The organism is Parafrankia irregularis, from assembly GCF_001536285.1.
Lineage (GTDB): Bacteria > Actinomycetota > Actinomycetes > Frankiales > Frankiaceae > Parafrankia > Parafrankia irregularis.
This window is the reverse complement of record NZ_FAOZ01000039.1, coordinates 1-57671: the sequence shown is the minus strand read 5'-3', so window position 1 is coordinate 57671 and position 57671 is coordinate 1. Positions and strand designations below refer to the sequence as shown.

Here is a 57671-nt window from a genome sequence, read left to right as displayed (position 1 = left end):
ACCGCCTGTGACCCGCGGCTGAACACCGGGCAGGCACTTGAGCTGGCCTTCCTGGTGGCGGAGATGCTCCAGCAGACCCGCGCCGATCGGGACGCCCGCCACCACCGCTGAGCGGCGCCGGCCCGCGCAGCGGTGCCGGCCGACGACGACCCCTGCCGACGACTATTCGGCGGGGGTCGCCTGCGTCTGGCCCGGTGCGTCGGCGGATGAGGTCGTAGCTCCGAGCACGGTGGTCCCCGACTCCGTGGCGGGCACCGGTTCCGTGGCGGGCGCCGGTTCCGCGCTGCCTGCCACGATGTCGCCCGCCATGTTGCCGCCCGCCCGGGCCGCGGCGCCGTCGGACGCGACGGACTGCGGCGAGGCCGCCTGCGCGGTGCCGTCGGCGGCAGCCGCCGTGGAGCCCGCGTCAGGGTCGGAGCTGACGCCGAACCCGACGCCGACGTAGGACACCAGGTCCCTGGAGGCGTCGAGGAGGCCGGCGGTCTCCAGCGCTCCCGCCCAGGCCGTCGCGTCGAGGCCGGCGGAAGCCTGCGGGGTGGCGGTGGCGCTCTGCGGCGTCACCGGGTCGGTGCTCGGCTGCGCCGCCGGCTCCGATACGGACGACGCTTCTGCTCCTGCGGCACCGGCACCGGCACCGGCGTCAGCACCGGCGTCGGCGCGGGTACGGGCGTCGGCACCGGCGTCAGCGGCTGAGCTTGACGGCGGTGCCGGCAGCGGCAGGCTGGGAGCGATGCCGCTGGCCGCGGCGTCGATCGCCGGCGCTTCCGGGGAGGTCTGTGCCGGCTGGGTGGCGGCCTGCGACTGGGGCGGCCCGACCGTGCTCGCCCGCGGGGGGCGGGGAGCTGGCCCGGGGTTCGCCGTCGCTGTTCCCGCCGAGCTGTTCCCGTCGCCCGCGGTGGCGGTGCCCGGCCCGAGGGCGGATCCGCTCCCGGAGCCGACCGGTGTCGAAGGCCCCCCGGAATGTGCGGAGGTGAAGGTCAGTACCGAGCCGACGTCGCGGATGATGCGGCGCGCCTCGGTCGCGTCGGGACCAGCGCTGCTCCCGAGCACGCCCAGCAGCGCGTCGAGGCGCGTCGACTGATCCGTGTTGAATTCGTTGAGCGTCTTCCAGGCGTCGGTGTTCCCGGAACGGATCTCCTCGATGAGGACCTCGCTGCCGGCCGCCGCGTCGGTGCACCAGTCGTGCAGCAGCGCAGCCGCCGTGGTGAGGTCGCGCGCCCGGACGGACCCGCCCCCGGCCGTCGCGTGAGCCGTCGGGGGCATGGCGGCGGTCTGCCCGCCCGCCGTCGGTGCGCCGCCAGCGCCCGCAGCGCCGGTGTGGGCGCCTGGCCGGCCCGCGGGGGAACCTGCCGGCGCCTGCGCCGCCGGCGCACCGGCCGGCCACTGCTCCCCGGGCGCCGGGCTGAGCCCCGCCTCGCCGGCACCAGGACGGGCCCTTGGGTCAGGCTCCGCGGCTGCGACCGGGTCGCCGGTGGAGCCGGGCCGCCCGGCGTCGCCGTGACCCGAACCGGTGTGGGTGCCCGCGTCCACGGCGGCATCCCCGGTGGCCGAGGTGGCCTGACCGAGGACGGCGGTGAGCTCGTTCATCCTCGTCCGGGCCACCGCCAGCTGGGCCTTGGCCCGTTCCACCCGGCTGGCCGCGAGGCTGACCTGGAGCTGCTCCACATGGCGCTTCACGCCGTACAGGAACTCGCCGGGCAGTGCGTCGGTGGAGCTCACCGCGACGCCGACCGCCGCGACGGACGCCGCCAGCGCTCCGACCAGCGCGGGACGGGCCGAGCGGACAGCTCTGCGCAGATGTGCCCGGTCGGGGCGGGTGACGATCGTGGCCCGGTGGGCCGGTGCGGCGCCGGTTCCCCCCGTTCCGGCGGTACCCGCTGTGTCAGCCGTACCCGCCGCGTCAGCCGCGTCAGCCGCCGCGTCGACCGGGCCAGGCGCGCCGGTTGGGCTGGTCGCGCTGACCGGCTCGGGCACGCTGATCGGGCCGGTCGTCCCGGCCGGGCCGGCGGCGGCGTCGGTGAGACCGGCGATGCTCAGGCGGGCGAGCAGCATGGCGCGGGTCTCCGCGCGGGTGCTGGGTGACATCGCCGGGACGGGCAGGGCCCGCAGGGTGGAGATGGTTCGGGCAAGCTGCTGTTCGTACTCGTCGCGCGGGGGACGCCCGCCGTCGAGCAACGCGGCGGCACGGTCTGCCCGCGCGCTTCGCCGGCGCGGCCCACCACTCGCCACCACGCCGCCCCCCGCGTTCTGGCTCCGGTACTCCGGGACCGCGGCTCACGGCCCGAGTGAAGATCGAATGTACCCGATCGGGGTCGCGGAGGCCGTGACGCCGACTGTTTCCCGACGGCGCGGCGCCCGGCCCGGCGGACCAGCCGGGCCGGGTCAGCCGCCGGCTCTCAGAGCCCCCACTCCATCTGCAGCTGGACCGTGCTGCCTCGCTCGAGTTTGCTACCGGCCTTCGGCTTCTGGGACTTCACCTTGTTGAGGAGCCAGTCCTGCCGGGTGGCCTTGAGCCCCACGCGGTTCAGGATGCGTTCGGCGTCCGACCAGGACTTGCCCACGACGTTGGGCACGGTCACCATGACCCCGCTGCCGTCGCCGCCACCGGAGTCGGAGTCGGAGTCGGAGTCCTTGGCGACGAAGAGGGTCACCGTGGCGCCGGCGTTCACCCGTTGGCCGGGGTTCGGCGACGTGCGCGCGACCTGGCCGGGCTCCACGCTGTCGTCGGTGATCAGCGACTGCTTCACGGTGAGGCTGAGGCCCAGCGCGTCCAGCTTCGCCTTGGCCTCGTCGTAGGTCAGCCCGACGAGGTCGCCGGGGATCTCCGCCGTCGACGGCCCGGAGCTCACGACCAGGTTCACCGGCGTGTTCCGCTCGACCGCCGTGCCGGCCTGCGGCTCGGTTCGGATGACCTGGCCCTCGGGGACGGTGTCGTTGGCCTCCGCGTTGCGCCCGCCGACCGTGAGCTTCGCCTGGGTCAGCTCGACCAGGGCCTGTTCGGCGGTCTTCCCGGCGAGAGCAGGAACGACGGCCTTCGGTGTGCCGCTGCTCAGCCGAAGCGTCACGACGGTGTCGTCGCTGATCTTGGCGCCGGTCTCCGGGTCCTGCTCGGCGACCTGGCCCTCGGCGTACGTGTCGCTGGCGAGCGTCTGGCCGTATTTGAACCTGATACCGGCCTCGTTCAGGTTCTTCTCGGCCGCCGCCTTGGTCAGCCCGAGCAGCAGCGGCACCTCGGGCTTGGTGCCGCCCAGCAGCGCGCGGAACAGGACCACACCGAGGACCAGGCAGACCACCACGACACCGGCGATGACGGCGGGGCCGGCGGGTAGCCGCCCCGACCGGGCCTCCTGCGGCCGCCGGCGGCGGCCCTGGCCCGAGCCGGTGCTGATCATGCTGGTCGGCGCGACCGGTGGCCGAGGCGGCTGCGCCGGCTGGGCGCCCGGGTACGCCCCCGCTCCTGGGCCCCGCGGCGGGGTAGGCGACTGCAACGGGCCGGTGAACCCGGAGTGGTACTCCTCGTCGTCACCGGGCGCGGGAAGGTAGGGCAGGATCGCCCGCAGCTCGGCGAGCAGCGCGGCGCCGTCGGCCGGCCGGTGGTTCGGGTCGCGGGCGGTGGCCCGCAGAGTGAGCGCGTCCAGCTCGGCGGGGACGTCGAACACCACCGAGGACGGCGCGGGCACGTCACCGTGGACGGACTGGTAGGCCACCGACATCGGCGTCTCGCCGTTGTGCGGGAGCTGGCCGGTGATCATCTCGAAGAGCATGACGCCGGCGGCGTAGACGTCGCTGCGCATGCCGGCGGTGCCGTGGGTGACCTGCTCGGGTGCCAGGTACCCGACGGTGCCCATGACGACGCCGCCGGTCACGGCCTGGGTCGGCTGGGACACCGGCCGGGCGAGCCCGAAGTCGGCGACCTTCACCTGGCCGTCGTCACCGAGCAGGATGTTCTCCGGCTTGATGTCGCGGTGGATGATCCCGGCGGCGTGCGCGGCGGCGAGCGCCTCCGCGACGGGCTCGAAGATCTCGACGACCTCGGGCACGGTCAGCCGCCCGCGGGTGGTCAGGTACTCGCGCAGCGACCGCCCGCGCACCAGCTCCATGACCAGGTAGTGCAGGACGCCGGCCGCGGTCCGGTCCGACCCCTGGTCGAGGATCGACACGACGCGTGGGGTGCTGAGCCGGGCGACCGCGTTCGCCTCCCGGTGGAACCGGGCCACGAACTCGGGGTCGTGGCTGAGGTTCGGGTGCATGATCTTGAGCGCGACGAAACGGTCGAGGCGGTTGTCGTGCGCGACGTACACCGTCGCCATCCCGCCGACGGCAAGCCGCTCCTGGGCGGTGTACCGCCCATCGAGAAGACGACCGATGACAGGGTCGGTCACCGTGGCATCCACGGGGACAGTTTACGATCGGCCGTTCCGACCGTCGGACAGTGGTCTTACTTCGCAAATCCGTCGGAGTGGCGCCCAAACGGGCGGGACTTTCGTCACAAAGTGGCGAATCTGCGCCGGAGTGGCACGATCAGTCGCGGATTTTCTTCTGGGCCGGGCGAAATCTCGGCGCCTGCGCGGGCGGCCCACCTCGGCCGGCGCGGCGCGGCTCACACCCTTTCCGCACCGTCCCCGCCGCCAGCTGCGGGAACTGGCTGGGTACCTCCACTTCTGGTGCTTACACTGTGGCGTGACCGGGGAGCCCGCGGACGCGGGCTGAGAGGCCGATCAGGATGCCGTCGGCGACCCGCAGACCCGATCGCGGTCATGCGCGCGTGGGGAGGAATCGCTCGATGACACAACAGATCACGCCGACAGGTCCTGCCATCAAGGCAGGTCCGGCCGGTGGGGCCGGCACGGCCGGTGTGGCCGCTGCGGCCGGCCTCGGGGAGGACCCCCTCCGGATCGCCGGCACCGCCTACGCCAGCCGGCTCCTGGTGGGCACCGGCAAGTTCGCCAGCCACGAGTTGATGCGGGCGAGCCTGGTCGCCTCCGGCGCCGACATCGTCACCATCGCGCTGCGCCGGGTGGACCTGTCGCGGGCGGGTGAGGGCGACGTGCTCGACTTTGTCCCGGCCGGGATGACGCTGCTGCCGAACACCTCCGGGGCGGTCGACGCGGCCGAGGCGCTGCGGCTGGCCCGGCTGGGCCGCGCGGCGACCGGCACCGCGCTGGTGAAGCTGGAGGTCACGCCGGACCCGCGTACCCTCGCACCCGACCCGATCGAGACGCTGCGCGCGGCGGAGCTGATGGTCGCCGACGGGTTCACGGTGCTCCCGTACTGCTCGGCCGACCCGGTGCTCGCCCGCCGGCTCGAGGAGGCCGGCTGCGCCACGGTGATGCCGCTCGGCAGCTGGATCGGCTCCAACCGCGGCCTGCGGACCCGGGATGCGATCGAGGCGATCGTCGAGACCGCCGGCGTCCCGGTCGTGGTCGACGCGGGCCTCGGCGCGCCGTCCGACGCCGCCGAGGCGATGGAGATCGGTGCCGACGCGGTGCTGGTCAACACCGCCATCGCGATCAGCGCCGATCCGGTCACGATGGCGCGCGCGTTCGCGCTCGCGACCACCGCGGGCCGGCTGGGGTATCTCGCCGGTCGCGCGCGGCCGGGGAGCGCGACCGCGGCCGCGGCGTCCTCCCCGCTCACCGGCTTCCTCGGCGCGCTCGCCGACGGCGGCGCCGGTGGCACGGCCGGCAGTGACGCTGTGAGCAGTGGCACGGTCGGCAGCGGCACCGTGAGCAGCGGCGTCGGCGGGGGCGCCTGATGGCCAGCCCGCCGGGCCTGTTCGCCCACGAGCTCGCCGCGCTGGACATCCCGGGCCTGGCCCGGTCCGCCCGTGAGGCGGGCCCGGCCGAGGTGGACGCCGTGCTGCGCCGGGCGGCCGCCGCCGGCCGGGGTGGCGGCGCGCGCGGCGACACCGGCGGCCGCCTCGGCCTCGCCGATCTCGCCGTGCTGCTGTCGCCGGCCGCCACCGGTCGTCTGGAGGAGCTCGCGCAGCTCGCGCAGGCGACCACACTGCGGCGCTTCGGGCGGGCGGTGCGGATGTTCGCCCCGCTCTACGTTTCGAACGCCTGCCTGTCGTCCTGCACGTACTGCGGCTTCGCGAAGGGCCTGGAGGTGGCTCGGCGCACCCTGACCCCGGAGGAGGCCGTCGGCGAGGCGCGCCTGCTGGTCGACCTCGGTTTCCGGCATCTCCTGCTGGTCTCCGGCGAGCACCGGATCGAGGTCTCCGCCGACTACCTGGTCGACGTCGTCGAGCGGCTGCGCCCGTTCGTCCCCTCGATCAGCATCGAGACCCAGACCTGGTCGGACGACACCTACACCAGGCTGGTCGCGGCCGGCCTGGAGGGCGCCATCCACTATCAGGAGACCTACGACCGGGCGCGCTACGCCGAGGTCCACGTCGCCGGGTGGAAACGCGACTTCGACCGCCGGCTGGCCTCGTTCGAGCGGGCGGCCCGCGCCGGGGTGCGGCGCCTGGGCCTGGGGGTGCTGCTCGGGCTCGCACCGGACTGGCGGGCCGACATCCTCGCGCTCGCCGCGCACGCCTCGTTCCTCAGCCGCCGCTTCTGGCGGACGGAGGTCTCGGTGGCCCTGCCCAGGATCAAGCCGAGCGCCAGTGGTTTCCCGCCCACCGTGGTGGTCTCCGACGCCCAGTTCGTCCAGGCACACGCGGCACTGCGGCTGTTCGAGCCGGATGTCGCCATCTCGTTGTCGACGAGGGAGCCGGCGGCGCTGCGCGACGGGCTGGCCCGCATCGCGGTCACGACGATGAGCGCCGGTTCGTCCACCGAGCCCGGCGGCTACGGCCGGCCCGGCACCGCCCAGGAACAGTTCTCGATCTCCGACGAGCGCTCCCCGGCGGACATCGCGGCGATGCTGGTGGCGGCCGGTTACGAGCCGGTCTGGAAGGACGCCTTCCCGCTGGTGGACGCGTCCCGGTGAACGCAGGGCGGGCAGGCGATGCTATATCCCGGTGGTGTGGGCCGCTCGCCGCTGTGGTCGAAACGACTACCGCGCGACGCCAGGAAAAGGCGCCAATAGCTTCAGGATGCATGGATCAGGTGGGCTGATGGACCGCATCGTTGTCGTCGGTGGCGGGCTCGCGGGCGGGCGAACCGTCGTCGAGCTGCGCGAGCAGGGATTCTCCGGGGCGATCACACTGGTCGGCGCCGAGGAGCACAGGCCGTACGACCGGCCGCCGCTGTCCAAGGCGGTGCTGTCCGGCCGGACGGATGACACGACCCTGCCGTTCGACCTCGACGGTGTCGAGCTGCTGCTGGGCCGGCACGCGACGGGCCTGCGCCCGGGTGTGCTGGAGACCGACGGCGGCCCGATCGAGTTCGACGGGCTGGTCCTCGCGACCGGTGCGGCCCCGGTGCGGCTGCCGGGCTCGGCTGACCAGCGGGTGCTGCGCACCATCGACGACGCCCGGGCGCTGCGGGAGACGCTGCGCCCGGGGGCGCGGCTGGTGGTCGTCGGTGCCGGCTGGATCGGGGCCGAGGTCGCCACGCACGCGGCCGCGCACGAGGTGGCCGTGACCGTCGTCGAGGCCGGTGCCAGCCCGCTGCTGGCCCTCGGGCCGGTGGTCGGCGGGCATACCGTGCCCTGGTACGCCGCCGCCGGCATCGACCTGCGTCTCGGCGCCGCCGTCGCGCAGATCCGTTCGGACGGTGTGGAGCTCGCCGGCGGTGAGTTCCTGCCCGCCGACGCCGTGGTCGTCGGGGTCGGTGTCCGTCCGGACGTCTCCTGGCTGGAGTCGTCCGGGTTGCAGCTCGACCGCGGCGTCGTCGTCGACGAATGGATGTCGGCCGTACCCGGCGCCGACGCCGGCGGTGCGGGTGGCTACCGGCCCGGGTCGGTCGTCGGGGCCGGTGACTGCACGGCCTGGTGGTCGCGCCGCTACGAGCGCCGGATGCGGGTCGAGCACTGGGAGTGCGCCCAGGAGTCGCCCCGGGTCGCCGTCGCCACCCTGCTGCGGACGCTCGCCGGCGGCCAGCCGAGCTCGGAGTCGCCGGACGACATCTACAACCCGGTGCCGTACTTCTGGTCGCAGCAGTTCGGGCGCATGATCCAGTTCGCCGGTCTGCCCGGCCCGGACAGCACCCTGGTGCTGCGCGGCGATCCGACCGCGGTCGCACCTCCCGGGGCGAAGAAGGCTCCCGGCTGGTCCGCCGGCTGGTTCGCGCCGGACGGGCGCCTGGTCGCCCTGGCCACCGTCGCCAGGCCGCTGGACATGGTCGCCGGCCGGCGGATGCTGCTGGCCGACGCGGCGCCGGACGTCGCGAAGTTCAGCGACCTGGACATCGCGCTGAAGGAGCTGGCCCCCCAGCCGGTGTAGTCGCAGGGCTTGGCTTGTCGGGAGGGCCCGGCGTAGCTGCCGGGCCCCGCGGCCGTGGGCCCGGCATGCGAGGCTGCGGGGCAGTGTGTGCATGGATGCGATGTGTGCCCGGACGGTGCGGTGAGTGCCCGGGCGTACCACATGCACACACTGTGCTCGTCCGGGCAGTTTCTACTAAAGTGCCGGCGTGCCAAGCATTCACCTGGTTTCGAACCTCCCTGGCGTGAATGCGCTCGGTGATCATCTTCGCGCGGTCGGTCTTGGTCCCACGTCCGCGCGTTCGGCCGATGCTCTGCTCGTGCTGATCGACCGGCCGCTGGATCACGTCGAACAGGACCTGCTCGACCGCGCGCGGCAGTCCGTGCCGGTGCTGCTGGCTGGGCCGACGGTCCGGTCACTGGCCCCGGACAGCCCGCTCATCGAGGCGTCCGGTCTCACGCCCGGCCGGGTGACCCCCGCGTACGAGCTGCGGCTTGCCCCCGGTCCGGACGGTGCGACCGTCGCCGCCCGGCTGGGCTCCTTCACGCCGCGCGACTCGTGGATCGTCCCCGAGAAGGTCGCCGAGGACGTCGAACGGCTGCTCACCGTCCGCCACGAGATGAGCGACCAGCCGATCTGCACCTGGCGTCCCGCGAGCGGCCTCGGCGTCTTCACGCTGGGCACCTCCGCGCAGGTGCTGGCCGACCCCCGCTACCACCGGCTCGTCGGGCGATGGCTGCGGCACGCGCTCGGCGTCCGCGACGGTGCGCCGGTCAGGGCCGGGCTCATCGGCGCCCCGGATGTCTTCGGGGTGCACACCGCCGCCCTGGACGCGGTCGACGGCCTGACGCTGGCCGCGCTGTGCGACGGCGGGATGTCTCCGGGCCCCGGCCAGGACGTCGACCGGTTCGCCCGGCGGGTCGACGACCCGGACGACCTGGTCAACGACCCGGAGCTCGGGCTGGTGATCGTCGCCACCCCGACCCACACCCACGTCGAGTGGGCCCGGCGCGCGCTGGAGGCCGGCAAGCAGGTGCTCGTGCACCCGCCGGTCTGCCTGAGCACCCAGGATCTGGACGAGCTCACCACGCTCGCCACCAGCCGGTCCCGCGTGTTCGCCGGCTATCCCGAAGGCCTCAACGACCCGGCGCACCGGGCGATGCGCGCGGCGGTCCGGCGCGGTGACCTCGGCGGGCTGCTGTGGATCGAGATCTTCTCCGGTGGGCTGCGGCGGCCCACCGGAAGCTGGCACGACGACGAGCGGATCAGCGGCGGCCTGATCTTCGACCGTGGCGCCGCGCCGCTGGAGCGCGTCCTCGACCTTGTCGACGACCAGGTCGAATGGGTCAGCGCCTCGGCGCACAAGCGGGTCTGGCACCACGTGACCAACGCTGACCATGTCCGGATCCTGGTGCGGTTCGCGGGTGGCTGCGAGGCGCAGGTGACGATCTCGGACGTCGCCGCGGGTCTGCGCCCCGGCACCCAGCTGGTCGGCACGACCGGCTCGCTGGTCGCGCGGCCGAAGGGCTCACCGGTCCTCGTCGGCCATGACGGGCGGCGGGTCACGCTGCCCGTCGACGCCCCCGACCCCGCGCTCTTCCACCGCGATTTCGCCGACCACCTGGTCTCCGGCTGGCCGCTGGCGCACGGCAGCGCGCAGCGGGCCCGGGTGCTGGTGTCGCTCCTGGAGGCGGCACGCAGGTCGGCGGCGTCCGGCGGCACCCAGGTATCACCGACCTGACTTGACCCTTCCAGGGTGTTTACTCTTGACCATGGATTGGCTGACCTTGCCCGACGTGGCTGACGCACTCTCCGTGCCCGTCACGCGGGTGCGCCAGATGGTCCGCGACCGCACCCTGCTCGCCAAGCGGTTGGACGGTGTCCTGAAGGTGCCCGCCCTGTTCGTTCAGGACGGCGCGGTGCTCAAGGGCCTGCCCGGCCTGCTCACCGTGCTCTCCGACGCCGGCTACAGCGACGACGAGGCGCTGGACTGGCTGTTCCGCGAGGATCCGAGCCTGCCCGGCACCCCGATCAGCGCCATGGTCGAGAACCGGGGCAAGGAGGTGCGGCGGCGCGCTCAGGCGCTGGGCTTCTGACCGCCTGCTCTCCCGAGCGCGTGTTCCTCCACCCACCAACCTTCCGACCCGGGTCCGAGCCAGCGCTCGGGCCCGGGTCGGCCTGCTTGCGCTGTCGGTGAACCGCCGGAGCGCGGCGTCCGCTCCCGTAGGGTCGTCGGTATGGCTGATCGTCCTACCGGCGCCCAGGCGCGGATCGTGGTCAACGGGGAGGCGAGGGAGGTGCCGGTCGGGCTCGCCGTGGCGGACCTGCTCGTCCAGCTGGGCCTGCGGCCGGGCTCGGTCGTCGTCGAGCTGCGCGGAGAGGCGCTGACGCCTTCGGAGACGGCCGCGGCGCACCTGGCCGACGGCGACGTCCTGGAGATCGTTCGTGCTGTCGCGGGAGGCTGAGCCGGTGCCACTGTCGGAGAACGTCCCCGTGTCGGCCTCGGCGCCGCGTGCCCGCCGGCTCGCCCGGCTGCTCGACGCCCGGCTGTACCTGTGCACGCCCCGTCACCAGACCGACACCGCCTTCTACGAGAAGGTGCTGGGTGACGGCCGGGTGCCGGGTGTGGACCTCATCCAGCTTCGGGAGAAGGGGCTGGAGTGGCGCGACGAGCTGGCGGGGCTGGCCGCGATGGCGGCGGCGGCCGTGCCGTCCGGTGCGCTGGTCAGCGCGAACGACCGGGCGGACGTCGCCCGCTTCGCCGGGGTTGACATCCTGCACGTCGGCCAGGACGACATCCCGCCGCGGCTGGCCCGTGACCTGCTCGGGCCGGACGTGCTGATCGGGCAGTCCACGCATGACCCCGACCAGTTCCTCACCGCGCTGGCCGACCCGGACGTCGACTACGTGTGTGTCGGGCCGGTGCACGCGACCCCGACGAAGGAGGGCCGGGCTCCGGTCGGGCTGGAGCTGCCCCGGCTCGCGGCCCGGCACGCGCCGCCGTTCGAACCGGGCGCGAAGCCGTGGTTCGTCACCGGGGGAGTGGCCCCGCACACCCTGGACGCCATTCTGGAGACGGGTGCGCGCCGCGTCGTGGTGGTGCGGGGCATCACCCAGGCAGCCGATCCGGGGGCGGCCGCGGCCGCGCTCGCGGGCCGGCTGCGCGAGGCCTGATCACCTGTCGGGGCGGGTGCGACCGTGGCTCATCTGAGCTATCTGGCGGTGCTGCTGGGCTGCCTGGTCGCGACGGCGCCGCTGGAGCTCCTGCTGCGGACCAGGGTGTACGCCCGGCCACGGCGCCTCGCGCTGGCGATCGCGCCGGTGCTGGTCGTGTTCGTCGGCTGGGATCTGTACGCGATCGCCCGCGGCCACTGGGACTTCGACCCGCGCCGAACCACCGGCATCGTCCTGCCCGGTGGCCTTCCCCTCGACGAGGTGCTGTTCTTCGTCGTCGTGCCGGTGTGCGCGGTGCTCGCGCTGGAGGCGGTGCGGGCCGTGACCCGGTGGCAGGCCGGTGACGAGGGCGACGGGCGCGGTCCCGGGCCCGCCGGGCGCCCCCGGGGCAGGCATCCTCGGGGCCGGCGGTGAGCTACACCGCGCTGGCCGTCGTCGGGGTCGTGGCGACCCTGGTGCTCGACCTGTGGATCCTGCGGACCAGGCTGGTCACCCGCAAGCTGTTCTGGACCGCCTACGCGATCATCGTCTTCTTCCAGCTCATCACGAACGGCATCCTGACCGGCTTCGACATCGTCCGGTACGACCCGGACGCCATCGCCGGGCCGCGGCTCGTGTTCGCGCCGATCGAGGACCTGCTGTTCGGGTTCGCGTTGGTGACCCAGACCCTGGTCTGGTGGGTTTGGTGGGGACTACGTCACGGAAACGAGTGAATTCGGCCTCCGGGTCCACTTTCGGGCCTACGCTTCGACTCAATGAGACAACGGAGGGCGGCCGAGGTCGAGTCGGTCGGGCGGCATCGATCGCCCTGGGGCCGCTCGAACCGGATCCTGCCGATCCGCTGGGGGCGGATCATCGCCGCCGTCGTCACGGCCGTGGTGGTGGTGTCGGGCCTCATCCTGGTGCACGGCCTCGGCCCCGGCCGGCCGTCGCCGACGGCGGAGCCTGCGGGCTCGGCCACGACGATGGTCACGCCGGCACCCGGCGAGCCCACCCCCGACCCGCCCGGCCAGACCTCGCCCGGCTCAACCGTCGGGCCGTCCGCCGGTGCCGTGGGGTCGACCGGGCCATCCGGCGCCGCCGGGGCGGCCGGCGCCGTGGGGGCGGATGCCCGGGCGACGGACGCGGGCTCCCCGCCGCGGGCGGGAACCACGCCGGCCACATCCCGTCCGGCGGCGACGCCGCGTGCGGGGGCATCCACCACACCCGCCAGTCGTCCCGCCGGCCCGGTGCTGGGGCTGAGCAGCAGCGATGTCGCGTTCGGTGACGTGGAGTCGACGATCAGCGTCGAGCTGATCGGCGTCGGGACGGCCCCCGCCCGGGTGAGCGTGGGCGCCACGCCCGCCTGGCTGAGCGCCGTTCCCCACGAGGGCGTGGTCGACCCGGGCGCCCGGGTGCCGCTCGTGATCACCCTGAACCGGGCGACCGCACCGCCGGGCCCGGTCGACGTCTTCGTCCCGGTGGCCGCGGTCGACGGTTCCGGCGGCGGGAAACTGCACGTCACCGCGAACGTGTCCGGCGCCCCGGAGCTGCGCGCCTCGCTTGCCCCGGCCGAGATCGTCACGGCGAACTGCCCCGCGGACCGGGGCAGCACCCAGGCGATCGTGAGCGCCACGGTCGTCGACCCGACCGGTGTCTTCGGCGTCGAGGTCCGAACCCGCGCACCGGACGGCACCGCGTCGACCAACGCCCTGGGGCTCGTCACCGCCACCGACGACCGTTCGACCTGGTCCGGCCCGATCGGGCCGGTGCCGACGGCGGGGACGATGAGCTACACCGTCGTGGCGACGGACCTCGACGGGCGGCGGTCCGAGGTCACCGGATCGGTCGAGGTACGCGCCTGCTCCGGCGGGTAGCGGCGCGTTCGTGTTCAGTTGACTCCGGCGGCTCCGGCTCCGGCTCCGGCTCCGGCGGGGGCGGGGGGTGAGCCGGGTAGGTTCCTGCGGAAGACCCTGGCGGCGCTGATCATTCCGGCGGCGTCGGTCCCGCCAGCGATCCGCGGCGGCACGAGCCCCGCGAGCAGCCGTTCCTGCACCCGCAGGTACTTCATGCCGGCCCGCAGGTCGGCATCGTTGCGCAGCCGGATGACCAGCCGGAACGCACTCAGCGCCGTGGTGTCGAACAGGCCCGTGGTGTAGATCAGCTGGACGCCGAGCCGGTCCGCCACCGCCAGCTGCAGGTCCAGCAGGTAGCTCGCGCTGGCCCGCCCGATCGGATTGTCGAGGAACAGCACGCCGGCGTGCCGGGCCCGCAGCCGGCCGCGGTCGTTCGCGCGCAGGGCGGCCATCGTGCAGTAGAGGATGATCGCCGCGGTCAGCTGCTGGCCGCCGGAGAAGACGTCGCCGAGCTGGGAGATCCGGACGCGCTCGGTGCGCAGCACCGCGTCCGGCTTGAGGATCTCCACCCGGACCCCGCCGGGGAGCGCGGCCCGCACACCGCGCACCAGCAGCGTCATGCCGTCCCGGCGGACCCCGGCCGGCAGCGGCCCGCCGGCGCCGGGCGTTCGGGGCGGGGCGCTCGTCCTGGCAGCCGAACCGCCGGTGCCAGTGCCAGTGTTGGTGGCCGCGCCGCTCGCGGCGGCATCCACGACCTCGCCGAGCGCCTCGGTGAGCGCGACCGGATCGGGTTCGGCGAAGGTGATGCGCAGGAACTCCTGCCCGGACCAGTCGCCGAGCTGATCGGGCAGCCGGGACAGCCGCTGGGCGGAGCGCAGGGTGCCGAGGGAAGCCCGGACCATTCCCTCCAGCCGCGCGACGATCGCGGCCCGGTTGCGTCCGATGTGCGCGAGGTCGTCGTCAAGGCTGCGCAGCCGGGGAGCCAACGCGGCGGCCCAGCCCTCGGCGTTCGCCGCCACCGCGTCCCGGCCGGCCCGCACCATCTGCCTGCGGGCCGGTGTGCGCACCGCCTCGAACCGCCCGCCGGCGGCCCAGGAGGCGACGGCGTCCGCGGCCACCCGAACCCGGCCGGCCGCCTCGGCGTGCGCCGCGACCGCCTGCCGCCAGGTCGCCCGCAGCTCGCGGGTCATCGCCGCCGCCGCGGCGGCATCGCCGTCGAACGGCGCGATCGTCGCCCCGGCCTGGCCGTCTGTTCCGACCAGGCGGCCTGGTCCGGTGTGGTCGCCTGTCCCGGTGTGGTTGAAACGGTCGGCTGGGTTGCCGGGGCCGGCCGTCGTGCTGACGGCCCCGTCCGCGATCGTGCCGGTCGACTCGGCGTCGGCGAGCAGGTCGGACAACGTCCCGGCGACCAGCCCGAAAGCATCCCGCTCACGTTCATGATCCGCGGTGTCGCGGATCAGGTCGTCCAGTGCCGCCTGAGCGGTCTGGGCATCGGCGTCGGCCTCCCGGCAGGCGTCGGCGCGGGCCTGCTGCCAGTGCAGCGCCTGCTCGAGGGACTGGGGCCCGTCCTCGGGCGGCATCGGGTGCGCGCCAGCGGCACCGACCCTGGCCGCGGTGTGGTGCAGCTCCTGGCGCAGACCGCCGAGCCGTTCGCGGGTGGCGTCGAGGGCCCGTCCGAGCTCGGCTGCCGTGCGCCGGGTGGCGGCCTGGGCCGTGGCCCGCGCGGTGGCGTCCCCACCGTCGGGACCGGCGAGCAGAACCTCGCAACGAGCCCGGATGGCGGCCGACAGACCTTCGACGCCCGCGCGTGCGGCCGCGTGCGCCCGCCACGCGCGATCGAGCTCGCCGCGTAGGTCCGCGCCGACCTCCACCTGCGCGTAGGCGCGTTCGGCGGCCTCGTACGCCGCCCGCAGCACGGGTACCTGCACCGGCGGAGCGCCGGGCGACACCGGCCCGCCACCGCCACCGCCGTCGCTGTCGGTGGCGCCGTCGGTGCCGCAGTCGCTGTCGGTGCCGAGGTCGCCGTGGCTGTCGTCCACCGCGCTGTCATCCACCGCGATGTCGTCGAGCACAAGGTCACCCGCGCCGACCACCGACGCGGACTCGGTCAGCGCGGCCTGGGTGTTGCGGGCGGCGTCGTCGGCCCGGCGCAGGGCTTCCTGCGCCGCCAGGCGGGAGGCGGCGCAGCTGGCCCGATGCTGTTCCGCCTCGGCCGACATCTCGGCGGCCGTCGCCTCCAGACGGGCGATCTCGTCCGTCAGGCCGGCTGCCTCATCGATCACGTGGACCAGCTGGTCCAGCGCGGTGGCCCGCGCGGAGCACTCCTGCTCGACGACCCGCAGGCGTTCGACCTCCGCCACCGCGCGCTCCGCGGCCCGGGCGGCCGCGGCGACCCGCTCCTGCGCGTCGGCCAGCGCCCGGGCGGCGATGTCCACGGTGCCCGCGGCGTCGCTCACGGCGGCGCGCAGGCCCGGAATCCGGCCCGGGGGGTTCGTCCGGCGCCAGCCGGCGACAGCCGCGGCGAGGTCGCGGTCGCCGCGCGCGCGGGCGCTCAGCTCGGCGGCCTCGGCGCACCGTTCGTCGTGCCGGCGGCGGATCGACGCGCGTTCGGCCGCGGCGGCGGCGCTGTCGTACAACGCCGGATTGGGCGGGACGAGGAAGGTGCCGTCGGCGCCGACGGTGCTCTCAAGGCCGGGCGCGGTGGGCTCGAGCGGTGTTGGCTCGAGCAGCCGCGCGGGACCGACGACGATCGCGCAGTCGGGCCGGATCCGTGCCCGGTCCAGGACCGCCCGTGCGGTGTCGACGTCCCAGCCAGCCTGGATGACGACACCGTCGACAAGGTCGGGACGGGCCCGCAGCACCTGCTCACGGGAGCCCTCGTCGACCTTGTTCGCCAGGTGGTGCCAGCCGGCGGTGGCCGGGATGCCGGCGCGTTCGAGCTCGGCGACGACCTCGCCGACGGCGGCCCGGGCCGGGCGCAGGTCACCGTCGCCCAGCGCGCGCAGGACACGCTGGTCCGCCTCGGTGTCGACGGACAGCGCGAGCTGGCGCTCCTCGGCCGTCAGCACCGCGGCGGCCAGGGCGTCCAGCGCGACCTCGGCGTCGACGTCGAGATCAACCGGTTCCGCGGCGCCGGCTCCGGCTCCGGCTCCGGCGCCGGAGCCGGAGCCGGGCTGGGACGGGTGGCCCGCGTCGAGCCCGAGCAGAGCGGCGATCCGGCCGTCCGCGGTCAGCGCGCCGGCGGCTCCGAGCGTCGCGTCCAGGTCGGAGGCCAGCCGGGCGAGCTCGGCGTTCGCGTGGTCCAGGCCGCGCTCGGCGTCGCGCTGGGCGTCCTGTGCCTGCCGATGGTCGGCGGAACGGGCCGCAGTGGCCAGTGCGTCCCGGACGGCGGCCCGGGCGTCGTCCGCCAGCCTCGCGGCCTCGGCCGCCACCTGGCGGGGCTCACGCCCGGGCTGGTCCAGCAGCCCGTCGCGGACGGCCTCGGCCTGCAGCCGGTCAGCGCGCTCACGTCGCTCCCGCAGCCCGGCGGCACCCGCCCGGGTCGTGGCAGCCGCGTCCGCGGCGGCACGGTCCGCGACCGCGGACGACTCGGCCGCCAGGTTGTGCGCCGCGGCACCCGCCCGCGCCCGGGTCTCCTCCGCCCGAGACGCGGCCGCGAGGCGGGCCAGACCGACGACGAACGCGCGGGCGGCGGCGTTGCGTTCGGTGAGAGCGGGGGCGGACCGTGACTCGGCGTCCGCCACCAGCCGGGTGAGCCGCTCGGTCTCGTCGTCGGCGGCGGTGAGCCGCAGGACGTCCTCGGCCGCCCGCCACGCCTCGAGCTCCTCCACGGCGTCACCGTGGCGTCCGACGAGCTCGTCGCGGGTCGCCTCCGCCTCGGCGAGCCGCAGCTCGGCCACCCGCAGGCGTGCGGCCAGCTCGCCACCCGTCGCCCGCGCCCGGGCGCGTTCGGCCTCCTCGACCGCGGTGCGCACACGTCGGCCGCGTTCGTCCAGCGCCGACGTGCCGGAATCGGCGAGAGCGATCCTCGCGTCGACCGCGGCGGCCGCCTCCCGGACCGTCCCGTGCAGCTCCCGCAGCCGGCCCGCCGCACCGGCGCGAGCCTGGACGGTCTGCACCAGTGGGGTGAGCCGTTCCAGCGCACCGGCGACGAACTCGCGCTCCGCCTCCAGCGCGGCCCGTTCGGCGAGCTTCGCCGCGTAGCCCTCGACGACGTCGGCGACGCCGGCCGGATCCTCCGGCGGTGTGACGGCCCGCAGAAGGAAGTCGACGAACTGCTCGTCACTGTTGAACGCGAAGGCCTCCGCGGCCTCACCCTCGCCGGCGTTCATCGCCCGCTGGTAACGGAAGAGCTCGGGGTCCAGGCCCAGCGCGTCGAGCCGTTCGCTCCAGGCGCCCTGGTTGGTCTCCCAGCCGAGATCGAGCTGCTGGTCGGCCGCGCCGGCCTCGGCGAGCCGGGAACGGAAGCCGGCGAACGTGACCTGCCGTCCGTCCTGGACGAAGGGCAGGTTGGTGATGTCCAGACCCGGGCGGGGGCGGAAGGAGTACCAGGCCTCGGCCAGGCGGGACGGGTCCGTGGTGGTCCGGCCCCGCCATTCGCTGACCTTGCCGGTGACCACCCGTTCGCCGGTGACTGCATGTTGCCACTCGCAGACCACATGCCCGCAGTCGCGCGGCAGGACGAAGTTGTCGAGGACCCGCCCGTTGGACGTGCCCACGACCTGGCGACGTCCGGGCAACACGACCGAGAAGATCAACTTCATCAGGACGCTCTTGCCGCCGCCGTTCTCCAGGAACAGCACGGAGGCCGGAGACGGCCGCAGCGGCTGTGTCGGCACCGCTGGCGACGGCTGTGCCGGCACCACCGCCGTCACCGGTGCCGGCAACGGGAGCATCGCCGCCGTCGTCACCTCGTGCGGGGTGGCGGGGGGCACTGCGGCCGTGGTGGTCCCGGGAACGGCGTTGCCGGCCACCGCGCCCGGCAGGTCGACCTCCGGAGGAGCTGTGTCCTGACTGTCACTGTCCGCCGCACCATGGACCACATCGGTGCCGAAGAGCCCATCCTGACGGTGGCCGGCGACCGGCGCGCCGACCCCGGAGAAGTCGAGCAGGACGTCGCCGAACCGCGCACCGGGCGGTCCGATCGCATGGAGCCGAACCTTGGAAAGCTCAAACATCGCCCACCTCCGGGCCCGAACCCGCCACCTGGCTGCCCACTACCTGGCTCTGGCTGTCTGGTGCCGGGCTGTCCGGAACCTGGCCCGCGGGGTCCTCCGCCGCGGCGCCCGGCGTGTCATAGCCGGGCAGCACAGGCGCGGCGGAGAGAACTCGTACCCCGCCGCCGCCGTCCGCGACCGTCACCACCCCGAGGCCGAGCAGCTCCTCCAGCGCGGCGTCGGCGGCGAGCTCCCGTACCTGGATCTGGTAGCGAGCCGTCGTCCGGTAGGTGCCGCCCGCCTGCTCGCTGACCGGCACCAGGCATCCCGATTCGGTCAGGAAGCTCATCGCCCGGGCGACGATCCCGGACGTCGACCCGGCCAGGCGCCGGGAGTCCCGGGTCGTCCCGGTAGCCGGGCGCCGGGAGTACAGGCGCCACGCCGCCTCGAGCGTGCGTCCGTCGCCGGGCGACGCCACTTCGTCGCACTGGTCGCCGGCGGTCCGCTGCTCCAGCAGCCGGCAGGCCTCACGGACGAAGGCGTCCACGCCGTCGACACTGACGCGTCCGATGTAGGAGTCGTCCACCAGGTCCGCCGGCCGTGGGAACGCGAGCGCGGCGACCGCGAGCTGTGCGATCGCGTGCAGCAGCCGCTCGGCGGACCGGTGCTCCCCGCCTGCCCGGCGCGCGTAGTCGCCCATCCGGACGGTGAACGCCGAGTCCTCGGCACCTCCGACGACGAAACCGGCCCGTTCGGCCACGTCGAGCACGACCAGCCCGAGGCCGGCCGCGGTGGCCTGCGTCAGCGCGGCGAACTGCGGCTCCCGCAGGTAACGACGGACGAGCTCGGCGTACCTGCCATCGCGGGCGGGCACCAGCTTCGGCCGCAGGCCGTAGGCGATGAGCCGGCCCGCCTCGAAGGCGTCCGCGTGGTGCCGGCGGGTGTCCTGGCCTGGCTGACCACCGGGGGTGAAGCCGAGGCCAGCAGTGTCGTCGCCGGCGAGAACGCTGTCGTCCATGACCGTGATGGCGTCGTGGCCCGTCACGGCAGCGGTGTCCGTGAACGTGTCAACGTCGGCGTCGGCGTCGAGATCGACGAACGTGTCGAGGCCGGCCCCGGTCTCGATGTCCGTCTCGGTCTCGATGTCCGTCTCGGCCCTGCTGTCCGTTTCGGCGACGGTGCCGGGCCCGGTGGGGCTCGCGTCGATGAAGGTCAAGGTGCTGTACCGATCATGGCAGGTGGGAGAGTGGAAACGTCGTCGTCCACGGTGTCCGGCGCGGAGATGAGGACTCGGCCGACGAGGAGGTCCGCCCCGCCGAACCAGGGATCATCGAGTTCGGTGCCGTCGTCGCAGGCAACCGTCAGCAGGGGGTCGCCCTGCCGTGCGGCGGCGGAGATCCGTGGGCTCAGCGCATGGGTGGCGAGCAGCGCCACCAGGTCCGCGGCGTCCGGGCCGCCCCTGCGCCTCGCCTGTTCCAGCAGGTCCGACAGGCGTCGAGGAGCGTCCGGCGCGATCTCCATGACCGCGGTGGCGTGGGCCCAGGCCTCGTCGTCGAACCTGTCCGGTTCCCGAATCGGTACAAGGTCCGCCTCGACGATCGGAGATCCGAGCGGCTCGTGTTCCACCGGCGGTGTGAGGAGTCCGTCCACCAGATCGGCGAGGCGCATCGCACGCGGCGAGCGCACGCCGACCGCTCCGGGGAAGAAGACCGCGGCCGGCGTCAGAGCCGTCGCCCCGGGCAGGGTCAGCACCGGCATGAGCAACTGTGTGTAGAGATCGATCCCGCCGCGTGCGGGCACGTCCGCGAACTGCTGGCGGTCCTGCTCCGCGCGGAACACGGCGCCCGCCTCGAGCAGCCTCGCCTGAAGCTGGGTGTGGCGCCGCACGCAGTCGGTCACGATGGCGACGAGCTCGGCGGCCTGCCGTTTGTGATCGGCGTCGTCGGCCGCGTCGCGGTAACGCCGGATGTGGGTGAGGATGGCGTTCTCGTGTCGATATCGTTGCTCGACGTGGCCAAGTGCCTCGTCGAGCAGAGCCGGCACCGCACGTAGCCAGTCCACCGCCAGCACGTTGCGCCGAGTCGCGTCGAGCTGCCGGCGAAGCTGCTCGGCGTACTGGACGGTGCGGTACCGCGCCGCCTCCGCGGCCGCTCGGGCATCCGCCAGCCGGCCCCGCCGGATGAGGTTGTCCAGCGTGACCTCCGCGGCGATCTGCGCCGAGGTCACATCCGTGTCCAGCGCCCCGATGAGAACGGTGACCGCCTCGTCGGTGGCGCGCAGGTACACCTCACCCTCGCCGTCGGTCAGCTCGACCAACAGCTTGAAGTCGAACCGGCGACGCACATACCGACCGTCTGCCCGGTACGTGCCGTAGATGACGTCAAAGCCGCGGTCCACGCTTCCGACATTGATCAGATTGCTCAGGACCCAACGGGCCACCCGCTCGTGCTCGGCGCGCCCCCGCTCGGGTGCCTGCGCGGCCACGAGCGGGATGAGTCTGCGCAGCACCTGCTCGTGGTCCGCTCCGCGGTCGAAGTCCATCGCGACCGTGACCAGGTCGATGGCATGCAGGGCGAGCTCCGCCATCGCGTAGACGTCGAAGTCGCCGCCGTCCAGGTACGACTTGCGGGCATCCAGGTCGTGGAGAGGCTGCGTGAGTGCGAGTGCCTTCCGCCGCCGGATCATCCCGCTGTCGGCCGACCCCGCCGCCGCGGCTGTCACCGATCGGCCTGTCGCCGGGCGGGCAGCAGCCGGCCTGACAGCGTGCGGGCGGGCAGATCGCGGGCGGGGAGCGCGATGGTGGGTGCTGCGACGTCAGCCTTCCCGGGCGGCAACAGGCGGATCTCCACTTCTGGCAGCCTAGCCTGGGCGGATTGGGTTCGATGCGCGCCGGTGTGGTCCGTCACGGGCTTCCTTCACCCTGCGTAGTGGTACGGCTGCGGTGATTGAAGTCGGGTGGGTGGGCTGCGTAACCTGCCCAGACAGGGCTAGGCTTTCGGTATGACCTCGGTGTCGCTATCCAAAGGCGCCAATGTTTCGCTCAGCAAGGTCGCGCCGAACCTGACGGCGGTGACCATTGGGCTTGGTTGGCAGGTCCGGCAGACGACGGGCGCTCCGTACGATCTCGACGCCTCCGCGTTGGTGGTGGGCGACGCGGGGCACGTGCTGTCGGACGGCCACTTCATCTTCTTCAACAACCTGGTCAGCCCGGACGGTGCCGTCCAACATCTGGGCGACAACCTCGTCGGTGGGGGAGGTGGGGATGACGAACAGATCAACGTCGACCTGCGGCTCCTGTCGGCACAGGCGGCGAAGGTCGTGTTCGCGGTTTCCATCTATGACGCCGAGACGCGCCGGCAGACCTTCGGTCAGGTCCGTGACGCCTTCATTCGGGTCGCTGATGCGGTGACTGGCGCCGAGGTCGCCCGTTACGACCTCACCGAGGACGCGTCGACAGAGACCGCGATGATCTTCGGGGAACTGTACCGCTACGGCAGTGAGTGGAAGTTCCGGGCCGTGGGTCAGGGGTATGCCAATGGCCTGCGAGGCATCGCCCTCGACTTCGGCGTGAACGTGTCCTGACGGTTCCCGCTCGAACCCGCCCCGCGCTCGACGCCGAGTTCCCGCGCCCGGCCGGAGCCGCGGGGCGGTGCTCGTTGGCCGCTGCTACACCGAGGATCCGCGCGTGCCGGCGGTCGAGTGCATGGAGTGTGCGCTCCACGGGCTGGGCCGTCCGGGGCAGCCAGGTCCGGTGGCATATTTTGACCGGGGCGGTACGGGGCTCTGGCCGGTTGTTGATTGCTGAAAAGCAACATCGGCGACCATGATCTCTGACATCATAGGCGTACGGATGTCGATGGTGATCGGGAGATGCCCTTTGTGTGATACCCGGAGTGTGATACCCGGACGGTTTCGCCGGATGACGTGCCGCGACCTGGTCAGGCCGGGTGTGTCCCCCGCTGCGGATGGAAGATGACGGGTTCGACGGCGGTGCGGATCGGCCTTGTCGTTACCTGACCTCGCGATTCGCGCGGGCTCGAGGCAATCCGCGTGGGCCCGCGGCCGGAACGACCCGGTAGTCCCGCGACGCGTCGCAGCGCCACTTCCTGTTCTTGGGCCCGACTGGCCGCAACAGGCCGATCTCGGCCCCAGGTGCTTGGCCCCAGGCGCTTTTATCGGGCTTTCATCGCATTCTTGTCGTTGTCGTGATGTCGATTTCTGCTGACACTCCGGCGCGCGTCGAGGCGTGTTTTTGTGTCAATTCTCTCCGGTTGTTCGAATTTCCGGATTGTCGCTCGAAATTCGGGTAATTGAATGGCTTCAAAAAGGAAGCCTCCCTCCTTTCTTTCGGGTTGTTGGACCTTTCCTCTGATTGTTCGCTACTGTTGCGCGGGGGGTCTACGAAGGAGGAAATCTTGATCGATGTCCTTGGTGTGGGCTTTGGTCGGACCGGAACGCTCTCACTACAGGCCGCCCTCGAACGTCTCGGCTGCGGACCCTGTCATCACATGGACGAGGTGCTCTCGCATCGGGAGACCGTGCCGGACTGGATCGACGCGGCCCAGAGGGGTACTGCTGACTGGGATGCGCTGTTCCGTGGATATCGGTCGACCGTCGACTGGCCCGGCGCATTCTTTTGGCGGCAGCTCGCCGCTCACTACTCGTCATCCCGGGTGATTCTCACGGTACGCGATCCCGAGAAGTGGTACGACAGTGTCGCCAACACACTGTTCAAGGCCGCCGGTTCGGCTCCGCCCAGCGGTGTGGCGGTGAACCCGGAGGCGATGCGCGTGATGACGATGATGAATCTGATCGTCTGGGACGGTGTGTTCAAGGGCAGATTCGCGGACCGGGACCACGCGCTTCGGATTTTCGCCGAACACGGCGAGGCGGTACGGCGGGAGATTCCGGCCGACCGGCTCCTTGTCTTCGACGTCGCGGAAGGCTGGGGTCCGCTGTGTGAGTTTCTCGGTGTACCGGTTCCGGCCGAGGAGTTCCCGCGCCTGAACGACCGCGCGGCCTATGCAGAGAAGCACCGTGCACGGCTGGCCGCGGCGATGGCCCAGGCGGGCGGGCGACCGCAGGCGGCTCCGGCAATGCCCTGAACCGCATAGCCGCCCTGAACTACTCTCCGCCGGGCGACACGCCGGCCCGAGCGGTCGCCGGGTGAACCGTCACCGGCTCGGGAGGCCGCCTCCTCGGAAGGGCAGGCGGGAGGGGCTCTGGCGGCGGCCGACCACCATGACCCGCACGGTTCTGGTGTTGGCGTCGACCCGGTAGAGCATCCGCCAGCTTCGCGCGGACGTCTCGAACATCCCGACCTGCTGCTCGCCGACGAGCGGTGTGCCGGCCTTGCGCGGATCGTTGCGCAGCGGGCCTTCGAGGAACCGGCGCACCTCGGCGCCCAGCAGCTCGGGCAGTTTCGCCAGATCTCGTTCCGCCGAGCTGGAAAGCGTCACCTCATGCTTGTTGTCGCTCATCGGCGGGGACCACTGGTCGGGCGGCAGGAGGACCAGGAGGACACCGGCGGAGCGGACCGCAGGCCCGAGGCCGGCGCCGGACCGCGGCGCGCATTGTGCACCGCTTGATCGTAGCCTTCCGCCCGCTTGCGCGGCGCCAGGCTCGGCTCATGTGAGCACCATCCAGTGTTCGTGGTGCCCGGTTCCGTCCTGCGCGGGTGTGGGCGAGGATGGGCCGGTGGCTTTCTCCGGCGTTCCCACACCCGGCCCCGTCCAGGCTGTGATCTTCGATCTCGATGGCGTTCTGATCGACTCCGAGCAGGTGTGGGACGAGGTGCGCCGGGCGTTCGTGGCCGAGCGCGGCGGCCGGTGGGCCGCGGACAGCACCGCGATGATGATGGGCATGTCGACCGCCGAGTGGTCCGGCTACCTGGCCGAGCTCGGTGCCGGTGACAGTCCGGCGGAGATCGCCGCCGAGGTACGGGGTCGGGTCGCCGCGCGTTACGGGGACGCACCGCCGCTGCTGCCCGGAGCGGTCGCGGCGGTGCGCGCGCTGGCGGACCGGTGGCCGCTCGCTCTCGCCAGCTCGTCACCGCGTGCACTCATCGACCTGGTGCTGGATCGTTCCGGGCTCGTCAGGTACTTCCGGGAGACCGTCTCGTCCGAGGAGGTCGCCCGCGGCAAGCCAGCGCCTGACGTCTACCTGGAGGCCGTTCGGCGGCTCGAGGTGCCCGCCGGGGCCGCGGTGGCAGTGGAGGATTCTGAGAACGGGCTGCGGGCCGCTGCCGCTGCCGGGCTCGCCGTCGTCGCGGTCCCCAACGAACACTTCCCACCCGGTGCCGCGGCCCTCGCGCTGGCCTCGGCGCGGGTGGCCGGCGTCGCGGAGCTGACCGCCGAGGTCGTGCTCGCCGCGGTCGCACCGCGGTGAGCCGGGACTGCCGTTGATCGGGATTGTCCGTACGCGGCAGGGGGTTGGAACCTGCATGACGCAGAACTCGGACGCGGTCATCCGCAAGGTCCTCGCCGACACCGAGGTCTGGGCGGTGGTCGGCCTGTCGGAGAACACCTCACGTGCGGCCTACGGCGTCGCCGCCTACCTGCGCCAGCAGGGCAAGCGGACGATCCCGGTCCATCCGTCGGCGCCGGTCATCGACGGTGAGCAGGGCTATCCGACGTTGAGTGACATCCCCTTCGCAGTGGATGTCGTGGATCTGTTCGTTCGCTCTGATCTCGCCGGCCCGGTGATCGACGAGGCGGTGAAGATCGGCGCTGGTGCGGTGTGGACGCAGCTGGGCGTCCGCGACGAGGACGCGCAGTCGCGGGCACGCGATGCCGGGTTGGACGTGGTTGTGGACGCCTGCCCCCGGATCGAGGGCCCACGCCTGCTCGAGTGGCACTGAGGCTCCGGCCGGCGGTCGGTCAGCCAGTCGTCGGCTCGCCGGAACCGGTGCGCCCGGGCGGCATGGTCGGCGGGTCCCAGTCGGCTCCTTGCGCTTCGCTCGGGTTGCCCCGCGAGGGCCGGTTCTCCTGGCTTTCGCCGCCGGTCGCCGCCGGGCTGCCCGTCCGTCCGCCAGGAGTGGTCCGCCCGGCGCCCGCGCCGGTGCTGGCAGTGCGCCCGCTGCTGGCGGCTGGCGATGTGCCGGGGGTCGGCATCCGGGCGTCGGGGCCGAGGCTCACGGGTGGCCGCCGTCGCCTCTCACGTGTCTCGAAAGTGGCACCGGGAGGCCGTTTCGGTAGGGGAGCACCCCCGGCGGAGGGTCTGGGCGCGCCGTCGGTTGGTTCGCTGCCACCGCCGCTGTCAGTGGTGCCGCTGCCGCCGGTGGTTGTTCCGGTGCCAGCCGAGCTGGCGTCTGTGCTGCTGGCGTCTGTGCTGCCTCGGGGCCGGTCCCCGGCATGACCGCCGGGCGTCTCGCCGCCGCCCACGATCTCGCCGGGAAGCGTCGGCAGGTCGACGTCCACCGGGGGCAGGGGCCCCGTCGCGCTCACCGGCTCGAGGAGCTCGAACGGGCTGTGCGCGTCGGCGTCGCCGGTTCCCGATGCGAAACGCCAGGAGGTCTCGGCGGCGTCGCGTCGTTCCCGCCAGGCGACCACCAGCAGGTGGCCCTGCCGCGTCGCCAGCGCCGCCGCCGGGGGCAGCAGGAACAGCAGCGGCAGCATGTACCGGTAGTCGAAGCAGACGGTGGCGGCCGGTACGACGATCACTGCCGCCCCGGCGCCGATCAGGAACAGACAGTCCACGCCGATGCGCCGGCGCTCGGCGGTCAGCTCATGCCAGCGGGTGCGTCCGTCACCGCCGCGCAGGCCCGCCGGCACGATGCGGGGCAGTGCCGCGAGGCAGGCCAGCAGCCCCAGCCCGGCGGTCACGGCGAGCGCCGGCCCGGGAGTGAAGCCCCGTGTCTGGTACGAGCGCAGGAGACCGGCCCAGGGCTCGGTGATCGTCCGCGTGGGGTGGTCGTCGCCCTGCAGCCCGAGCAGCGGCTCGCTGTTGTGCAGGTAGCGGGGCTCGTCGCTGGTCGGGAACCGCCACGTGGCGTCTGGCCAGTCCTGGGGGCCGACAGGACGTCCCGGCTTGAAGAAGTGCCCGAGGTCCGTGCCGACGGTGCGCAGGTAGTCGGCCGGCTGCCTGGTGATGACCTGCCAGGCGAAGTCCCTGAGCAGCGCGTCGCGTTCGTCGGCGGAGACGTCGAGGTTGTTGGCGGGGCTGTTGCGATCCCACACGTAGTAGCTCGGATCGGGACGTTCCCCGACCGGATGCGGTGAGCACAGGGAGAGCTGTTCGGGCTTCAGGTCGAGCTGGTCGCAGTCGGCTATGGGCGCGACCCTGCCGTACAGCCAGGCCGCGTCGCCGCCGGTCAGGCCGATCTTGCCGTGCGCGGAGTTGAACCAGCTCGCGTAGGCGATCAGCGGCGCGGCGAGGAAGACGCCGAACACCGAGATCCGAAGCCAGCCGAGCCGCCGCAGCACGACGTAGCCGAACGCCAGCAGGCCGATGGCGACACCGATCGTGCGTACCAGCCCGGAGGCGCCCAGCAGCAGGCCGGCGAGCGCCAGCGCCCACACCGAGGGACGTCGGGACCACATCAGCGCGACCATGGCGGCCACGAGGGCGACCGCGAACAACGTCTCGGCCATCACGAAGTGCTCGATGACGATCTGGTACGCGTCGAGCAGCAGCGGAGCCGCCGCGAGCGCGGCGATCGGGGCGGCGACCCGGCGGTGGACGAGCAGTGCGTACAGGGCGGTCGCCACGGCGATCGCCAGCACGTGCTGGACGGTCGGCACGACCCACAGGCCCGCGCCCGTCTCGCTCAGCAACCGCAGGAAGGCCGGATAACCGGCGGGGCGCATCTGATCGGGTTCTGACAGCGCTGACAGCCGTATGTAGGCGTATGAGTCGCCGTTGAACTCGAAGGCGGGCCGGTAGCCGACCGCCGCGGCCAGCCGAAGCGCGACTCCGACGAGAAGGAGGACTCCGAACACGGAGTGCCGGGCGAGGAAGGAGAACCGTCTGCCGGCGGAGGGGACGTCGCCGGAGGGGGCGGTGGCCACGCGCGTGGCGGCGGTGCGCGTGGCGGTGCGCCGCCGTGTGTCGGCTCGGGCGGCCAACCCAGGACCCGATGCCGGCCTGGTGTCTCCCGCGCCTCCTGTGCCTTCCCTGTGGGCAGGACGAGCCGAACCACCGGCACCGCCAGCGCCTGCGCCGGACCTGCCCGCACCGGACCTGCCCGCACCGGTCGCCGGCCGTGTCGGGTGCGGTGGGAGCGTCTCGAAGCCGTGGTCCGGACTGGGCCCGAGCGCATCAGCGAGGCTCACCGGCGCGAGGCTCACCGGCGTGTGGTCCGTGGGACCGCTCCGGTGGCCGCCCTGCTGGTCGCCCCGCGGTGCGGTGCCACCCGGTCCAGTGCTGCCCGGGGCATCGGGGGCGTCGAGGGAGCCGGCGACGGCGTCGGCCTGTCCTGGTGCCTTCACAGGAACCATGGTCCACGATCGATCCGAGAAATTGCCTGAATGGTCCCCTTTGGGCCCCCGATTGTGTGGGTGGATCACTGAGCCTTTTCCGCCGCCGACTCGGACCCCCCGTCCGCGACCACGCACCGTGAGATGAAGAAGGCTCACTGTCTTTCCCGATCGCAGTGGGTCAGTGCTGGTGGGCGGGAATTCCGCGGTGCGTGCTTGGAGGGTCCACTGGCAAGGCTGTCTCCTCGCTGCTGCCGTGCCCGGAGGATCCGTTGTCGGCGTTCCGCGGCGCGGGGTCTGGCACCGCTGCCGCCCCAGGCCGGGGCGTGTCCGGCGAGGCAGGCAGGGCGGACGAGTCGTCGTCGACCGGCGGGGGGCCGGGAGTCGGCGCCTCGCCGACCGCTCCGGCTCTGGAGGGGGCCGCGGCGGAGAGCGGAGCCCAGCCGGCGCGGCCATGGCCTCCGCTGGGCCCGGTGGTCACCAGCCGCAGGAAGAACGAGCCGAAGGCGGTCTGCGTACCCAGCACCATCAGCGACATCGCCAGCAGGGCCGGTCGCAGCTCGTTGAGCGGCCCCATGTCGTTCGCCAGCCATCGGATGAGGACGACGCCGTCGATGGCGAGACCCGCCGCGAACAGCACGCCGCCCAGGGCCAGGCCGCGTTCGAGGGAGAAGCGGCGGTGAATCGACGTGAGCGGCCAGCGCCGGCGCTCGGGCCACCCCGCCGCATGGTTGTGGACGTCCGCGAAGACACCCAGAAGCACCAGTTGCCACCCGAGGATGGTGAACAGCGCGAACAGTACGGAGAAGTGCAGGTCGAGGCGGTGGAAGCCGAGGTCGAGCGCGCCGGGCAGGAGCGCGAGCTGCCCGGCCGCGCCCACCCCCAGCAGCACGAGCCCCGGAAGCACGAACAGGTGGCGCGGTGCCAGGAGAAGCATGAAACGCAGGTGACGCCAGCCATCGCGCAGTGAGTGGAGCTTGGAGGCACCAACTCGCGGGTGATAGGTGATCGGCACCTCCTCCATGCGAAGCTCGGCCCGCCCGGCCGCGATGACCAGCTCGGAGGCGAGCTCCATTCCCTCGCAGCGCAGCCGCATGCGCCGGTACGCATCGCTGGTGAAGGCGCGCATCCCCGAGTGCGCGTCCGAGGAACGGACGTCGAACAGGCGGTTGAGGATGCCGGTGAGGACCGGGTTTCCGACGTACCGGTGCAGCCACGGCATCGCGCCGGGCAGGATCTCGCCCGCGAAACGGGAACCCAGCACGTAGTCGGCCCGCCCGGCGCGCAGGGGGGCGAGCAGCGCGCCGAGGTCGGAGAAGTCGTAGGTGTCATCCGAATCGCCCATGACCAGGAAACGGCCCCGGGCGGCCGCGAAACCGGCGAGGTACGCGTTGCCATAGCCGCGCCGCGCCTCGCGCACCACCCGCGCGCCCGCGGCGGTGGCGACAGCGGCCGAGTCGTCGGTGGAACCGTTATCCACGACGACGACCTCGCCCGCGACCCCGGCGGCCGCGAGGCCTGCCAGCGCCTTGCCGACGCACACGCCGACGGACTCCGCCTCGTTGAGGCAGGGCATCACGACGGACACCTGGAGACCACCGTCAGAGCTGCCCTCCGGCCCGGCTGTGCTCTCGGGCCTGGCTGAGCCGTCGGGCCTGGCTGCGTCGTCGGGCCTGGCTGTCTGGCCCGCCCAGAGGAACGGGCGCGTGGTGCCGGGCGCCGGACCGCCGATCGTGCGCGAGTCGTTCACCATGCATGACCCCCCACAGGCCTGGCCCTGACGTGGCTCCGGTCGAACCCGTTTCTGGCAGGAATCCCGAATTCCCTGGTGATGGCAGTCTGCCCAGGGTGGCCGGCAACCGCACACCAGCCAATCCTCGGATCCCGAACCGGCCCGACGCTCTGCGTAAGGCTGCAATCTACCGATTGGCGGCGTACTGAGAGATCATCGGCGGCGGCGGCCACACGGAGATACGCCCAGGCGCGCCCGGCGACCACGGCGACATCAGAGCGGGCCGGTACGACGAGACACGCCGGTGGCCCCACAGGCGCCCGCGTGTGACGTGCCTAACGGAGAGGCGTAACCTCTGGTGCTCGTGCACCAAGGAAGTGTTTTTGGCCAGGCGTCTGCCACGGCGGCGCCGTCACTGGGCGCAGAGCCGTCCAGCGATCCCTCCTCCGTCTCTCCCACGTCCCGGCGGCGCTGCCCGCACGACCCGCCGTGCCCGGCCGCGGAAGGCGCAGACCGTGACGCGGCGGTGGTCACCAGCCGGCACTGCGACCAGGGCTGGAGCCTCCTCTGCAACGGCGTGATCCTCTTCGAGGACACCGGCGAGATCCTGCCCACGGGTCGCACCGTGGAGCCGCGCCGGCCGCTGCCCAGGCCAGGGTGCGTACCGCGGCCGCCGCTGCCGCGCCGCGCGGCCGCGGCGACGCCGACCCCGGTCTGACCGCTGGTCCCGGTCTGACCGACCGCCTCGGTCGGTGGGTCCGCCTCGGCCAGGCAGTCGGCCACCGAAGGCGCCTTTGACGTCCGGAAATGCCTGCATGTACCCGGCGAACGGGTACCGTTCCGGCGTGACATCCACGCGGCGACCTCCGCGACCTCCGCGACTGGCACGGCTGCTGGTTCGCCATGACGTCGAGATCGGCCGGCGGCTGCTACGGAGCGGCACGGCCCTCGACCGGGCGATGTTCTCCTCGCTCGCCGACGCCAGGCCGCTGCTGGATCCGCTGCTGCCACGGATTTCGCACGCCGCCGACCACGGGATGCTCTGGTGGGGCGTGGCGGGCGTGCTCGGTGCCAGCAAGGGCCGTCGCCGCTCCGCAGCGCTGCGTGGCCTGCTCGCGCTGGGTGTCGCCAGCACCGCCGCCAACGGCCCGGCGAAGCTGCTGTTCCGTCGGGATCGGCCGCCGACCCACGGTGTTCCGCCGCTGCGTCGGCTTGGCCGTGATCTGACGACTTTCTCGTTCCCGTCCGGGCATTCGGCGTCTGCCGCGGCGTTCGCCACGGGGGTCGCGCTCGACGCGCCGGTCGCGGCTGTTCCCGTCGCGGCGCTGGCAGCCACGGTCGCCTTCTCCCGGGTCTATGTCGGCGCCCACTTCCCGGGGGACGTCGTGGCGGGAGTCGCGCTCGGTGTCGGTGCCGGCCTGCTGACGACGAAGGTGATGCCCCGGCGGCCCGGGACGCCCGCCCGAGCCCGGCCCGCGTCCGCCTGGGCCCCGGCGCTGCCCGATGGGGCGGGGCTCGGTGTGGTCGTGAACGCCCGCTCGGGTGCCGGGCACCATGCCGATCTGATCGACGTGCTGCGGGCCGACCTGCCACGAGCCGAGATCGTCGAGGTCGGTCCCGGCGAGGACATCACCGCGGCCCTCACCCGGATGGCGGCGCGCAGCCGCGTGCTCGGTGTCGCCGGCGGCGACGGAACGATCAACACCGCGGCGGTGGTGTCCCTCGCACGCGGTGTGCCGCTCGCGGTCTTTCCCGCCGGGACCCTGAACCACTTCGCCGCCGACATCGGCCTGAGTGGGCCCGGCGACACCGTCAAGGCGGTCCGTGACGGCACGGCCGTCGCGGTGGACGTCGGGCAGGTGGACGGGATCGGCGCGACCGGTGCGCGGTTCACCCGGAACTTCGTCAACACCGCCAGCTTCGGCGGCTATCCGGACATGGTTCGCATCCGGGAGCGTTTCGAGCACCGGATCGGCAAATGGCCCGCCATGCTGCTCGCGCTGAGCTGGGTGCTGTGGAACGAGCCGCCGTTCGAGGCCGAGATCGACGGGGAGGCCCGCCGGATCTGGCTGATCTTCGTCGGGAACGGACGCTATCTGCCCGACGGCTTCGCGCCGACCTACCGAACCCGCCTGGACGAGAGCCTGCTCGACCTGCGGGTCGTCGACGCGGCGGCGCCGTTGGCCCGACTGCGGCTCGTCGGCGCGGTGCTGACCGGCCGGCTGGGCCGCTCACGGGTCTACGAGCAGCGCACCGTCGAGCGGGTGCACATCGCGTCCAACCAGGCGGCACCGTTGCCGTTCGCCGGCGACGGTGAGGTCAGCGAGGGTATCCGCCGGATCGCGGTCACCACGAGCCCTGCCCGCCTGGTTGTCTACCGGCCAGCCTGACGTTCAGGCCCCGGCGGCGATGTTCAGGCCCCGGCGGCGCCCTGCAGCGGGATCAGCGCACGCAGGGGCATGGTGAGCGTCGTGTAGACGTCCGGCTCGAGCAGGTCCTCGACGAGCAGCGCGCAGGCCAGGTCGGCGCACAGTTCCATGACCCGCTCGTCCGATGACGAGTCGGGCGCGGTGGCGAGCCGGCGGCAGGCCGGGCACAGCCGCCAGAAGCCCTCGGCGGCACTGCGGCGGACCAGCGTCCACACCCGCCGCCGCCCGGTCAGCACGGCGCTGTCGAAGGCCCGTTCCATCGCGGCCTGGTGGGCCTCGTCGTCGCGGGTCATCACGGTCGTCAGCAGGCCGTCGAACACCTCGAGGCTGGCCGGGTCGTGACAGCGGCGAGCCAGCCTCGGCAGGGTCGCCAGGACTCGCTTGACGTCGGCGGCGGCGGGGCCCAGATCCGGTTCGTGCGAGCGGACCCGCGGGTAGACCGTCCGCCAGGGACGCAGCAGCGCCGTGTACTCGGACCGGTTGAGGATCGGCTTGGCGTATGCGCCGGCGAGGGCGTCGCGCATGGCACGCAGCGCCGTCGACGTGATCGCGGGGTCGAGGGTGACGAACTCGGCGCCGGTGAGATCGTCGGCGTAGATCGCGGACAGCGCGTCGAACGCGGCGAGGACCTCGACGATGAGCGGGGAGTCCGGTGCCAGCGCCTTGTCCCGTGCGGAGGCGAGCTGCCCGGAGTTGCGCCACAGCGCGGCCAGCGAGACCAGCTCGCTGTCGGTGGTGTGCACGAGCTGCGCGAGGATCCCGAGGATTCCGCGGAGGTTCGGGTGCTCCTCCAGCCGGTCGATGCGGCGCGCCCGGAGGATCATGCCTGCCGGCCCGGCTGGCGGGTTGCCGCCCGATGGGCGGACGGACCGGTGGTCCTCGGGACACGCGTCACGTGCTCCTCCTCGATCTCGTGGCTGCCGGGCCGCGACAGGCCCCACCCCGCGCTGGGTAGCGCGCGGGGCGGTGCGCCGGATACAGGGGCATGACACGCCGGTCGGTCACCCGGAACCCCTGCGGGCCGGTGCCGTGGCGCGACGGATCCGGTTCCGCGGAGCGGGCTCCGCGGTGGTCGCGGACCGCGGGCTCGCGCGTGACTGCCGCGCGTGGCCGTTGGCCTTGATGTCACTCCCGAGACAATAGTGTCGCCGGTGACGATCAGGGACTGATTGTCGGTGACTGCTTGTCACAAGGAGCGCTGGGCTGGTGGCATCGTTGGAGTACAGATGCTAGCCGGTGCGCGGCTGGAGCACGGTGAACGCGGAGGGTAGCGACCATGTTTGGTTACGCTGCGTGCCATTGGGTGCCGCGAGTGTCGTCACTCAGTGTCGCGGGTGGCCCGGTTCGCCACCCGCGGTCCACGGACCCCCGGGGGTAGGGGGCCCGTGGACCCGGCAGGTGCACGGGCAGGTGCCGTCCGGTTGCGCAGGTGGCCATACCGGAGACCCACCCGCGGGCGGTGCCTGCGGCTCCGATGGGCGGCCAGGTCGGCCGCCCGGGAGGTTGTCAGCCGGAGACGGCCGGCTCGGAAACCTCCACGGCGGAGCTGAGAGTGACCTCGCCCACGCCATCCTTGCGTAGCCCATACCGGCGAATGGCGTCGTCGACGACGGCCTGCTCGACCTCGCCGGAGCGGGCCAGTGCCTCCAGCGTCGCGACGACCACCGACTCGGCGTCCACGTTGAAGTGGCGGCGCAGGGCGGCCCGGGTGTCGGAGCGGCCGAAGCCGTCCGTGCCCAGCGAGGTGTACGCCTGCGGCACCCACCGCGAGATCTGGTCCGGAACGGCGCGCATCCAGTCGGAGACCGCGACGGCCGGGCCAGGCGCGCCGGCGAGGATCTGGCTGACGTAGGGCACCGCGGCAGCCTCCTCCGGGTGGAGCAGGTTGTGCCGCTCGCAGACGAGGGCCTCGCGACGCAGTTCGTTCCACGACGTGACGGACCACACGTCGGCGGCGACGCCGTAGTCGGCGGCCAGCATCTCCTGGGCGGACAGCGCCCAGCGCATACCGGTGCCACTGGCGAGGATCTGCGCCCGCGGAGTGGACGAGTCGCCCGCCGCGCCCGCGGCCGCGCCGTCGCCACCGGTGAGCTCGTCGGCGGTGCGGAAGCGGTACATGCCCGCGAGGATCTGCGCCGGGTCGAGCCCGGCCGGCTCCGCCGGCTGCGGGACAGGCTCGTTGTAGACGGTCAGGTAGTAGAAGACGTTCTCGTCCCGCTCGCCGTACATCCGGTCGAGTGCGTCCCGGACGATGTGCGAGACCTCGAACGCGAACGCCGGGTCGTACGACACGCACGCCGGGTTGGTGGACGCCAGCAGCAGCGAGTGCCCGTCCTGGTGCTGCAGGCCCTCACCGTTGAGCGTGGTGCGCCCGGCGGTGGCACCGAGCAGGAAGCCACGGCCGAGCTGGTCGCCCAGCGCCCACATCTGGTCGCCGGTCCGCTGGAATCCGAACATCGAGTAGAAGACGTAGACGGGGATCATGTACTGGCCGTGGGTGGAGTACGCCGTGGCCGCCGCGATCACCGAGCCCATCGAGCCGGCCTCACTGATGCCCTCGTGCAGCATCTGACCGGCCTCGGACTCCCGGTACGACAGCAGCAGCTCACGGTCGACGGCCTCATAGCGCTGCCCGTGCGGCGAGTAGATCTTCGCCGTGGGGAACATCGCGTCCATCCCGAACGTGCGGGCCTCGTCCGGGATGACGGGCACGAACCGGGCGCCCATCTCCTTGGTCTTCATCAGGTCCTTGAGGAGGCGGACGAAGGCCATCGTCGTCGCCACCGGCTGCTTGCCCGAACCGCGCCGCAGCTCGTCGAAGATCGACGCCGGCGGCTGGGTGAGCGGGCGGGCCCGGACGACCCGACGGGGGATGGAACCGCCGAGCGCCGCCCGGCGCTCCCGCATGTACTGGATCTCCTCGGAGTCCGCGCTGGGGCGGTAGTAGGGCGGCAGGTGGCCGTCGAGCGCCGCGTCGGGGATGTCCAGGTAGAGCCGGTCGCGCAGCTCCTTCAGCTCCGACTTGGTGAGCTTCTTCATCTGGTGCGTGGCGTTGCGGCCCTCGAAGTCCTTGCCCAGCGTCCAGCCCTTGATCGTGTGGGCGAGGATCACGGTGGGCTGGCCGGTGTGCTCGGTGGCCGCCTTGTAGGCCGCGTAGAGCTTGCGGTAGTCGTGGCCGCCGCGGGAGAGCTTGCGCAGGTCGTCGTCGGTGAGGCCGGCGACCATGCGGCGCAGCCGGGCGTCCGCGCCGAAGAAGTTCTCCCGGATGTAGTCGCCGGCCGACGTCGAGTACGTCTGGAACTGGCCGTCGGGCGTGGTGTTCATCCGGTGCACGAGGACGCCGTCGGTGTCCTGGGCGAGCAGCGGGTCCCAGTCACGGCCCCAGACGACCTTGATGACGTTCCAGCCGGCGCCGCGGAACGTCGACTCCAGCTCCTGCATGATCTTGCCGTTGCCGCGGACGGGACCGTCGAGGCGCTGCAGGTTGCAGTTGACGACGAAGATGAGGTTGTCGAGCTCCTCGCGGGCGGCGACACCGAGTGCGCCGATCGACTCCGGCTCGTCCATCTCACCGTCACCGAGGAACGCCCACACCTTGCTGCGGGACGTGTCCTTGATCTGCCGGTTGAGCAGGTAGCGGTTGAATCGAGCCTGGTAGATGGCATCGATCGGGCCGAGGCCCATGGAGACGGTGGGGAATTCCCAGAAATCCGGCATCAGACGCGGGTGAGGGTAGGACGACAGCCCGCCCGGCTCGCCCTCCCGCCGGAAGGCGTCCAGCTGTGCCTCGGTGAGGCGCCCTTCCAGGAAGGCGCGTGCGTAGATACCGGGCGAGGCGTGGCCCTGGATGAAGATCTGGTCGCCGGAGTCGCTGCCGGGCGAGGAGGTCAGGTGGTCCTTGCCGCGGAAGAAGTGGTTGAAACCGACCTCGTAAAGGCTGGCACTCGACGCATAGGTCGCGATATGCCCGCCGACGTTGTATTCGGGACGGTTGGCGCGGCTCACCATGATGGCGGCGTTCCAGCGGATGTAGGCGCGGATGCGTCGTTCCACGTGCTCGTCACCCGGGAACCAGGGTTCCTGCTCGGGTGGGATCGTGTTGATGAAGTCCGTACTCGTCAGAGCCGGTACGCCTACAGCCTTCTCACGTGCTCGCTCGAGGAGTTTGAGCATGAGGAACCGCGCGCGGCCCCGCCCCGACTCCTCGATGACAGCATCCAGGGACTCAAGCCATTCGCTGGTTTCGGACGGATCGATGTCCGGCAACTGGCTCGGGAGCCCGTCGGTGATCACCGAGAACTTCCGTGTTGTGTCCTGCGCCACGCCTAACTCCTGCTCTCCGTAGCTCCTGGCCGATGCCTCCTCACTATCGTGCTCCGTCTCGACACTGCCGTCACGCACGCCCTGCCTACTGATTGGTAACAAAACTGGATCGACAGGGCCCGATATCACCGGATGCATCGTGGTGATATGACCATCAGTCAGCATCCAGCAACCGGTTGTCGTGATTGCTGTGCCAGGTTCGGCGCAGATCGCGGATCGTGCAAGACGTCATGCTTCGTCCGGCTGCGCACCGTGTGCGCGCGGGCTGGCCATGGGGCCGACCGCGCCCGGGGCCCGCGCGAGCACCCGCACAGCCGTGTGACAAACCCAACCGGTCCATAACGGGCCGGCTGGCAGCGCCCGGTGACAGGCGGCACAACGACCCGGACGATGGCCCGCGCCGACGGTACGGCCGGCGGCATGCGACCGCCCGTGCGACGTCCTGGGCGGTTGGCTGGGCCCCGCGCGCGGCCCGTGCTTCGCGGACCACGGCGCGGACCACAGAGCGGGCGCTGGCGGGCCGGCATGCGTGGGTCAGGGCGGACCCCGGACGTCGCCGCGGCGACACTGGAGCGTCGGTGGGTAACGGAGGAAGGACGTCGAAGGTGGAGACGAGAACAATGACGGTGCATACGGGCCGTCATGACCGGGTCGTCGATCTCACCGACCGGGCCGCGGAGTTCGTCGCCGGCCGTGGGGACGGGCTGCTGTCCGTCTTCGTTCCGCACGCCACCGCGGGCGTGGCGATTCTGGAACTCGGCTCCGGAAGCGACGAGGACCTGCTCGCCGCGTTGGCGACACTGCTCCCCGCGGACGACCGCTGGCGCCATGCCCATGGTTCGCGCGGGCACGGCCGGTCACACGTGATGCCCGCCATCGTGCCACCGTCGGTGACCGTTCCCGTTCTCGACGGTCGGCTCGCGCTGGGCACCTGGCAGTCGGTCGCACTCGTCGACCTGAACGTGGACAACCCGGATCGGACGGTTCGGCTGTCCTTCCTCGCAGGCTGACCGCACGCCCGGTGACCGGCGTGCCCGCCGGTTCGGCCCAGGAGCCGGGCAGGGTTCGGCCGCCAAGGCGTCCCACATCACATTCCCGCAGGTTGGAACGATGGTGACATCGTGTCGGCGGGTTTGCCGTGACGGGTTGACGTGACGGCCCGTGGGTAGCGAGATTGTGTCAGCGGAGATCGTTGTGGAACGGCCGGCATCCCCCTGCTTGTCCACAACCCCCGGCGTGGCACTTGCGCACCCACCGGATGGTCCGGTGGACTAGGCCCACGGCGGGTCGCGCGAGCGGATCGTCGCCGACCGGTCCGCCCACGACCGGGCGCCTCGCCACAGCGAGGCGTTATGTAGACGAGCAGGAGGTAGCGGAGGGTGAGTCCGACCGCGGCGAACGCCGAGGGTCAGCGCCGTGCGGAACGTCTGGGAGTCGCGGCCGGCACATTGGTCCAGTCGCTCAACGAGGACGACGACATCGCCCAGGACCTGCTTGATGCGGTCACCACGGCGAGTGGCACCGAGCTTGTGCCGGAGGACTCCGACGACGTGGTCGACGTCGTCCTCCTGTGGTGGCGTGAGGACGATGGCGATCTGGCCAACGCCCTCATCGACGCGCGCAGGCAGTTGTCCGAGGAGGGCGTGATCTGGCTGCTCACCCCCAAGGCGGGTCGCGAAGGTCACGTCGAGCCCAGCGACGTCCTCGACGCTGTGCCCACCGCGGGCCTCGTTCAGACCAGCACAGTCAGCGTCGCGGCCGAATGGGCCGGGATGCGGCTGGCGGCCCCCAAGTCGCAGCGGGTACGCCACCGCTGACGGCGCGGTGCCGGCAGTGACCGGGTTGGCGGCTCTCGGGGGCCGCCAACCCGGCTGTTCGCGTGCGCCCAGACCGCGGGCTGAGGCGGAGAGGGCTGCCGGACTGTGGCCGCACGGCTGCCGGGCTGTGGCCGCATGAGATCGCCGGGCGCATGAGAAACGCCGGGCACACAGGAACGCCAGGGCACCGCACAACGCCCGTCGGCCGCCCCGGCCCGATGGCCTTCAGCGCCCCGGCCCGATGGCCTTCAGCGCCCCGGCCCGATCTGGGAACCGAAGCGCTGAAGTACCGCTTCCGAGCCGTCTGTCGCCAGCCCCTCAGAAGCTCAGCGGGACCTGCTGGCCCTCGACCGCGCCCGGGTAACGGGCCCAGATCTTGTTGATCTCGTACTGGAGGTACAGGGCACCTCCGCCGACCAGCCACAGAACGAAGGCCACCCCGGGGCTGAGCTCCGGGAGCCCGGCCGCGCGCTGGGCATCCCTGGTGCGGGTGCCCAGCCGCCACGTGGCCACGAAGGGCGGGACGATCAACACCCAGCCGATCACATACGCCAGCACCGACAACGCCGGGTTGACCTGGATGCGGGGGTTGTACGCGGAGAGCTCCTTGTTGGTCTTGTAGACCCAGACAAGGCTGTAGATGCCGAGCGTGATGATCGGCAGCCCGAGCCATACGGCGAACGGGTTGCGTCGCTTGCCCAGAACCCCGGCGCCGACCGGTGAGGCGCCGGCGGGTGGCGGCCCGTAGCCGGGAGGCACCGGATAGGTCTGGTTTCCCGGGTAGGGCTGTGGCGGGTAGGGATTCGGCGGGTACGGGCTCGGTGCGTACGGCTCGGTCCGGTCCGAGTACGGCGGGGCGTTACCTGGGCCCGGAGCGCCGAACTGGCCGGGCGGGTTGGAATAGCCCTGCGGGCCGCCGAACCCGGGCGGCGGGCCGCCGGGCCCTCCCTGGCTGCCCTGCCCCCAGCCAGGCGGGCCGGGCGGCGGCATCTGATTGGTCAAGGTGGACACGACCTCCCTGCTGTTCGGACCGCAGGCGCCCGACGCGCCGTCATGCGGTTTCGCTCCCGGCCTGGCCGCGAGCAGTGACCGGCTGGAAGCGGATACCGCCCCAGTAGTCTTCTGTAGTTGTCCGGCTCGATTGTTATCGAGGCCGTTGACCGGTCAGACTAGGACACCGGAGTGCTGGAAACCTGTTCCGGCGCTTTCCTGTGGGATCGTTGAGCGTAAGTATGCTCTCCGTATCTGGATTTGTACGTTTCGGAGTCGGGGTGGGCTCTCCGGGTGCTCCTGGTGCCGGCGACCTGAAGACCACCGTCCCGCGCGGGATGACACACCCGCTGTCGCTGCCCCTGCCCCCAAGGGCCGTTCGTTTCCCGCGTGGTGTCAGGCAGCCCTGACGATGTGGTCGTCGCTGTGCTCTCCTGACAACCAGGGCGTCGTGGAGCCCCACAGCGCCCGGCGTGCCCTGCGCCGCGTCCCGAGGGCCCACGTGGGACGTCCCACCTCGGGGAAGGGCGGGAGAGCAGGTCGTGGCGCAGGGCGCCGGTGTGCCGGAGCGGCACGCCCGATCCGGCACACCGGTAGTGGCCGGACGCCAAGGGCGTGGCCGGCGGTGGCATGCTGGCGGATGAGGACTGACTGGTCGCGAAGACCGCGAGGTCGAGCAGCACCCAAGAACGCGAAACCAACCGCAATCGAGAGGAACAGCTCGTGACCGTCGACGTCGGAGCCGTCGCCCCCGACTTCTCGTTGAAGGACCAGAACAACGAGGTCGTCACCCTGTCCGACTTCCGGGGCCGTCGCAACGTTGTGCTCCTGTTCTACCCGCTGACCTTCACCGGGGTCTGCCAGGGCGAGCTGTGCTCCGTCCGGGATGACCTCGGTTCCTTCCAGAACGACGACGTGCAGGTGCTCGCCATCTCCGTCGACTCCGCCTTCGCGCACAAGGTGTGGGCGGACCAGCAGGGCTACGAGTTCCCCCTGCTCGCGGACTTCTGGCCGCACGGCGAGGTGGCCAAGGCCTACGGGGTCTTCAACGAGGAGAAGGGCATCTCCCTGCGCGGAACCTTCATCATCGACAAGGAGGGCAAGGTGCGCTGGAAGGTTGTGAACAACATTCCGGACGCACGTGACCAGGCCGAGTACCTCAAGGCGCTCGCCTCGCTGTAGTCCGCAGGAGCCGACGGGCGGGCGGATCCCGCCCCGTCGGGCTCCTTGCCGGCGCACCTGGCCAGCCAGGAACCCGCGGGGGAGCCCAACGAGGTGCGCCACGGTCGACGTGCTCCGCCGGTCTCGTGAGGACGGTGAACCTCATGCCGTGTTTCCGTTGCAGCGAGCGTCAGACCGACCCGGTCCGGGGATCAAGTCCCTGGCACCGCGTCGTGATCAGTGGCGAGCAGGTTCTGGTCTGCCCGACCTGCCGCCCCGCCCCGGACTGGGACGCGATCCTCGACCGGTGCAACAGGTGCGCCTCGACCCGCCTGGCGAAGGCGCTCGGAACAGTCCTGTGCCGCGACTGCGGCGCTCGCAAGGAGCCCGACCGCCACGCACCCGAGCTCAAGGACACCGCCAGTCAGCACCCACCGGCGCAGCCGCAGCCGCAGCTAGCCGAGCACGCTTCGCCGGCAGGCGAACCGCCGAGGCCGCTGGTGCGACCGTTCGCGGCCGCGAGGGACGAACCCGGGGCCACGGGCCAACCCGCGGCGACAGACGCCCACACGCGCCCTGAGGCGGCGCAGGCGGAGACCGAACGCTCCTTCGCGGATTCAACGGGCACGGGCGCGCCCGTGAGCCTCCCAGACCGCGACGGAGCCCTCGCCGCCGACGTTGACGCCGCCCTCTCCCGCATGTTCGGGCGGCCACGGCCGGTCTCCTGACCCAAAACTCGCGATCATCCGCTAACGTTTCGACCTGGCACGGTGACTCTCCTGACGGAAGGGGCACCGTGCAGCCGGACGTATGCTGCCGACGCAGGCCCTGTGTTGCGTAGGCTGGCATCCTCCCGGGCGCGTAGCTCAGCGGGAGAGCGCTCGCCTTACAAGCGAGTGGTCGCAGGTTCGATCCCTGCCGCGCCCACAAACCGGCTCTGACCTGCAGGAATGAAGATCACTTGCGGGTTCGCAAGTAGAGCACAGCGGTCGGACACAACTAAACTGCCCGATCATGGAAGCAGTTGACCATGGTTCCTGGCCCTCCTTGGTCCGTCAGTGGCGCCGATCGCTTGACGCCCGAACTATTTCCCCGCAGACGATCAGGCTGTACCTTGGTACGGCGTGTGACCTCATCCAGCATCTCGCCGAGCACGGCGGGCCGGGGGACCCCCTGAAGCTGGAGCGGAGGCACATCGAAGCCTTCCTGGCCGACTACGCGGCCGACCACGCACCGGCAACCGTGTCCCTGGTCTACCGGGCGCTCCAGCAGTTCGCGTCCTGGCTCGTCGAGGAAGAGGATCTCGACGTGAACCCGATGGGCCGGATGCGCCCGCCCGTCGTGCCGGAGAAGTCCGTGCCCGTCCTGACGGATGAGCAGCTACGCGCGCTCTTGGCCGGATGTGCCGGACGGGACGTGATCTCTCGGCGCGACGAAGCGATCATCCGCCTGTTGATGGACACCGGCGGACGACGGGCCGAAATCGCAAACCTGACCGTCGAAGACGTCGACTTTGGTCAGGATGTGATCCACATCGTGGCGAAGGGTCGCCGACCGCGCGTGGTGCCGTTCGGGAGTAAGACCGGCATCGCACTGGAGCGCTACATGCGCCTACGGGCGCGGGACCGATGGGCCGACCTGCCGAACCTGTGGCTTTCGGAGAGGAGCCGCGGCCCGCTCACCCCGAACGGCATCAACCAAATGCTGAAGCGGCGTGGCAAGGCCATCGGCGTGCCCGGTCTGCACCCGCACCAGTTCCGCCACACCAACGCCCACGCCTGGCTCGCCGCCGGTGGCGGCGAGACTGACCTCATGCGGAACATGGGCTGGCAGTCACCCGCGATGCTCCGCCGCTACGGCGCCAGCGTGGCCGACGAACGCGCCCGCGACGCCCACCGCCGCCTCCGCCTCGGCGATCTGTATCTAGGTCCGTTACTCGGCCCTGCCTTGAACGGACCTGGTCAAACAAGTACTTGCTTCTCGTCAGAGAAATGCCATCCGCCTATCTAGCCGATCAACCTGCGGGCTGGGTCGCTGTAGGCGAGGTGCGGCGCTCTGTCTGTCTCATGGTGGCCGGCGCGGACATACCGGTCAGCTAGTGTATCCTTCTCGATTAGCTTGACTCATGCATCGACGGGGGATGCTAATGGCTTCTGATGTAGACGCGCATTTCGCTGCTCAGCGCAGGCCTGGGCGCCTCTATTTCACCAAGCGTTTTTCTCAAGAGGGTGCTGAAGTAGACCCAAATGGGCAAATTCCGCTTCAACAGCGGATGGCTTTTCAGGTTCACGATACGAGCGACGATGTTCGATTCGTCCGAAATGGTGGAATCGAAGAAGTGCTCCGCGAAACCCGACATCGCCGTGACCAGCTTAAGGCGGTCTTTTTCGAGGATGATCGTCGAATATCCCAGCTAGTCTTCCAGAAGTTCAGCGTAAATGGAATTCCTCGCCGGGAGAAGACGTTCTCGCTAAACGGTGAAGAGGTGGAGGCGCTAAAGAGATTTCTGGCGCTGATTGCATCCACTCCGATGGGCTCGACAGAGGGAAGTCGTCTCGATTCTGATCTTATTCGGGAAGTTCTCGATTCCCCGGAGATCGTCGCTCAGCTGTACTCTTCTCGAAAAGACGACATTACCAAAATCATTCAGGAAGACGAGACTGCGGTAGATGTGATCGCCGTAAGGCGCAGAAGATCTGCTGTTAAGCTATTCGAGAATCTTCTTGAGGACGCCGATTACTTTCGGCGGCACCAGCAAGAGCTAGGGAAGTCGCGCCCGGAGGACGTGTGGCAACACTTCTTCGAGGAAAATCGATGGATCTTTGGGATAGGACTTTCCGCGCAAGTTTTCTTGCCGTGGGACCTAGGTCGTCTGAGTCAGGCGGTCGCCGGAGCGTCGATTGAGGGGGCCGGTAAGAGGCCGGATGCCCTTATGCGCACTGCTGGAACGATCGGTTCATTTGTCTTCGTCGAAATAAAACGGCCTGATACCCAGCTTGTTCGAGCATCTACTTACAGATCTGCAACCTGGCCTCCGGACAGTGAGATTGTCGGCGCAGTAGCCCAATGTCATGCGACGGTGGATTCTGCTATAGGTAGGTGGCAGTCACAGCGGCGGCGCGACTCGGATGGTTACGATATAGGTTTTGATGTTCACTACTGTCGACCTCGTTCGTACCTGATTGCCGGCCATCTCGGACAATTTGTGCGCGAGGGGAGCTGCAATAATGAAAAGTTTCGCTCTTTCGAGAACTACCGGCGTAATCTGACTGATCCGGAAATTATCACCTTCGACGAACTGTACATGCGTGCGCGATGTGCAGTTATGGATCTTAGCTAGTTCCGAGAGGCGATACCTACTACCGTCGGCCTCGCCACTGTTCTATCAGAGTTGCAATGGTCGGACCATCGATCTGTAGCTCGTTTCCTAGTACGGAATGTGCGGCAGATATCTTCCCCGCGAGTTTTTCGGTGAGCGCGATGCTTTCATCTCTACTTGGTCTGGATTCCGTTAGTATCTTCGTGTATCGAACGGTATCGACGATGGCGGACTTCACTCGTTCGTGAGAAAGGTAGGTGTCGAGGTCTGGTTGCCATCCTTCGGAATGGGGCCCGGTGACGACGGCAGTCCATTCGTCAAGAAGTGCGTCGTGCTCGTTGTCCTGGTAGGCCATCTTGTGTATATGGACGGCTAGGTCATAAACGGGGTCGCCCCACAGGGCGAGTTCCCAGTCAAGGAAGCTTGACCGGCCGTCTGAAATAATGATGTTCTTGCGGTGGATGTCGGTGTGGAGTAGGCGGAACGGGCGCGGTCGCAGTGTCTGCCATCTGTTCTCGATTTCGGCCAGGGCATTGGTGGGGATCCCGAAGGCGGAGTAGAGGTCGCCAAATTCGGGAAGGAAGCGCGAGTGTACGTCTTCCGTGACCGCGGAAAGGCGCCTGGCGAATCCGGTGGTGTCCCCGTCTGCCGGCCAGTCTGAGGGTGGGGCAGGTGCGGCGCTGGGTGGTACGTTTCCGAGTTGGGTGAACATCTCGACGACGTCGCCGATGACGTGAGCCGGCACGGCGGTCCCGCGTGGGGCTGTTTCGTCGAGTACCCGGCCCGGAAGGCAATCGAGAATCTGGTACTCGCTCCGAGCGTCGGTGAACAGAAGTCGTGGGGCATGAGTGACTGTCCCGCGAATGGCGCGGAGCACCTGAGACTCAGGCCAGATCTTGAGGTCCATGATGTCGCTGCCGGCTATGGGTATCCGTACGATGACGTCGCCTGTTGGCGTGGTCATCCGGACGTTGTGGTTGTAGAAGCCCGCGGCCGCGTCAGATCTCCCGGTTGCCTGCAGGTAATAGTCGTTCGGATTCCACTCCCGACCATCGGTCAGAGCTGCAACGAAGTGGGTGACCTGCTCGTCTAGGCGGTCGAGGGGGTCCATTGGCTGGATTTCCAGCGTCGCGCGTTCCCGACTGTAAGTGATCTGCTCATCCTCGACGCCGATGAGTTCCAGTGCTCGTGCCGCGCACAGAACGATTGTTGGGTAGACGTCGGCGGCTTCGAGTTCCCGGATCGTCCATCGGAGCGATGCGTGGGCTTCGTCGAGTCGGCCGCGCCGAATCTGGATGATGGCGCGGTAGAACTCGGCGCGGGCGCGGCCGGACCGATAGTTGGCGGCTTCGAGAGCTTCGCATGCGGAGTGGAGAGCGGTTTCGGCCGCGTCGAGGTTCCCGCTGTGTAGTTGCGCGATGGCGAGTGCGGTGTATGCCTTGCCGATTTCATGGCGGGCACCGATCTCGCGTTGAACCTCGATGGCGCGCCCCGCTTCAATGACGGCGGCCGGCGGGTCCGTGTGCGCGAGGAGCTCGGCGCGATTGGTCTGGATGTTGGCGAGACCGAGGACGCTGCCGGCCGCGGTGTAGTGGGTGGTGGCTTCGTCGAGGTACCGGGCGGCGGTGTCGAAGTCGAACGCGAATCGGTGTGCGAGGCACCGTAGGCGGGCGATGTCGCCGAGGAACTCTGCGTCCTGGGCGGGCGCAGAGGTGCTCAGTTCGGCCGCCAGTGCCTCGGCGTCGCGGAAGCGTCCTTGGGCCATGTGGAGGTCCGCGGCCCACAGTCCTGCGGTGAGCTTGGGAGCGGCCGTGGCGCGGTTCCACACGCCGGTGTAGGTGTCGAGCGCTTCCCGGGTGTCTCCGGCTATGCGTCGGCCGTGTCCGGCAGCGACGACGAGCCGGGCGCCGATCGTCGTGTCGAGGTCGAGCGTGGTGACCGGTTCGGGGATCAACGCGGTCACGGCGGCGGCGTCGCCGATGCGGACGGCAGCGTCGGCTTGTAGGCACCGCAGTGCGTCTACCAGGCCGTTGCGGTCGGGCCGGCCGGGCAGATTGGTGCGGAGGTCTTCGATGATCCCGTGGGCGGCGCTATGGCCGCCGCGGAGTACCGCGCGGTCGGTGTAGCTGAGGAGAGCCTCGCCGGTGGCCTGTCCGCTGCTGAGGGCATGGTAGGCGGCCTCGCGTAGCGCGCGGGCCGCGTGGATTCCGCTGTCTTGGCCGGAAACGCTGTCGGCCCGTTCTTCCCATCGGCGACGCAGAAGCGTGTGAATGTCTGTTGCCGTAGCGGGCGAGAGTCGTTCGCGTAGTGCTGTGGCCATGAGCTGGTGAAAGCGGAGCGCGTCTGCGGCCGGGTAGACGAATGAGTAGGCGCTGACCGATTCCCAGGCGATGCGGTGACCGGGAAGATTGAAGGAGGCGGCCAGGGTCTGGAAGATATCGTAATCGAAGATTCGTGCCGGACTCAGGATTTCCAGGGCTCGGATTTCGTTCGGTTCGACATGCTGGAGGAACCGGGCCAGGATTTCCTGCTGGGATACGGGGTCACCGCTGATGCGGCCGCCAGTCTGGAGGTGGGTGTCGACCGCGAGATTGAGGTAGAAGGGAAGGCCCGCGCTTGCGGTCGCGATGGTCTGCCGCTGGACCGGGTCCGTTATCCCGCCCGCGTTGAGCAACTCCAGACGTGCTTCCATCGGGAGGTCGTCGATTCCGCACGCGGTGATGTGATCTTCCCATCCGGGCTCGGTGAGTTCCCAGTGGAGCGGTTCCCGGCTGGCAATGACCACCAGGCCGCGGTCGAACTGGGCTACCAGGTCGCGAAGCCAGATATCCGCGAGTTGACCCCGTCCGCTACGAACCGGATTAGGGACAAGAGCCTCATGGCTGTCGATGATAATGACATACGGTTTGTCTGCGCTCGATGCCCTAAGGTCTTCCGCGAAGAGAAAAGTGACAGCGTCCGCGAGTTCACTGTTGGGTAGTTCGTCGAGTACGGCCAGGGTGGTGTCTCGTCGTACCCGCATGCGGCGGCGCATGTCCGCGCTTCCCTTGTCGAGAATTTTGAGAAGGCCTCGGGCGGTGCCGAAAACGGGGAGCCCGGCGACCGTGTCGACGATATCGGTGAGGATTGAACTGTCGTCGACGAACGCCAGATCGGATCGGCTCAGGCGTAGATGGGGGTGCAAGCGCTGCCAGAGCACCGCATAGGCGATATCGAACCGGTCGAAATGTACGCGCTGCCTTCCCAGCTCGCCGCGCAGCACCGCGAGTGCGTCTTCCTGCTGGCGTAGCGAGTGAACCTGGAGATCCAGTGAGGCCGTGCGGTAGTCGCCTGCCGCGCGGTCTTTCAACTCCCGCAGCAGTCGTGACTTTCCGATTCCGCCGACGCCGGTGGGATTGAAGATCCGTGGTCCCTCGCCGATCCGTGCCAGCTCGGCGGTGAACGCCGCCAACACCGGTTCCCGGTCGACGAACCGTCGCTGCAGTGCGGCGACGCGGTGAAACCGCGGCGTGGGCGCCATCCCTATCCTCCGACCAACGTCCAGAATCTGGCCGGAGCTAACTCAACCACAGGATCGCCCGCAGCGCCGGTTAGTTCCTCTGTCTGGCGCGGCCCCGTGGATCTACGCCGTATGACAGTGCGGGATGGCGGACTTTCGACGGTGTTTGACCAGCTCAGAGGCCGCGCCGGAGAAGTTCCGACGCGGCCTCTCGCTGCAGTGCCACCGGGGTCAGGCGGTGGCCGCTATCTCAAACGCAATATTGAGGATCATGACGCCTTCCTGCCGGGGGCGGCGGAAGGCGCCGGGGGTGATGCCCATGTAGGCCGCGGCGCGTTCGCGGCGGAAGTCGACGCTGCTCCGTCGGGTTCCAGCCGCGAGACCGAACAGGACTCGCATGGCGGACTTGGCGGGATCGTCGAGCGCGGTGTCGATGGCCTTCCTGATGATCTGCTCCGCGTGTGCTGCCCGCTCCTTCGGGCTGGTGCCGTTGGGCGGTACGAGAAGGTCGATCAGGGCAGGGAGGTGCTGCGCGAGTTCAGGGCCGCGGGCGCCGTGGCGCCGGGCCTTTCGCAGGAGCGTCTCTACCGTCTCGATGTCCGGCGTGCTGGTCGTGGACATGTTGGGTTCCGGCAGGGGCCTGGGCGGCCCCCGCTTCCCCCGCCGTACGCCTCCTTCCTTCTCTGGGGTCACCCTGGTGCGGGGAGTAACGGGCAACGCGGACGACTATGCCACCTTTGGCGCATGATCGCCACGTTTGCCTTCGATAGCCTGTGTCGGCTGCCGGTCGCTGCCGCTGGATCGACGTCCGCCTGTTTGCTTGCAAGCTGACGGCGGCCGCCTCGGAACGGCCCGCGTCCGGGCGCGCAGGTGCGGGCCATGTGAGCTGGGAAGAGTCCGGCCGGGTGACCATGCGCGTGCCCGGTTCGCTGCCCACTCCGGCGCCGTTCTCCTGCCCGGTTTGATGCTCGAAAAACGGCCGAATATGTGGGCAGATTTCTGCCGTCGGTTTTCCGGATACTGAGAACCAGTGGCGGCAGGGTGCCACGCCTCCCGGAGCGCAGAAGCGTATCCAGGGATTTTCAGTCGTGACGGCCGCGGGTCGTCGCGACGAGAACGGCAGGTTCTGTAATGGTGCGGTACTACGTTGTCCGCCGGTCCTTGTTCGGAACACTGGCCCGCTGTTTCTTCTGGATCGCCATGCTGGTCGTGGGCGCGACCACGGTGCAGTGGGCGGCCACGAGTATGGCGCCTGCCATGCTCGGCGCGTGCGCGGTGTTCGCCTTGGGTCTGGGAGTCTTCTGGGTGATCGGCCGAGGCCGTAGCAGGTAGATCGGCGCGGAACTCCGGGAAGTGACCCCCGGCGTCTGCATTTCCAGCGCCGAAAATTCGGCCCGGAACTCTCCTCGACCCTAAGGCACATCCTCCATGTTTCTCTGCGGGGCAGCAAGAAAACCACTCTTCTATACGAGCTTCAAGGAGACCAATCAATGGTTGACGGTTCGTCCTTCGGTTGCGCGCCTGAGGGCCACTTCGGGCCTCTGACGCTGTCTGACCTGGCCAACCGGGCGGAGGTAGCGCACACCGAGCACATGCAGGGCTACACGGCGAGTGCCGTTCTGCATCGCATGCACATGGCGGAGAGCGCCGAGGACACCGAGCTTCGGGACGCGCTCGACCTGTTGCTGGCGCGACTGGAGACGTGGCGGGCGCGAACGCGGGAGGAATGGCGGCAGGCGTACAACGCCTGGGCGGTTCCGGCCGGTGTCGAACCGCTGCCCGGTGACCCGATGGTGGTGGACATCGAGGTGTTCGTCACCGTCGACGAGTTCGACGATGTCCCGTTCGGCAGCGACCTTTACGACCTGAACTCCTGAACCTGCCGGTGTCGAAGGAAAGGATTCCCATCCCATGATGAGTATCTCGATTGTCCTGCTGCTGTCGTCCGCGGTGGTGGTGCTGATCCGGTCGTACCGGCTCAGTCTCGGCGGGGCGCTGCTGTGCATCGTGCTCGGCTTCTACCTGGCTGCGTCCGGGCAGGCCCCGATGATTCAGCAGATCATCGATCAGGTGCTCGGCGTCGTCTCGTCGATCGGCGTGTAACGGAAAGGCGCAGTTTCGATGATGACCCTCTTTCTCGTGCTCGCGTTGGTGGCGCTGCTGCTGTCGAACGGCGCGCTGCTGGTCATGGTGCTGGTCCGGCTCGCCGAGGAACGCCGCGAGATCGGCGACGCCCGCCGCCTGGCGCAGATGCACCGCTACCACGGCCGGGACGTGATCCAGCCGGGTCGTTGAGTTCGCCCCGGGGCGCGGTTCCTGACCGCCAAGACAGACACCGCGCCCCGGGCCCCCACCCTCGAAGGAAGGGAACCCCATCATGACCGAGCACAGCCCCCCGCCACCCGACGATCCCGCCATCACACCCCCGGCCGATCCGGCGGGCGACGGTCCGTCGAGCGGGTGGGTGCCCGACCTCGTCGCGGTCCGCGCCGAGCTGGAGCGCTACTTGCCTGCCGACCGTCTCCCCATCCCCGCGGCGCCGGTGGTGCCCGCACCGGCCGTGGGGGTCGAGGTCGACGGAGCGCTGATGGTGCCGGTCGATCCACCTGCCGGGCCGCGGCGCCGGTTGTTGGAACCGCGGCCGGGTACCCGACGGCCGATCGTCCCGTCGTGGTTGCGGTCGTGGGCCGCGTTGGGGGTCGCTACCCGGTGGGCGGCCGGGCACTTCTCCTACACCGCTGCGTACCACGCGGTGCGTCTGCCGCTGTACGCCGGCCGGCTGGCGATCCGCGCGCCGCGGGGAGCGGGCCGGGTCGCCGCCGACGCCGTGGGCTGGCTGGTCGACCGCGACGCCCGGCCGGTCATCGCCGCGGCGATCCGCCAGGAAGACGCCGGCACCTATCTGAGGCTCGCCCGTCTCCACGACACCCGCACCCGTACCCGGGCGATCCTGGCTGCTTTGGTCGGCCTTCCCGCGTTGGTGCTGGCGGTGTGGTGGTGGGTCGCCGCTCCGTCCGGTGTGCATCTGACGGTTCTCGGTGTTGTGGTCGCCGTCCTGGGGGTGGTGGGGGCGCCGGCGGACCAGCCGTTGATGAGCCCTGCGGTAGTCCCCACCAAGGTCGGCCGCCTCACCGCCGACGTCGTCACCCGCGCTCTCGGCGCTCTCGGCATCGGCGAGATCAACCGGGCGCGCCGTGAAGGCGGCGGGATCACGTTCCCGTCCCCGATCATGCGTGACGGTCCCGGCTGGCGCGCCGAGGTCGACCTGCCCTACGGCGTGACCGTCTCCGACATCCTGGAACGCCGCGAACGGCTCGCGTCCGGTCTGCGTCGCCCGAGCGGCTGTGTCTGGCCTGAAGCCGGGCACGACGCGCACGCCGGCCGACTGATCCTCTGGGTGGGGGATCAGGACATGTCCCAGGCACCGCCGCCACCGTGGCCGCTGGCGAAACGCGGCCTGGTCGACATGTTCGCCCCGCTGCCGTTCGGGACGGACCCGCGCGGCCGGCCGGTGTCGGTCTCACTGGTGGAAAACAACGTGCTCGTCGGGTCGCTTCCAGGTGCCGGGAAAACATCGGCAGTGCGGGTGCTTATGCTCGGCTGCGGGCTGGATCCCACCTGTGAGCTGTGGGTGTTCAACCGCAAAGGCACGGCCGATCTGGACGCGGCGGAGAAGTTCGCGGCCCGTTACGCCACCGGTCTCGACGACGCCACCACCGAAGCGACCCTCGTCGCGTTGCGGGACCTACGGGCCGATATCGGCCGCCGGGCCGAGGCTATCCGCCGCCTGCCGAAGGATCTGTGCCCGGACGGGAAAGTAACCCGCCAGATCGCCGGTCTGCGTTCCCAGGGCCTGCACCCGCTGGTCGCGATCATCGACGAGTGTCAGAACCTGTTCTCCCACCCGGTCTACGGTAAGGAAGCAGGAGAACTCGTCACCGCGGTCATCAAACTCGGCCGGGCGCTCGGCGTGATTCTGATCCTGGCCACCCAGCGGCCGGACGCGGCGTCGCTGCCCGCCGGGGTTTCGTCGAACGTCTCTATCCGGTTCTGTCTGCGGGTGATGGGGCAGGTCGAGAACGACATGATTCTCGGCACGTCGATGTACAAGAACGGGATCCAGGCCAGCACGCTCCGGCCATCGGACAAAGGAATCGGCTACCTCGTCGGCGCGACCGATGAGCCGATGATTGTCCGCGCCGCCTACATCGACACCCCCACCGCCGAGCAGATAGCGGACCGGGCACGCGCCGCACGGATCGCCGCGGGCAGGCTCGCCGAGCATGCGCCGCGAGAGATCGCCGCGGCGGAACCGGCCGCTCTGTCGCTGCTCGACGACATTCTCGCCGTGATACCCGAGAGCGAGAACAAGGTGTGGTCGGAAACCGTAGTCACCCGGCTCACCGAGCTACGCCCGGACCTGTATGGCGGGTGGGGGCCGGAACAACTCGCGGTGGTGTTGAAGCCGTACGGGATCGACACGAGTCAGATCAGCCGCCGGATACGCGGGAAAGTCGTCAACCGGCGCGGGATCATCCGTCGCGACGTCGCCGATGTGGTGGCGGAACGTGACCGAAACAGGGGTCTCGGCTAGGTCGGGACGGTGCTTGCGCAAGCGGCCTCCCCGCTTGCGCAAGCACCCCCTGTAAGCGGCACAAACATCCGCTGAGCTGCGAGAACGTTTGTAAGCGGCCCGGGTCGCGGACACGCGAAAACCCCCGAAACCAGGGGTTGGTGGCCCTCTCCCGGGGCGCCGACCTTGCCGGGCGGACCAAGCCAGAACCAGACACGCAACGTGACTGTCCCGTAGGTCCGCCGCCCGGCCGCATCGGACGTCATCGGGCAGCCAAAGGGCCCACGAAAAGCGAATATCCCGTGCCACCGAGCGCGCCCGGTGACTGTTCTCCCGGCCGCCGAGCAGCGGGATTCAGCTTACTTTCCCATCGATCATGCTTGTTTTCCTGAACAGGAGACAGCGGACATGTCGACCGTGCTCGATCTCTTCGCCGCTCCGGGGCACACCCCCGTCATCTCGAACGGCGGCAACGGTCTTCAGGTGCCTGCCTTGTTCTGCAGGTTCGTACCTACTCGGCTCTGCACATTCGCGAGTACGCCGACGGCCGACATGCTGCGGCTGCATGCGTATCCTTCGGGCGTGAGTCTGATCGAGGTGGGTTCTGGCCGGGTTGAGCTTGACGTTCGCGGAGCAGCGGGTTCGCCGGATGCGCGGGTACGACTGTTCGACTGGGCGAGGGAAGACGAGTACCACGTTGTCTTCGGAGTCGAGGCCGCGGATGCCGGTGTGCAGGCCCGCGTCGAGACCGTCGGGGTGACGGTCTGGGACAAGCTGGACGACTTCTTCGACGGCCTCGCGCAGGACTTCCGCGGTTGGGACGGCGAGAGGGTCTGGACGAACAACCACCTTGTTGTCGCTGCCACCTTCAACCGTGGTGGTCACGTGCGCGTGAGCTGGACGCTCCGGGCTGATGTCTTCAACAACGGCTGGGAGTGCACCGTGTCGACCGTGGTCGAGGGCGGCGAGGAGATGACGGCGCTCGCTGCCGATCTGCGGGCATTCCTCGGGCAGGGATAGGTCGAGAGGTAATCGTGCCCCGGGCACCACATGCCGTGACGTCAGTCACATGCCAGGCTCCGCAAAGGAACACGCTGATGCGCAGAGAGGCGACACACCGACCACCGTCGGGCCTCCCGTAGAGCGACACGACCTGCGCGGGACACACCGTCTGCCGACACAACGGCCCCGGCGGATGGTCCCTGGCCTGCACACAACTCGGTCTCACCGAAATTGGCGTCGAATGGGACCGAATGGCATGCGAAACTCGCCGCGCAGCGGGTCTACCCACCATCGAAAGCGACGTCGAGAAACTCCGGCCCGAGGACTTCTCCGGGATAACCGGACTCATAGCGTCTCCGCCCTGCCAGCCGTTCAGTGCCGCCGGAAAGGAATGTGGCTCGCCGATCCGCGCGGCAGGCTTATCCACCAGCCCATGCGCTTCGCCCGGTCACTGCGGCCGGCCTGGATAGCCATGGAAGAGGTTCCCGCCGTGTTGCCGATCTGGGAACGATTCGCCTACGAACTGCGACGCACCGGCTACGCGACCTGGGTCGGGATCCTGTCCGCCGAGGAATACGGCGTGCCCCAAACCCGCCGCCGTGCCTTTCTCCTGGCCTCCCGCACCAGAGAAATTGTCAAAGCACCGCAGCCGACCCATACCCGCCACCGTCCGAATGACGCGCGATTCGCCCCACCGCTCAGGCCGCGGCGCAGCATGGCCGACGCCATCGGCCGTGGATTGACCGACCGGCCGGCATACACCGTCACCACCCGTGGAAACGCCTGGGGCGGAACATTCGTCCGCCGTACTCTGCGCGCCGCCCTGGAAAACGGCCGATGGGTAGGGCCTAAACATCATCCCACCGCCGCCGAGTTTGGCGTGTTGCAGTCCTTCCCCGCCGACTATCCGTGGCAGGGAACCGTCAGCAGTCGAGAACGGCAGGCCGGGAACGCCGTCCCACCCGCTCTCGCCGCCGCGATTATCTCCTGCGTCGCACTCCCCGAATCTCTCACTCATGCCGCCTGAACCACCGAAGGGAGAATCCGACATCACCGCCGAAACGACCAGCCGCGACACACCGGGCCCGGTCGCGACCGCCCCCACCGACACCCGAGGTCAGGAAGAACATCGTCATGACGGGAGCGACGGCCCCGACCCCGCCGGACGGGCACCCGCGCGGCAGGGACGCGCGGAACACCTCCTCGGCACGGCGCTGCCGATGCTGCTCGCGGTGGGCGTGTTCTGCGTCGCGTTCGTCCACGTCCACGACGTCGCCGCCTGGGCTGGACAACCCGACTGGGCCGCCTGGCTCATCGCCGTGTCCGTCGAGCTGATGGCACTGGCGTCCATCATCGAAATCCGCCACCGCCGCCACAGCGGCACCCCGATCCGCTGGCCCGTCACCACCCTGATTGCCGGGGTCGGGATGTCCGGCGCGGCGAACCTCACCGCCGCCGGACCCGAAGCGCTTACCGGAACACCCGGTTCCTGGGTGCCCACGATGGCGCTGTGGCCGGTCGCCGCGTTCGGCCTGGTCGCCGGGCTCAAAGCGACCCGACCGGCCCACCCGGCCCACCCGGCCCAAGCTGACCCGGCAGGGCCAACCGGTCACCCGGACCGCACTCGCCCGCGGTGTCCGCCAACGCGGACACCGCTGCTCCACCGACCGGGCCGCTGTCCTGCTCGCCGCGGTCCGCGGACCATCCGGCCAGCCGCAACAGCACCCCGTGGCCGGCCCGCCCGCTCTCTAACCTGGCCCGCCTGTCCCGTCTCGCTCAGGACCACCACAGGACCGTCGAGGAGCCAGCCATGTCCGCCAGCCGCCCCGAGGACAGAGCCCTCATCGCCCGGATCGCCGCGCATGCGTCGTGGGCGAACACCCACGACCGGGCCGCACGCACCGCCCGCGGTCGCGCCGCGTTCCTGGACCGCTTCGACCGGCAGGTCGACCCGGACGGCACGCTCCCGCCGGCGGAACGTGCCCGCCGCGCCGAGAACGCCCGCCGGGCCTACTTCTCCTCGCTTGCTCTGCGATCGGCGCAGGCACGCCGCAGGAGCCGCGCCGCACCGAAACAGAAAACCCCGTCCGACCCGTGACCAGGCCAGACAGACCAGGCGGTCTTGTACCCGAATGGCGGCAGGACCGCCCGGTGGTTCGATCACGCCGGTGTGCGGGCGAGACAGCTGCTTCCGACTTGGCGGACGATCATCACGTGACGATCGGTGGTGTGGTGCCGGCCGGCCGGGAGGATCGGGAACGCAGAGAGGCACGGTCCGCCCGGCTGGCCAGACTCCTAAGGTGAAAGATGAGTGCGTCGACCGCGGTCCCGCGGCGAGGATGGGTCATATTCAGACGGCCGCCCTTCCAGGTCCGCGCCACGGTGCCCATCACGTCGCGGGCCTCCCACGCCTTCCCGTGCTGGGGGCCGTAAGCGGGCCGAACGACACCGAGACGCACCCCGCCAAGGGACACGACCTGAGCGCCGCCGGGGTCCGACGACTCCAGGCGGTGAAGCGTGGGTACGTCACCGTCCGCCGCGTGGGCCACGGCGCGGACCGCCGCCGACAGCTCGGCCGACAGCGCCACGTCACCGGCATTGCTCCGCACCACTACCGGCCGCGCCTTCCGTCGGCGGGAACCAGGCGGACGCGGTCCGGCTACCTCGAGATCGGGTGCGGGCGGCCCGGGATTGATCGTCACGTGACGATCGTCGAGTGGGGTCAACGGGGTGCCAGTCGAGTTCTCACAGGACTGCTGGACACGGTCATCACGTGATGATCGGTGGCCGATTGCCGTGTCGGACGCAGACACCATCGGGGGGAGTGACGCGCCGGGGTCGACGTCCGGCGCGGTGGGCGTGGCGCGGGCGAGCAGGGTGGCGGTGCCGTCCCGCACCGCCACGAGCAACTCATGGTCGGGCCTGCCACCGGCGTCGAGCACTCCCGCCAGCGCGCGGACCGCGTCGAGCAGATCGGCCGCACTCGCCGGATCTGCCGGGGGAGCGGTACGGGCAGCCTGGCGGACCCGGTAGGCGCGCTGCTGACAGCCACGGGAGGCGTACCGCGGCGCCCGACCCCCACCGGCCGGCGCGGCTGGACACGTCCGGCCACAGCCGCACGCGCACAGCCGATCCACCGGAACCGGGTCGTTCATCACGTGACGATCGCCCATGCGAGACATGGTAGGCCGGTCGGGATCGATCGTCACGTGATGACCGTGTCGACGCCGGCAGGAAGGGCGACCGCGGCGTCGAGCGGCCGGCCGACCTCACGCACCCGCACCCCGGCCGGCTGGAACACGGCAGCAACCCCGGACATGCAATCGGCCCCCCACCCGGCAGGATGGAGGGCCGATCATCAGGCGAGACGGTCAGGGTTCAGTGCCTACCGCCCGCGATCCGAGCTGGCAAGACCTGATACGACGCGAGGCCGAACACGTCAGCCCACTTCCGCGCCGCGGTTTCACTGCCGAACGGACTCGCCACCTCGACCACCACACCCGCGTCGTCGAATACGGCAAGGCCGAAGATCAGCGGGCGCCGGCCGACGGTCGCAGCTACTCGCCGCCGCGCCGCCCGCAGCCGATGCGCGGCGTCCGTCACTGGAAGCGCCATGCGCGCGCTCACCGGTCCTCATGCCCGCCGTGGGAACCCAGCACCTCGGTGAAGGGGCTGTCATCGGCCAGCCGCAGCACCCGACTGCCAGGCTTGCTCGGCTTACGGGGTTCGTCGTGCACCTTGAAGCGCAGTTCGCCGCCGGAGTGGGTACCGGACATGTCCGCCATGGTCTCGAACTCGCAGGCGATCGGCAGACTGCGCAGCGCGGTCGCCAGGGTCGCCGGATGCACCCCGGCCGGCACCTCGACCACGACGTACCGGAACGGTCCTGTTCCCGTCTCGCGGACCCGCACATCTGTCGGTGTGGCCCCGTCCCCGTCGAGGAACCCAGGTGCGTGGGTGTTCGCAGGGATGGCATCGGGCGCGGTCGTGAGTGCGGTCCGGGGATGGTTGCTTGCTGGTTGACTGTGGGGCACGGCGTGATCCTTTCCGTGAAGGCGATCGCCGAGAACTCGCCCGGACATGCAGCGTTCGGGCGAGTTCGTCAATGTGGCCCCAGGTCGTGGTCGACCGGGAAGCAAGGGTACCGCGAGTAGGTGACGTGCGTAACCTCCTCGAATAACCAATGCTCGTGGGTTACCTAACGTAGTCGTTAGCGTGCGCACGCATGGAGTCGTGGCCGAAGCGGGAGACGATTTCCCTGACGGAGCTGGCCGACGCTGTCGACGTGGACGCCCTACGCGACCTCATCGGGCGCGGCTCCCGCCAGCGGCAGCGAGTCTCGCGGGCCTACGCCGTGCGGGTCGCGACCACGAAGGGCTTCCCGGACCCGATCTTGGATCATCCGAAGCTGAGACTCTGGCACCGCGACGACGTTGAGCGCTGGCTCGACCTCAACCGTCCCGGATGGCGGGGCGATAAGTGATCTTTCTGTCCGCTCGTCGCGACGACGGTCGGCCAGGAACTCTGGCCTGGTGCTCGGGCAGCGCGCCGAGATCATGGTCTCTGTGGTGGGAGTTGCGGGCAGCACGCGGCGGTCGGACTTCCATCGGCGTGCTGGTGAGACCATCCGGAGCGCCCGTGTAGAAGATCACTGCCATCTTGCGTGCAGTGCTACGACCTGTTCGATAGAGGGCGATGACCATTTCCCACCGCCCGAGCTCCTGACTCTAGGGCCACCAGCGTTGAATCCGGAGTATTGCGGGCACGACGTGTACGCCGACTGATTTGGCCGTGTCGGGTTGGTCTCGTAGGGCTGCGCAGATCGTAGAGAGAACCGTCGATCTGCTTGATACTGACGCCGACTCCAGTGCCTGGGCGAGGACTGGTCCGCGTTGGTCGGGGGGTAGGTGGGGTGCGAGTTCGCTCAGCGCCTG

Annotated in this window: 47 protein-coding genes, 1 tRNA gene and 1 pseudogene (1 of these 49 running past the window's edge); 33 read left to right on the top strand and 16 right to left on the bottom strand. The window is 70.6% G+C overall.

Annotated features, from left to right (window positions below; translation table 11 throughout):
- Positions 1–111 carry the final stretch of a class II 3-deoxy-7-phosphoheptulonate synthase gene (locus tag AWX74_RS34430; RefSeq protein WP_091285245.1) on the top strand. 1251 nt of this gene lie to the left of the window's left edge, so only the last 111 of its 1362 coding nucleotides appear in the window; its start codon lies off the left edge, out of view; its stop codon occupies positions 109–111.
- Positions 112–162: 51 nt separating this feature from the next.
- Here AWX74_RS34430 and AWX74_RS34425 read toward each other — a convergent pair whose 3' ends face one another.
- Together AWX74_RS34425 and pknB are read right to left on the bottom strand one after the other, a co-directional pair.
- A complete protein-coding gene (locus AWX74_RS34425) occupies positions 163–2229 on the bottom strand; it encodes a DUF5667 domain-containing protein (RefSeq protein ID WP_131799610.1) in 2067 nt (688 codons plus the stop codon).
- Between the two features lie 167 nt (positions 2230–2396).
- Positions 2397–4382: a Stk1 family PASTA domain-containing Ser/Thr kinase gene (gene pknB, locus AWX74_RS34420; RefSeq protein WP_091285288.1), complete on the bottom strand. Its 1986-nt coding sequence runs from the start codon at positions 4380–4382 to the stop codon at positions 2397–2399.
- A gap of 401 nt (positions 4383–4783) precedes the next feature.
- On the opposite strand from pknB, the gene AWX74_RS34415 reads away from it, so the two are divergent.
- The 10 genes from AWX74_RS34415 (at position 4784) to AWX74_RS34370 (ending at position 13341) form a co-directional block, all read left to right on the top strand.
- Positions 4784–5755: a thiazole synthase gene (locus AWX74_RS34415; RefSeq protein ID WP_091285238.1), complete on the top strand. Its 972-nt coding sequence runs from the start codon at positions 4784–4786 to the stop codon at positions 5753–5755.
- Positions 5755–6936: a 2-iminoacetate synthase ThiH gene (thiH, locus tag AWX74_RS34410; protein ID WP_091285237.1), complete on the top strand. Its 1182-nt coding sequence runs from the start codon at positions 5755–5757 to the stop codon at positions 6934–6936. Before AWX74_RS34415 ends, thiH begins: the two co-directional genes overlap by 1 nt.
- A 127-nt stretch (positions 6937–7063) precedes the next feature.
- Positions 7064–8332: an NAD(P)/FAD-dependent oxidoreductase gene (locus AWX74_RS34405; RefSeq protein ID WP_091285233.1), complete on the top strand. Its 1269-nt coding sequence runs from the start codon at positions 7064–7066 to the stop codon at positions 8330–8332.
- A 187-nt stretch (positions 8333–8519) separates the two neighbouring features.
- A complete protein-coding gene (locus tag AWX74_RS34400; RefSeq protein WP_165615914.1) occupies positions 8520–10052 on the top strand; it encodes a Gfo/Idh/MocA family protein in 1533 nt (510 codons plus the stop codon).
- Between the two features lie 31 nt (positions 10053–10083).
- On the top strand, positions 10084–10407 hold the full coding sequence (locus AWX74_RS34395) for an Rv2175c family DNA-binding protein (RefSeq protein ID WP_091285226.1): 324 nt from the start codon (positions 10084–10086) through the stop codon (positions 10405–10407).
- A 141-nt stretch (positions 10408–10548) separates the two neighbouring features.
- Positions 10549–10776: a sulfur carrier protein ThiS gene (thiS, locus tag AWX74_RS34390; RefSeq protein ID WP_006545313.1), complete on the top strand. Its 228-nt coding sequence runs from the start codon at positions 10549–10551 to the stop codon at positions 10774–10776.
- A 4-nt stretch (positions 10777–10780) separates the two neighbouring features.
- Entirely contained in the window at positions 10781–11485 is a 705-nt protein-coding gene (locus AWX74_RS34385; protein WP_091285284.1) for a thiamine phosphate synthase, read from the top strand.
- 24 nt (positions 11486–11509) lie between these two features.
- The gene (locus AWX74_RS34380; RefSeq protein ID WP_091285223.1) at positions 11510–11899 is read left to right on the top strand and encodes a lycopene cyclase domain-containing protein; all 390 of its coding nucleotides are present in this window, start codon (positions 11510–11512) and stop codon (positions 11897–11899) included.
- Positions 11896–12198 carry a lycopene cyclase domain-containing protein gene (locus AWX74_RS34375; RefSeq protein ID WP_006545316.1) on the top strand — a complete coding sequence of 101 codons (303 nt, stop codon included), beginning with the start codon at positions 11896–11898 and terminating at the stop codon, positions 12196–12198. The genes AWX74_RS34380 and AWX74_RS34375 overlap by 4 nt, the downstream gene beginning before the upstream one ends.
- Before the next feature lie 42 nt (positions 12199–12240).
- Positions 12241–13341, top strand: coding sequence for a hypothetical protein (locus tag AWX74_RS34370; RefSeq protein WP_091285219.1), 1101 nt, complete (start codon positions 12241–12243; stop codon positions 13339–13341).
- Positions 13342–13355: 14 nt separating this feature from the next.
- On the opposite strand, the gene AWX74_RS34365 is transcribed toward AWX74_RS34370, so the two are convergent.
- From AWX74_RS34365 to AWX74_RS34355, 3 genes are read right to left on the bottom strand one after another with little or no spacing between them, the layout of a single operon-like run.
- Positions 13356–18497, bottom strand: coding sequence for a hypothetical protein (locus AWX74_RS34365; RefSeq protein WP_226931360.1), 5142 nt, complete (start codon positions 18495–18497; stop codon positions 13356–13358).
- On the bottom strand, positions 18490–19692 hold the full coding sequence (locus AWX74_RS41775) for a hypothetical protein (protein ID WP_226931361.1): 1203 nt from the start codon (positions 19690–19692) through the stop codon (positions 18490–18492). The genes AWX74_RS34365 and AWX74_RS41775 overlap by 8 nt, the downstream gene beginning before the upstream one ends.
- Complete coding sequence (locus AWX74_RS34355) at positions 19689–21161, bottom strand: hypothetical protein (RefSeq protein ID WP_091285282.1); 1473 nt, start codon at positions 21159–21161, stop codon at positions 19689–19691. The genes AWX74_RS41775 and AWX74_RS34355 overlap by 4 nt, the downstream gene beginning before the upstream one ends.
- A gap of 315 nt (positions 21162–21476) precedes the next feature.
- Between AWX74_RS34355 and AWX74_RS34350 the strand changes: the two genes are divergently transcribed.
- The gene (locus AWX74_RS34350) at positions 21477–22058 is read left to right on the top strand and encodes a TerD family protein (RefSeq protein ID WP_006543692.1); all 582 of its coding nucleotides are present in this window, start codon (positions 21477–21479) and stop codon (positions 22056–22058) included.
- Positions 22059–22909: 851 nt separating this feature from the next.
- Positions 22910–23581: a sulfotransferase family protein gene (locus AWX74_RS34345; protein ID WP_242666556.1), complete on the top strand. Its 672-nt coding sequence runs from the start codon at positions 22910–22912 to the stop codon at positions 23579–23581.
- A gap of 69 nt (positions 23582–23650) precedes the next feature.
- On the opposite strand, the gene AWX74_RS34340 is transcribed toward AWX74_RS34345, so the two are convergent.
- The gene (locus AWX74_RS34340) at positions 23651–23956 is read right to left on the bottom strand and encodes a type II toxin-antitoxin system RelE family toxin (protein ID WP_091285212.1); all 306 of its coding nucleotides are present in this window, start codon (positions 23954–23956) and stop codon (positions 23651–23653) included.
- 217 nt (positions 23957–24173) lie between these two features.
- Between AWX74_RS34340 and AWX74_RS34335 the strand changes: the two genes are divergently transcribed.
- Both AWX74_RS34335 and AWX74_RS34330 read left to right on the top strand, forming a co-directional pair.
- Positions 24174–24863, top strand: a complete 690-nt coding sequence (locus tag AWX74_RS34335) for an HAD family hydrolase (protein WP_091285209.1) — start codon at positions 24174–24176, stop codon at positions 24861–24863.
- A 55-nt stretch (positions 24864–24918) separates the two neighbouring features.
- A complete protein-coding gene (locus AWX74_RS34330) occupies positions 24919–25335 on the top strand; it encodes a CoA-binding protein (RefSeq protein ID WP_091285207.1) in 417 nt (138 codons plus the stop codon).
- A 19-nt stretch (positions 25336–25354) separates the two neighbouring features.
- On the opposite strand, the gene AWX74_RS34325 is transcribed toward AWX74_RS34330, so the two are convergent.
- Together AWX74_RS34325 and AWX74_RS34320 are read right to left on the bottom strand one after the other, a co-directional pair.
- Positions 25355–27484, bottom strand: a complete 2130-nt coding sequence (locus AWX74_RS34325) for a hypothetical protein (RefSeq protein WP_091285279.1) — start codon at positions 27482–27484, stop codon at positions 25355–25357.
- Between the two features lie 589 nt (positions 27485–28073).
- Positions 28074–29645 carry a glycosyltransferase family 2 protein gene (locus AWX74_RS34320; protein ID WP_091285205.1) on the bottom strand — a complete coding sequence of 524 codons (1572 nt, stop codon included), beginning with the start codon at positions 29643–29645 and terminating at the stop codon, positions 28074–28076.
- 337 nt (positions 29646–29982) lie between these two features.
- Between AWX74_RS34320 and AWX74_RS42190 the strand changes: the two genes are divergently transcribed.
- Entirely contained in the window at positions 29983–30342 is a 360-nt protein-coding gene (locus tag AWX74_RS42190) for a DUF5999 family protein (RefSeq protein WP_193209870.1), read from the top strand.
- A gap of 127 nt (positions 30343–30469) precedes the next feature.
- The gene (locus AWX74_RS34310; protein WP_479724507.1) at positions 30470–32014 is read left to right on the top strand and encodes a phosphatase PAP2 family protein; all 1545 of its coding nucleotides are present in this window, start codon (positions 30470–30472) and stop codon (positions 32012–32014) included.
- 23 nt (positions 32015–32037) lie between these two features.
- Here the strand turns inward: AWX74_RS34310 and AWX74_RS34305 are convergent, their stop codons facing one another.
- Both AWX74_RS34305 and aceE read right to left on the bottom strand, forming a co-directional pair.
- Positions 32038–32877 (bottom strand): hypothetical protein, encoded by an 840-nt coding sequence (locus tag AWX74_RS34305; protein WP_091285200.1) that lies wholly within the window; start codon positions 32875–32877, stop codon positions 32038–32040.
- A 682-nt stretch (positions 32878–33559) separates the two neighbouring features.
- Positions 33560–36376, bottom strand: coding sequence for a pyruvate dehydrogenase (acetyl-transferring), homodimeric type (gene aceE, locus AWX74_RS34300; protein WP_076825128.1), 2817 nt, complete (start codon positions 36374–36376; stop codon positions 33560–33562).
- Positions 36377–36996: 620 nt separating this feature from the next.
- Here aceE and AWX74_RS34295 point away from each other — a divergent pair.
- Both AWX74_RS34295 and AWX74_RS34290 read left to right on the top strand, forming a co-directional pair.
- On the top strand, positions 36997–37386 hold the full coding sequence (locus AWX74_RS34295; RefSeq protein ID WP_054566742.1) for a secondary thiamine-phosphate synthase enzyme YjbQ: 390 nt from the start codon (positions 36997–36999) through the stop codon (positions 37384–37386).
- A gap of 369 nt (positions 37387–37755) precedes the next feature.
- On the top strand, positions 37756–38193 hold the full coding sequence (locus tag AWX74_RS34290) for a DUF3052 domain-containing protein (RefSeq protein WP_006543704.1): 438 nt from the start codon (positions 37756–37758) through the stop codon (positions 38191–38193).
- A 318-nt stretch (positions 38194–38511) separates the two neighbouring features.
- Here AWX74_RS34290 and AWX74_RS41765 read toward each other — a convergent pair whose 3' ends face one another.
- Positions 38512–39204, bottom strand: a complete 693-nt coding sequence (locus AWX74_RS41765) for a DUF4234 domain-containing protein (protein ID WP_006543705.1) — start codon at positions 39202–39204, stop codon at positions 38512–38514.
- A 702-nt stretch (positions 39205–39906) separates the two neighbouring features.
- Between AWX74_RS41765 and AWX74_RS34280 the strand changes: the two genes are divergently transcribed.
- The 4 genes from AWX74_RS34280 to AWX74_RS34260 all read left to right on the top strand — a co-directional run bounded on the left by AWX74_RS34280 (position 39907) and on the right by AWX74_RS34260 (position 43684).
- Positions 39907–40365, top strand: a complete 459-nt coding sequence (locus AWX74_RS34280) for a peroxiredoxin (RefSeq protein WP_018635884.1) — start codon at positions 39907–39909, stop codon at positions 40363–40365.
- Between the two features lie 834 nt (positions 40366–41199).
- Positions 41200–41271: transfer RNA gene (locus AWX74_RS34270), tRNA-Val, on the top strand.
- A gap of 87 nt (positions 41272–41358) precedes the next feature.
- On the top strand, positions 41359–42354 hold the full coding sequence (locus AWX74_RS34265) for a tyrosine-type recombinase/integrase (RefSeq protein ID WP_091285196.1): 996 nt from the start codon (positions 41359–41361) through the stop codon (positions 42352–42354).
- 136 nt (positions 42355–42490) lie between these two features.
- Entirely contained in the window at positions 42491–43684 is a 1194-nt protein-coding gene (locus AWX74_RS34260; protein WP_165615913.1) for a Shedu immune nuclease family protein, read from the top strand.
- Positions 43685–43703: 19 nt separating this feature from the next.
- On the opposite strand, the gene AWX74_RS34255 is transcribed toward AWX74_RS34260, so the two are convergent.
- Together AWX74_RS34255 and AWX74_RS34250 are read right to left on the bottom strand one after the other, a co-directional pair.
- Positions 43704–47183 (bottom strand): aminoglycoside phosphotransferase family protein, encoded by a 3480-nt coding sequence (locus AWX74_RS34255; protein WP_091285191.1) that lies wholly within the window; start codon positions 47181–47183, stop codon positions 43704–43706.
- A gap of 210 nt (positions 47184–47393) precedes the next feature.
- On the bottom strand, positions 47394–47783 hold the full coding sequence (locus AWX74_RS34250) for a hypothetical protein (protein ID WP_091285188.1): 390 nt from the start codon (positions 47781–47783) through the stop codon (positions 47394–47396).
- A gap of 510 nt (positions 47784–48293) precedes the next feature.
- Here AWX74_RS34250 and AWX74_RS34245 point away from each other — a divergent pair.
- From AWX74_RS34245 to AWX74_RS40420, 9 genes and pseudogenes are all read left to right on the top strand, one after another.
- Positions 48294–48494, top strand: coding sequence for a hypothetical protein (locus AWX74_RS34245; RefSeq protein WP_091285185.1), 201 nt, complete (start codon positions 48294–48296; stop codon positions 48492–48494).
- 158 nt (positions 48495–48652) lie between these two features.
- Positions 48653–49039 carry a hypothetical protein gene (locus AWX74_RS34240; RefSeq protein WP_193209871.1) on the top strand — a complete coding sequence of 129 codons (387 nt, stop codon included), beginning with the start codon at positions 48653–48655 and terminating at the stop codon, positions 49037–49039.
- 37 nt (positions 49040–49076) lie between these two features.
- Entirely contained in the window at positions 49077–49265 is a 189-nt protein-coding gene (locus AWX74_RS34235) for a hypothetical protein (RefSeq protein WP_226931364.1), read from the top strand.
- A gap of 18 nt (positions 49266–49283) precedes the next feature.
- Positions 49284–49457: a hypothetical protein gene (locus AWX74_RS40425; RefSeq protein WP_165615912.1), complete on the top strand. Its 174-nt coding sequence runs from the start codon at positions 49284–49286 to the stop codon at positions 49455–49457.
- Positions 49458–49539: 82 nt separating this feature from the next.
- Positions 49540–51756 (top strand): FtsK/SpoIIIE domain-containing protein, encoded by a 2217-nt coding sequence (locus AWX74_RS34230; protein WP_091285179.1) that lies wholly within the window; start codon positions 49540–49542, stop codon positions 51754–51756.
- A 300-nt stretch (positions 51757–52056) separates the two neighbouring features.
- The gene (locus AWX74_RS40980; RefSeq protein WP_207550481.1) at positions 52057–52755 is read left to right on the top strand and encodes a DUF6228 family protein; all 699 of its coding nucleotides are present in this window, start codon (positions 52057–52059) and stop codon (positions 52753–52755) included.
- Between the two features lie 176 nt (positions 52756–52931).
- Positions 52932–53207, top strand: a pseudogene (locus AWX74_RS42725) (DNA cytosine methyltransferase); the annotation flags it as partial.
- Positions 53129–53764, top strand: a complete 636-nt coding sequence (locus AWX74_RS34220) for a DNA cytosine methyltransferase (RefSeq protein ID WP_207550480.1) — start codon at positions 53129–53131, stop codon at positions 53762–53764. The pseudogene AWX74_RS42725 and the gene AWX74_RS34220, both read left to right, overlap by 79 nt.
- Before the next feature lie 783 nt (positions 53765–54547).
- The gene (locus AWX74_RS40420; RefSeq protein ID WP_091285268.1) at positions 54548–54835 is read left to right on the top strand and encodes a hypothetical protein; all 288 of its coding nucleotides are present in this window, start codon (positions 54548–54550) and stop codon (positions 54833–54835) included.
- A 112-nt stretch (positions 54836–54947) separates the two neighbouring features.
- Here AWX74_RS40420 and AWX74_RS34205 read toward each other — a convergent pair whose 3' ends face one another.
- The 3 genes from AWX74_RS34205 to AWX74_RS34195 form a co-directional block, all read right to left on the bottom strand.
- Positions 54948–55910, bottom strand: coding sequence for a hypothetical protein (locus tag AWX74_RS34205; protein WP_091285172.1), 963 nt, complete (start codon positions 55908–55910; stop codon positions 54948–54950).
- 205 nt (positions 55911–56115) lie between these two features.
- On the bottom strand, positions 56116–56352 hold the full coding sequence (locus AWX74_RS34200; protein WP_091285169.1) for a hypothetical protein: 237 nt from the start codon (positions 56350–56352) through the stop codon (positions 56116–56118).
- Between the two features lie 8 nt (positions 56353–56360).
- Positions 56361–56771: a hypothetical protein gene (locus AWX74_RS34195; RefSeq protein WP_226931365.1), complete on the bottom strand. Its 411-nt coding sequence runs from the start codon at positions 56769–56771 to the stop codon at positions 56361–56363.
- Between the two features lie 191 nt (positions 56772–56962).
- Between AWX74_RS34195 and AWX74_RS34190 the strand changes: the two genes are divergently transcribed.
- Positions 56963–57220: a hypothetical protein gene (locus tag AWX74_RS34190; protein WP_091285166.1), complete on the top strand. Its 258-nt coding sequence runs from the start codon at positions 56963–56965 to the stop codon at positions 57218–57220.
- Positions 57221–57671 lie beyond the last annotated feature (451 nt).

Bases quoted from the DNA above. Each gene is read 5' to 3' on its own strand.
- AWX74_RS34230 (WP_091285179.1), top strand. From the start codon at position 49,540: ATGACCGAGCACAGCCCCCCGCCACCCGACGATCCCGCCATCACACCC.
- AWX74_RS34220 (WP_207550480.1), top strand. From the start codon at position 53,129: ATGTGGCTCGCCGATCCGCGCGGCAGGCTTATCCACCAGCCCATGCGC.
- AWX74_RS34305 (WP_091285200.1), bottom strand. From the start codon at position 32,877: ATGATCCTCCGGGCGCGCCGCATCGACCGGCTGGAGGAGCACCCGAAC.
- thiH (WP_091285237.1), top strand. From the start codon at position 5,755: ATGGCCAGCCCGCCGGGCCTGTTCGCCCACGAGCTCGCCGCGCTGGAC.
- AWX74_RS34205 (WP_091285172.1), bottom strand. From the start codon at position 55,910: ATGGGCGATCGTCACGTGATGAACGACCCGGTTCCGGTGGATCGGCTG.
- thiS (WP_006545313.1), top strand. From the start codon at position 10,549: ATGGCTGATCGTCCTACCGGCGCCCAGGCGCGGATCGTGGTCAACGGG.
- AWX74_RS34265 (WP_091285196.1), top strand. From the start codon at position 41,359: ATGGAAGCAGTTGACCATGGTTCCTGGCCCTCCTTGGTCCGTCAGTGG.
- AWX74_RS34370 (WP_091285219.1), top strand. From the start codon at position 12,241: ATGAGACAACGGAGGGCGGCCGAGGTCGAGTCGGTCGGGCGGCATCGA.
- AWX74_RS34295 (WP_054566742.1), top strand. From the start codon at position 36,997: ATGACGGTGCATACGGGCCGTCATGACCGGGTCGTCGATCTCACCGAC.
- AWX74_RS34245 (WP_091285185.1), top strand. From the start codon at position 48,294: ATGGTGCGGTACTACGTTGTCCGCCGGTCCTTGTTCGGAACACTGGCC.
- AWX74_RS34365 (WP_226931360.1), bottom strand. From the start codon at position 18,497: ATGTTTGAGCTTTCCAAGGTTCGGCTCCATGCGATCGGACCGCCCGGT.
- AWX74_RS34200 (WP_091285169.1), bottom strand. From the start codon at position 56,352: ATGGCGCTTCCAGTGACGGACGCCGCGCATCGGCTGCGGGCGGCGCGG.
- AWX74_RS34395 (WP_091285226.1), top strand. From the start codon at position 10,084: ATGGATTGGCTGACCTTGCCCGACGTGGCTGACGCACTCTCCGTGCCC.
- AWX74_RS34240 (WP_193209871.1), top strand. From the start codon at position 48,653: ATGGTTGACGGTTCGTCCTTCGGTTGCGCGCCTGAGGGCCACTTCGGG.
- AWX74_RS34190 (WP_091285166.1), top strand. From the start codon at position 56,963: ATGGAGTCGTGGCCGAAGCGGGAGACGATTTCCCTGACGGAGCTGGCC.
- AWX74_RS34250 (WP_091285188.1), bottom strand. From the start codon at position 47,783: ATGTCCACGACCAGCACGCCGGACATCGAGACGGTAGAGACGCTCCTG.
- AWX74_RS40425 (WP_165615912.1), top strand. From the start codon at position 49,284: ATGATGACCCTCTTTCTCGTGCTCGCGTTGGTGGCGCTGCTGCTGTCG.
- AWX74_RS34255 (WP_091285191.1), bottom strand. From the start codon at position 47,183: ATGGCGCCCACGCCGCGGTTTCACCGCGTCGCCGCACTGCAGCGACGG.
- AWX74_RS40420 (WP_091285268.1), top strand. From the start codon at position 54,548: ATGTCCGCCAGCCGCCCCGAGGACAGAGCCCTCATCGCCCGGATCGCC.
- AWX74_RS34340 (WP_091285212.1), bottom strand. From the start codon at position 23,956: ATGAGCGACAACAAGCATGAGGTGACGCTTTCCAGCTCGGCGGAACGA.
- AWX74_RS34355 (WP_091285282.1), bottom strand. From the start codon at position 21,161: ATGATCCGGCGGCGGAAGGCACTCGCACTCACGCAGCCTCTCCACGAC.
- AWX74_RS34350 (WP_006543692.1), top strand. From the start codon at position 21,477: ATGACCTCGGTGTCGCTATCCAAAGGCGCCAATGTTTCGCTCAGCAAG.
- AWX74_RS34405 (WP_091285233.1), top strand. From the start codon at position 7,064: ATGGACCGCATCGTTGTCGTCGGTGGCGGGCTCGCGGGCGGGCGAACC.
- AWX74_RS34235 (WP_226931364.1), top strand. From the start codon at position 49,077: ATGAGTATCTCGATTGTCCTGCTGCTGTCGTCCGCGGTGGTGGTGCTG.
- AWX74_RS34320 (WP_091285205.1), bottom strand. From the start codon at position 29,645: ATGGTGAACGACTCGCGCACGATCGGCGGTCCGGCGCCCGGCACCACG.
- AWX74_RS34330 (WP_091285207.1), top strand. From the start codon at position 24,919: ATGACGCAGAACTCGGACGCGGTCATCCGCAAGGTCCTCGCCGACACC.
- AWX74_RS34260 (WP_165615913.1), top strand. From the start codon at position 42,491: ATGGCTTCTGATGTAGACGCGCATTTCGCTGCTCAGCGCAGGCCTGGG.
- AWX74_RS34415 (WP_091285238.1), top strand. From the start codon at position 4,784: ATGACACAACAGATCACGCCGACAGGTCCTGCCATCAAGGCAGGTCCG.